This is a genomic window from Cellulomonas denverensis (genome assembly GCF_012396125.1).
In the GTDB taxonomy this organism is placed as follows: Bacteria; Actinomycetota; Actinomycetes; order Actinomycetales; family Cellulomonadaceae; genus Cellulomonas; species Cellulomonas denverensis.
Map to the genome: position 1 here is coordinate 1 of NZ_JAAXOX010000003.1, position 57,553 is coordinate 57,553.

Annotated in this window: 48 protein-coding genes, 1 tRNA gene and 1 pseudogene (1 of these 50 cut by a window edge); 30 read left to right on the forward strand and 20 right to left on the reverse strand. The window is 72.9% G+C overall.

Translation table 11 applies throughout. From position 1 onward, the window contains the following. Nucleotides 1-203: 203 nt before the first annotated feature. Genes HGA03_RS06815 through HGA03_RS06825 form a run of 3 tightly spaced genes read right to left on the reverse strand, consistent with a single transcriptional unit; the run spans nt 204 to nt 3,202 of the window. Nucleotides 204-1,370, reverse strand: coding sequence for a P-loop NTPase (locus HGA03_RS06815; RefSeq protein WP_168629519.1), 1,167 nt, complete (start codon nt 1,368-1,370; stop codon nt 204-206). 43 nt (nt 1,371-1,413) lie between these two features. Continuing rightward, nucleotides 1,414-1,914, reverse strand: coding sequence for a DUF1003 domain-containing protein (locus HGA03_RS06820; RefSeq protein WP_168629520.1), 501 nt, complete (start codon nt 1,912-1,914; stop codon nt 1,414-1,416). Then, nucleotides 1,907-3,202, reverse strand: a complete 1,296-nt coding sequence (locus HGA03_RS06825; RefSeq protein ID WP_168629521.1) for a magnesium transporter MgtE N-terminal domain-containing protein — start codon at nt 3,200-3,202, stop codon at nt 1,907-1,909. Before HGA03_RS06825 ends, HGA03_RS06820 begins: the two co-directional genes overlap by 8 nt. 136 nt (nt 3,203-3,338) lie before the next feature. Here HGA03_RS06825 and HGA03_RS06830 point away from each other — a divergent pair, with 136 nt between their 5' ends. Continuing rightward, nucleotides 3,339-4,130 carry a YflT domain-containing protein gene (locus tag HGA03_RS06830; protein ID WP_168629522.1) on the forward strand — a complete coding sequence of 264 codons (792 nt, stop codon included), beginning with the start codon at nt 3,339-3,341 and terminating at the stop codon, nt 4,128-4,130. Between the two features lie 54 nt (nt 4,131-4,184). Here the strand turns inward: HGA03_RS06830 and HGA03_RS06835 are convergent, their stop codons facing one another. Continuing rightward, a complete protein-coding gene (locus HGA03_RS06835; protein ID WP_168629523.1) occupies nt 4,185-5,729 on the reverse strand; it encodes an aminopeptidase P family protein in 1,545 nt (514 codons plus the stop codon). A 36-nt stretch (nt 5,730-5,765) separates the two neighbouring features. Here HGA03_RS06835 and HGA03_RS06840 point away from each other — a divergent pair, with 36 nt between their 5' ends. From HGA03_RS06840 to HGA03_RS06855, 4 genes are read left to right on the forward strand one after another with little or no spacing between them, the layout of a single operon-like run. Next, nucleotides 5,766-6,608 carry a PHP domain-containing protein gene (locus HGA03_RS06840; protein ID WP_168629524.1) on the forward strand — a complete coding sequence of 281 codons (843 nt, stop codon included), beginning with the start codon at nt 5,766-5,768 and terminating at the stop codon, nt 6,606-6,608. Then, nucleotides 6,605-7,228 carry a MarC family protein gene (locus HGA03_RS06845; RefSeq protein WP_168629525.1) on the forward strand — a complete coding sequence of 208 codons (624 nt, stop codon included), beginning with the start codon at nt 6,605-6,607 and terminating at the stop codon, nt 7,226-7,228. Before HGA03_RS06840 ends, HGA03_RS06845 begins: the two co-directional genes overlap by 4 nt. Next, nucleotides 7,225-7,782: a hypothetical protein gene (locus HGA03_RS06850; RefSeq protein ID WP_168629526.1), complete on the forward strand. Its 558-nt coding sequence runs from the start codon at nt 7,225-7,227 to the stop codon at nt 7,780-7,782. Before HGA03_RS06845 ends, HGA03_RS06850 begins: the two co-directional genes overlap by 4 nt. 43 nt (nt 7,783-7,825) lie before the next feature. After that, on the forward strand, nt 7,826-8,725 hold the full coding sequence (locus tag HGA03_RS06855; RefSeq protein ID WP_168629527.1) for an oxygenase MpaB family protein: 900 nt from the start codon (nt 7,826-7,828) through the stop codon (nt 8,723-8,725). A gap of 64 nt (nt 8,726-8,789) precedes the next feature. On the opposite strand, the gene HGA03_RS06860 is transcribed toward HGA03_RS06855, so the two are convergent. Then, the gene (locus HGA03_RS06860) at nt 8,790-10,418 is read right to left on the reverse strand and encodes a DEAD/DEAH box helicase (protein WP_373307706.1); all 1,629 of its coding nucleotides are present in this window, start codon (nt 10,416-10,418) and stop codon (nt 8,790-8,792) included. Nucleotides 10,419-10,651: 233 nt separating this feature from the next. After that, entirely contained in the window at nt 10,652-11,887 is a 1,236-nt protein-coding gene (locus HGA03_RS06865; RefSeq protein WP_168629529.1) for an MFS transporter, read from the reverse strand. A gap of 107 nt (nt 11,888-11,994) precedes the next feature. On the opposite strand from HGA03_RS06865, the gene HGA03_RS06870 reads away from it, so the two are divergent. Then, nucleotides 11,995-12,708 carry a ferritin-like fold-containing protein gene (locus tag HGA03_RS06870; RefSeq protein WP_168629530.1) on the forward strand — a complete coding sequence of 238 codons (714 nt, stop codon included), beginning with the start codon at nt 11,995-11,997 and terminating at the stop codon, nt 12,706-12,708. A gap of 174 nt (nt 12,709-12,882) precedes the next feature. Here HGA03_RS06870 and HGA03_RS06875 read toward each other — a convergent pair whose 3' ends face one another. Further along, nucleotides 12,883-13,107 carry a DUF3107 domain-containing protein gene (locus HGA03_RS06875; RefSeq protein ID WP_168629531.1) on the reverse strand — a complete coding sequence of 75 codons (225 nt, stop codon included), beginning with the start codon at nt 13,105-13,107 and terminating at the stop codon, nt 12,883-12,885. 49 nt (nt 13,108-13,156) lie between these two features. Then, complete coding sequence (locus HGA03_RS06880; protein WP_168629532.1) at nt 13,157-13,828, reverse strand: TetR/AcrR family transcriptional regulator; 672 nt, start codon at nt 13,826-13,828, stop codon at nt 13,157-13,159. Nucleotides 13,829-13,908: 80 nt separating this feature from the next. Here HGA03_RS06880 and HGA03_RS06885 point away from each other — a divergent pair, with 80 nt between their 5' ends. Together HGA03_RS06885 and HGA03_RS06890 are read left to right on the forward strand one after the other, a co-directional pair. Next, nucleotides 13,909-17,181 (forward strand): ATP-dependent helicase, encoded by a 3,273-nt coding sequence (locus HGA03_RS06885; protein WP_168629943.1) that lies wholly within the window; start codon nt 13,909-13,911, stop codon nt 17,179-17,181. Next, entirely contained in the window at nt 17,178-20,459 is a 3,282-nt protein-coding gene (locus HGA03_RS06890; RefSeq protein ID WP_168629533.1) for an ATP-dependent helicase, read from the forward strand. The genes HGA03_RS06885 and HGA03_RS06890 overlap by 4 nt, the downstream gene beginning before the upstream one ends. Nucleotides 20,460-20,492: 33 nt before the next feature. Here HGA03_RS06890 and HGA03_RS06895 read toward each other — a convergent pair whose 3' ends face one another. Beyond that, nucleotides 20,493-21,440, reverse strand: coding sequence for a phosphotransferase (locus tag HGA03_RS06895; RefSeq protein WP_203767570.1), 948 nt, complete (start codon nt 21,438-21,440; stop codon nt 20,493-20,495). 170 nt (nt 21,441-21,610) lie between these two features. Here HGA03_RS06895 and nudC point away from each other — a divergent pair, with 170 nt between their 5' ends. Further along, nucleotides 21,611-22,675 (forward strand): NAD(+) diphosphatase, encoded by a 1,065-nt coding sequence (gene nudC / locus HGA03_RS06900; protein WP_239073660.1) that lies wholly within the window; start codon nt 21,611-21,613, stop codon nt 22,673-22,675. A 16-nt stretch (nt 22,676-22,691) separates the two neighbouring features. Here the strand turns inward: nudC and HGA03_RS06905 are convergent, their stop codons facing one another. Then, nucleotides 22,692-22,952, reverse strand: coding sequence for a mycoredoxin (locus tag HGA03_RS06905; protein WP_168629536.1), 261 nt, complete (start codon nt 22,950-22,952; stop codon nt 22,692-22,694). 116 nt (nt 22,953-23,068) lie between these two features. Between HGA03_RS06905 and HGA03_RS06910 the strand changes: the two genes are divergently transcribed. The 3 genes from HGA03_RS06910 (at nt 23,069) to HGA03_RS18800 (ending at nt 25,867) form a co-directional block, all read left to right on the forward strand. Then, nucleotides 23,069-25,084, forward strand: a complete 2,016-nt coding sequence (locus HGA03_RS06910) for an ATP-dependent helicase (protein WP_168629537.1) — start codon at nt 23,069-23,071, stop codon at nt 25,082-25,084. A 107-nt stretch (nt 25,085-25,191) separates the two neighbouring features. Beyond that, nucleotides 25,192-25,392, forward strand: coding sequence for a hypothetical protein (locus tag HGA03_RS06915; protein ID WP_168629538.1), 201 nt, complete (start codon nt 25,192-25,194; stop codon nt 25,390-25,392). A gap of 136 nt (nt 25,393-25,528) precedes the next feature. Further along, nucleotides 25,529-25,867, forward strand: coding sequence for a WhiB family transcriptional regulator (locus tag HGA03_RS18800; RefSeq protein ID WP_275407607.1), 339 nt, complete (start codon nt 25,529-25,531; stop codon nt 25,865-25,867). Between the two features lie 6 nt (nt 25,868-25,873). Here HGA03_RS18800 and HGA03_RS06925 read toward each other — a convergent pair whose 3' ends face one another. Together HGA03_RS06925 and HGA03_RS06930 are read right to left on the reverse strand one after the other, a co-directional pair. Beyond that, nucleotides 25,874-26,863, reverse strand: coding sequence for a ThiF family adenylyltransferase (locus HGA03_RS06925; protein WP_168629540.1), 990 nt, complete (start codon nt 26,861-26,863; stop codon nt 25,874-25,876). 71 nt (nt 26,864-26,934) lie between these two features. Further along, nucleotides 26,935-27,093 (reverse strand): DUF5679 domain-containing protein, encoded by a 159-nt coding sequence (locus HGA03_RS06930; protein WP_168629541.1) that lies wholly within the window; start codon nt 27,091-27,093, stop codon nt 26,935-26,937. A gap of 231 nt (nt 27,094-27,324) precedes the next feature. Here HGA03_RS06930 and HGA03_RS06935 point away from each other — a divergent pair, with 231 nt between their 5' ends. Then, nucleotides 27,325-27,864 (forward strand): YgjP-like metallopeptidase domain-containing protein, encoded by a 540-nt coding sequence (locus tag HGA03_RS06935; protein ID WP_210732321.1) that lies wholly within the window; start codon nt 27,325-27,327, stop codon nt 27,862-27,864. 4 nt (nt 27,865-27,868) lie between these two features. Here HGA03_RS06935 and HGA03_RS06940 read toward each other — a convergent pair whose 3' ends face one another. Further along, nucleotides 27,869-29,257 (reverse strand): zinc-dependent metalloprotease, encoded by a 1,389-nt coding sequence (locus HGA03_RS06940; RefSeq protein WP_168629542.1) that lies wholly within the window; start codon nt 29,255-29,257, stop codon nt 27,869-27,871. A gap of 133 nt (nt 29,258-29,390) precedes the next feature. On the opposite strand from HGA03_RS06940, the gene HGA03_RS06945 reads away from it, so the two are divergent. Beyond that, nucleotides 29,391-30,524 (forward strand): YlbL family protein, encoded by a 1,134-nt coding sequence (locus tag HGA03_RS06945; protein ID WP_239073661.1) that lies wholly within the window; start codon nt 29,391-29,393, stop codon nt 30,522-30,524. A gap of 22 nt (nt 30,525-30,546) precedes the next feature. Here HGA03_RS06945 and HGA03_RS18425 read toward each other — a convergent pair whose 3' ends face one another. Beyond that, the gene (locus tag HGA03_RS18425) at nt 30,547-31,113 is read right to left on the reverse strand and encodes a PPA1309 family protein (protein ID WP_239073662.1); all 567 of its coding nucleotides are present in this window, start codon (nt 31,111-31,113) and stop codon (nt 30,547-30,549) included. 117 nt (nt 31,114-31,230) lie between these two features. On the opposite strand from HGA03_RS18425, the gene HGA03_RS06955 reads away from it, so the two are divergent. After that, nucleotides 31,231-34,263: a UPF0182 family membrane protein gene (locus HGA03_RS06955; protein WP_168629543.1), complete on the forward strand. Its 3,033-nt coding sequence runs from the start codon at nt 31,231-31,233 to the stop codon at nt 34,261-34,263. 371 nt (nt 34,264-34,634) lie between these two features. Beyond that, a tRNA-Met gene (locus tag HGA03_RS06960) sits at nt 34,635-34,708 on the forward strand. 578 nt (nt 34,709-35,286) lie between these two features. On the opposite strand, the gene HGA03_RS06965 is transcribed toward HGA03_RS06960, so the two are convergent. Further along, on the reverse strand, nt 35,287-35,646 hold the full coding sequence (locus tag HGA03_RS06965) for a DUF898 family protein (RefSeq protein WP_168629544.1): 360 nt from the start codon (nt 35,644-35,646) through the stop codon (nt 35,287-35,289). On the opposite strand from HGA03_RS06965, the gene HGA03_RS06970 reads away from it, so the two are divergent. The 6 genes from HGA03_RS06970 (at nt 35,645) to HGA03_RS06995 (ending at nt 47,183) form a co-directional block, all read left to right on the forward strand. Further along, entirely contained in the window at nt 35,645-36,220 is a 576-nt protein-coding gene (locus HGA03_RS06970) for a helix-turn-helix domain-containing protein (RefSeq protein WP_168629545.1), read from the forward strand. The two genes, HGA03_RS06965 and HGA03_RS06970, sit on opposite strands and share 2 nt — an antisense overlap. Then, the gene (locus HGA03_RS06975) at nt 36,186-36,875 is read left to right on the forward strand and encodes a hypothetical protein (RefSeq protein ID WP_168629546.1); all 690 of its coding nucleotides are present in this window, start codon (nt 36,186-36,188) and stop codon (nt 36,873-36,875) included. Before HGA03_RS06970 ends, HGA03_RS06975 begins: the two co-directional genes overlap by 35 nt. Nucleotides 36,876-37,477: 602 nt before the next feature. Further along, nucleotides 37,478-39,544, forward strand: a complete 2,067-nt coding sequence (locus HGA03_RS06980; protein WP_168629547.1) for a hypothetical protein — start codon at nt 37,478-37,480, stop codon at nt 39,542-39,544. Next, complete coding sequence (locus HGA03_RS06985) at nt 39,541-40,470, forward strand: hypothetical protein (RefSeq protein ID WP_168629548.1); 930 nt, start codon at nt 39,541-39,543, stop codon at nt 40,468-40,470. The genes HGA03_RS06980 and HGA03_RS06985 overlap by 4 nt, the downstream gene beginning before the upstream one ends. Before the next feature lie 28 nt (nt 40,471-40,498). Continuing rightward, nucleotides 40,499-45,970: a DEAD/DEAH box helicase gene (locus tag HGA03_RS06990; RefSeq protein ID WP_168629549.1), complete on the forward strand. Its 5,472-nt coding sequence runs from the start codon at nt 40,499-40,501 to the stop codon at nt 45,968-45,970. Nucleotides 45,971-46,481: 511 nt separating this feature from the next. Next, nucleotides 46,482-47,183, forward strand: a complete 702-nt coding sequence (locus HGA03_RS06995; RefSeq protein ID WP_203767789.1) for an HNH endonuclease — start codon at nt 46,482-46,484, stop codon at nt 47,181-47,183. On the opposite strand, the gene HGA03_RS07000 is transcribed toward HGA03_RS06995, so the two are convergent. Next, entirely contained in the window at nt 47,112-47,444 is a 333-nt protein-coding gene (locus tag HGA03_RS07000; RefSeq protein WP_168629550.1) for a hypothetical protein, read from the reverse strand. The two genes, HGA03_RS06995 and HGA03_RS07000, sit on opposite strands and share 72 nt — an antisense overlap. 74 nt (nt 47,445-47,518) lie before the next feature. Next, nucleotides 47,519-47,842 (reverse strand): annotated as a pseudogene (locus HGA03_RS07005) (hypothetical protein); the annotation flags it as partial. A 443-nt stretch (nt 47,843-48,285) separates the two neighbouring features. Here HGA03_RS07005 and HGA03_RS07010 point away from each other — a divergent pair. Then, nucleotides 48,286-49,242 carry a GlxA family transcriptional regulator gene (locus tag HGA03_RS07010; protein ID WP_168629551.1) on the forward strand — a complete coding sequence of 319 codons (957 nt, stop codon included), beginning with the start codon at nt 48,286-48,288 and terminating at the stop codon, nt 49,240-49,242. A gap of 128 nt (nt 49,243-49,370) precedes the next feature. After that, nucleotides 49,371-50,375, forward strand: a complete 1,005-nt coding sequence (gene gap, locus HGA03_RS07015) for a type I glyceraldehyde-3-phosphate dehydrogenase (protein ID WP_168629552.1) — start codon at nt 49,371-49,373, stop codon at nt 50,373-50,375. A gap of 384 nt (nt 50,376-50,759) precedes the next feature. Here the strand turns inward: gap and HGA03_RS07020 are convergent, their stop codons facing one another. Then, nucleotides 50,760-51,203, reverse strand: coding sequence for a helix-turn-helix domain-containing protein (locus tag HGA03_RS07020; RefSeq protein WP_168629553.1), 444 nt, complete (start codon nt 51,201-51,203; stop codon nt 50,760-50,762). Between the two features lie 594 nt (nt 51,204-51,797). On the opposite strand from HGA03_RS07020, the gene HGA03_RS07025 reads away from it, so the two are divergent. The 4 genes from HGA03_RS07025 to HGA03_RS07040 all read left to right on the forward strand — a co-directional run bounded on the left by HGA03_RS07025 (nt 51,798) and on the right by HGA03_RS07040 (nt 54,060). After that, entirely contained in the window at nt 51,798-51,962 is a 165-nt protein-coding gene (locus HGA03_RS07025) for a hypothetical protein (RefSeq protein ID WP_168629554.1), read from the forward strand. A gap of 271 nt (nt 51,963-52,233) precedes the next feature. After that, on the forward strand, nt 52,234-52,716 hold the full coding sequence (locus HGA03_RS07030; protein ID WP_168629555.1) for a hypothetical protein: 483 nt from the start codon (nt 52,234-52,236) through the stop codon (nt 52,714-52,716). 2 nt (nt 52,717-52,718) lie between these two features. Next, a complete protein-coding gene (locus HGA03_RS07035) occupies nt 52,719-53,165 on the forward strand; it encodes a DUF2220 domain-containing protein (protein WP_203767783.1) in 447 nt (148 codons plus the stop codon). A gap of 418 nt (nt 53,166-53,583) precedes the next feature. Next, a complete protein-coding gene (locus tag HGA03_RS07040; protein WP_168629556.1) occupies nt 53,584-54,060 on the forward strand; it encodes a CoA-binding protein in 477 nt (158 codons plus the stop codon). A 275-nt stretch (nt 54,061-54,335) separates the two neighbouring features. Here the strand turns inward: HGA03_RS07040 and HGA03_RS07045 are convergent, their stop codons facing one another. Beyond that, nucleotides 54,336-54,689: a DUF898 family protein gene (locus HGA03_RS07045; RefSeq protein ID WP_168629557.1), complete on the reverse strand. Its 354-nt coding sequence runs from the start codon at nt 54,687-54,689 to the stop codon at nt 54,336-54,338. 187 nt (nt 54,690-54,876) lie between these two features. Here HGA03_RS07045 and HGA03_RS07050 point away from each other — a divergent pair, with 187 nt between their 5' ends. Continuing rightward, entirely contained in the window at nt 54,877-56,088 is a 1,212-nt protein-coding gene (locus HGA03_RS07050) for a DUF3500 domain-containing protein (RefSeq protein ID WP_168629558.1), read from the forward strand. A gap of 37 nt (nt 56,089-56,125) precedes the next feature. On the opposite strand, the gene HGA03_RS07055 is transcribed toward HGA03_RS07050, so the two are convergent. Further along, nucleotides 56,126-57,334 (reverse strand): MFS transporter, encoded by a 1,209-nt coding sequence (locus HGA03_RS07055; RefSeq protein WP_168629559.1) that lies wholly within the window; start codon nt 57,332-57,334, stop codon nt 56,126-56,128. 193 nt (nt 57,335-57,527) lie between these two features. Here HGA03_RS07055 and HGA03_RS07060 point away from each other — a divergent pair, with 193 nt between their 5' ends. Next, a protein-coding gene (locus HGA03_RS07060; RefSeq protein WP_168629560.1) for a helix-turn-helix transcriptional regulator crosses the window boundary here: on the forward strand, nt 57,528-57,553 show its beginning. 2,527 nt of this gene lie beyond the right edge of the window; only the first 26 of its 2,553 coding nucleotides appear in the window; it begins with the start codon at nt 57,528-57,530; the stop codon falls past the right edge of the window.

Sequence of the window (57,553 nt, forward strand, 5' to 3'; positions counted from 1 at the left end):
ATCTCCCCGAGACCGTGCCCCCCGCCCCGCGCCGAGACCGTGCCGCCCCGCGCCGAGCCCGCGGCGCTCGTGCGCCGAGAGTGCACGAATGCACGCCTCCCACGCCGGGAAGGCTGCATTCGTGCACTCTCGGCGGGGTGCGCGGGGTGCGCGGGGTGCGCGGGGCAGGGTGCGCGGGGCGGGTCGCTCGGGGGATCAGCCGATCAGTGCCGGATGGGAGTCAGGCCGAGGGACTTGCCGGCCAGGCCGCGGGTGCGGGCCGCCAGGGTCCGGGCGACCTCGCGCAGGGCGACCGCGGCGGGGGAGTCCGGGTCGGAGAGCACCACCGGGGTGCCGCCGTCGCCGGCCTCGCGCAGCTGGATGTCCAGCGGGACCTGGCCGAGCAGCGGCACCTGGCCACCGGACAGCGTGGACAGGTTCTGGGCCACCTGCGCGCCGCCGCCGGAGCCGAACAGCTCCAGCCGGGTGCCGTCCGGCTGCTCCAGCCACGCCATGTTCTCCACCACGCCGACCAGCTGCTGGCGGGTCTGCCCGGCGATCGACCCGGCCCGCTCGGCGACCTCGGCGGCCGCGGCCTGCGGGGTGGTGACCACGATCAGCTCCGACCCCGGCAGCAGCTGCGCCACCGAGATCGCGATGTCCCCGGTGCCGGGCGGCAGGTCGAGCAGCAGCACGTCCAGGTCGCCCCAGAACACGTCGGACAGGAACTGCTGCAGCGCGCGGTGCAGCATCGGCCCGCGCCACACCACCGGCTGGCCCGGCGGCACGAACATCCCGATCGAGATCACCTTGACCTCGTGCGCGATCGGCGGCAGCAGCATCTCGTCCACCCGGGTCGGCGGCTGGGTCACGCCGAGCATCCGGGGCAGCGAGAAGCCGTAGATGTCCGCGTCCACCACCCCGACCCGCAGGCCGTCGGCGGCCATCGCGGCGGCCAGGTTCGCGGTCACCGAGGACTTGCCCACGCCGCCCTTGCCGGAGGCGATCGCGTACACCTTGGTCAGCGAGGTCGGCTGGGAGAACGGGATCACCGGCTCCGGCCCGCCGCGCAGTCGCTCGGTGAGCTGGGCACGCTGCTCCGGGCTCATCACGCCCATCGCCATCCGGACCTCACGCACCCCGTCCAGCGCCTGGACCGCCCCGGTCACGTCGCGGGTGATCGTGTCCCGCAGCGGGCAGCCGGCGGTGGTGAGGTCGATGCCGACGGTGACCAGGGCGCCCGACGGGTCGCTGGTGTCGACGTCCACCGAGCGCACCATGCCCAGCTCGGTGATCGGCCGCCGGATCTCCGGGTCGATCACGTGCTCCAGGGCGGCACGGACGGCGGCGGCGACCGCCTCGGGGTCGCGGTGGTCCAGCGCGGCAGTCATGCCGACCATCGTAGGTCCGGCCGGAGCGAACCCCGCCAGGACCTCAGCGCCGGTCCTGCCCGGGCTCGCGCTCCTCGCGCTCCTCGGACAGCTCCTCCAGCAGATTGCGGATCTCCGAGCGCACGAAGTCGCGGGTGGCGACCTCGGACAGCGCGATCCGCAGCGCGGCCATCTCCCGGGCCAGGAACTCGGTGTCGGCCAGGTTCCGCTCCGCCCGCTGCCGGTCCTGCTCGGCCGCCACCCGGTCCCGGTCGGTCTGCCGGTTCTGGGCCAGCAGGATCAGCGGGGCGGAGTAGGACGCCTGCAGCGACAGCATCAGCGTCAGGGCGGTGAACCCGTTCGCGGCGCTGTCGAAGCGCAGCATCTCCGGGCCCCAGGAGTTCCAGCTCAGCCACAGGATGCAGAACAGGGTCAGCCACAGCAGGAACAACGGGGTGCCCATGAACCGGGCGATGCCCTCGGAGATCTTGCCGAAGGCGTCCTCCTGCAACCGCGGGCGCCACGACCGGCGGGAGGCCTTCGGGGTGTCGAGCCGTTCAGGCACGGGTGCCTCCCTCCACAGTCGCCGGTGCCTCGGGCTGCACCTCCTCGTCGGTCTCCCGCCAGTCCTCCGGCAGCAGGTGGTCCAGCACGTCGTCGACGCTGACCACGCCGAGCAGGCGGCGTTCCTCGTCGATCACCGGGATCGCCAGCAGGTCGTAGGTCGCCAGCCGCCGGGTGACCGACAGCAGCGGGGTCTGCGGCGGCACCGGATCGATGTCGGTGTCCACGATCGAGCCGATCGGTTCATGCGGGGGCTCGCGCAGCATCCGCTGCAGGTGCACCACGCCGATGAACCGCCCGGTCGGGGTCTCCAGCGGCTGGCGCACCACGAACACCATCGACGCCAGGGCCGGGGTCAGGTCGCGGCGGCGCACATGGGCCAGGGCGGCGGCGATCGGCGTCTCCGGGCCGAGGATCACCGGCTCGGTCGTCATCAGGCCACCGGCGGTGTTGTCCTCGTAGGCCAGCAGGCGCCGGACGTCCCGGGCCTCCTCGGGCTCCATCAGGCCCAGCAGCTCGGCCTGCTGCTCGTCGGACAGCTCACCGAGCAGGTCGGCGGCGTCGTCCGGCTGCATCGCCTCCAGCACGTCCGCGGCCCGGGTGCGCTCCAGGCCGGACAGGATCGCCACCTGGTCGTCCTCGGGCAGCTCCTCCAGGACGTCGGCCAGCCGCTCGTTGTCCAGCGCGGTGGCGACCTCCATCCGGCGGGTGGTGCCCATGTCGTGCATCACGTCCGCCAGGTCGGCCGGCTTGAGCTCGTCGTACTGGGCCAGCAGCAGCGCGGCGCCCTGGGCCCCGGCGGTGCGGGCCAGCCCGGCGACCTGGTCGATGTCGATCAGCTCCGGCTCGCCCCGGCGGCGCAGCAGGCCACCGCGGCCCGGCCGGTGCCGGCGGACGAACAGCTTGGTGACCAGGAAGTCGCCATTGCGCTGCCGCTCGATCGCCACGTCCTCGATCGTGGCGGTCCCGGAACCGTCGGACAGCGGCACGCTGCGGTCGAACAGCTCGCCGACCACCAGGGTCTCGAACGGGCGCTGCTCGAACCGGCGCATGTTCACCAGGCCGGTGGAGATCACCTGCCCGGGATCGATCGCGATCACCCGGGTCAGCGGCACGAACACCCGGCGTTTGCCCGGCACCTCGACCACCAGGCCGACCGCCCGCGGCGCACCCTTCGGGCGCAGCAGGACGACGACATCGCGCACCCGGCCGACCTGATCGCCGATCGGGTCGAAGACGGGGGTCCCCGCCAGGCGCGCGACGAAGACTCGGGTTCCGGCGCCGCTCACGCGGTCAGGGTAACCGTCGGCGGAGGCGGTCGCTGCGCGGGGCTGATCTGGGCGAACCCTGGACGCCCGCCATGAGTTCGCTGCTGAACGCCCGTGTTGTCTGGCGGCGGCACCGGCGCTGAGCAAGGATGAGGACATGTCGTTCACCGGTGGTCCTCGCGTCCCCGCGACCCCGACCCTGCCCCAGGGTGAGACGGTCGCGTCCTACGGCACCTATCTGGAGGCACAGCGCGCGGTCGATCACCTGTCCGACCGCCAGTTCCCGGTCCAGCACGTCACCATCGTCGGCACCGACCTGCGGATGGTCGAGCGGGTCACCGGCCGGCTCAGCTACCCCCGGGTCGCGCTGTCCGGCTTCCTGTCCGGTGTGTGGTTCGGCATCTTCATCGGCCTGCTGTTCATGCTGACCTCCGCCTCCCTCGGCATCCTGCTGGTGGCGATGGTGGTCGGCGGTGGCTTCGGCCTGCTGTTCGGCGTGGTCAGCTACGCGATCACCGGCGGCAAGCGCGACTTCACCTCGCAGAGCCAGATCGTCGCCGGGCAGTACGCCGTGCTGTGCGCGGTGGAGAAGGCGCACGAGGCCCGCAACCTGCTGCGCGAGATCGGGCCGGTCAAGACCGGTGCCGGCCAGCCCGGCGCCCCGTTCGGCGCCCCGCCGTCGGACCCGAACGCCGCCTACGGCCGCCCCGGCGCCCCGGTGCCGCCCGCGGGCCCCGCGGCCCCGGCCACCCCGCCGCCGGGGGAGCCCCGGTACGGGCAGTACGCCGCCCCGGCCGGTCAGCCCGCGGCACCCGCGCAGCCGGCGCAGCCCGCGGCACCCGCGCAGCCCGCCGCACCGGCGGCCCCGGGTGAGCGCCCCGAGCCGCGGTACGGGCAGTACGCCCCCGCGCCGCAGCAGCCGGAGGACCCGGAGCAGCAGCAGCCCTGAGACCGCACGAAGGCCCGTCCCGGAGTCCGGGGCGGGCCTTCGTCGTGCGTGAGCTCAGCCGAGCAGCTCGCCCATCCAGCGCTCGACCTCGTCCGGCGTGCGGGGCAGCGCCGCGGACAGGTTCTCGTTGCCGTCGGCGGTGATCAGCACGTCGTCCTCGATCCGGACCCCGATGCCGCGCAGCTCGGCCGGCACCCGCAGGTCGTCGACCTGGAAGTACAGCCCGGGCTCGATGGTGAACACCATGCCGGGCTCGATCACCGCGTCCAGGTACATCTCGCGCCGGGCCTGGGCGCAGTCGTGCACGTCCAGCCCGAGGTGGTGGCTGGTCCCGTGCACCATCCACCGGCGGTGCTGCTGGCCCTCCGGGGTCAGTGACTCGGCGGCGGTGACCGGCAGCATGCCCCACTCCTCCAGCCGGGCAGCGATCACCTCCATCGCGGCGGCGTGCACATCCCGGAACCGGTTGCCGGGCACGGCGGCGGCGAAGGCGGCGTCGGCGGCGTCCAGTACCGCCTGGTACACCGTGCGCTGCTCGGCGGTGAAGGTGCCGGTGACCGGCAGGGTGCGGGTGATGTCGGCGGTGTAGAGCGAGTCGACCTCGACCCCGGCGTCCACCAGGACCAGTTCGCCCGCCCGTACCTGGCCGTCGTTGTCGGTCCAGTGCAGCGTGGTGGCGTGCGACCCGGCGGCGGCGATCGTCTCGTAGCCGACGTAGTTGCCCTCCTCGCGCGCCTTCGCCAGGAACGTCCCCTCGATCACCCGCTCGCCGCGGCGGTGCGCGACCGCCTCCGGCAACCGGCGGACCATCTGGGCGAAGCCCTCGGCGGTGGCGGCGACCGCGGCCCGCAGCTCGCCGACCTCGTGCGCGTCCTTGATCAACCGCAGCTCGGACAGTGCCTCGACCAGCCGGGCGTCCAGCTCGGCCTGCGGGGTGGCGCGGATCTCCTCGACCACGGCCTCCACCGCCTCGTCGACCTCGGGCACCACCAGGATCTGCACCCCGTCCGGGCCGGCGTCCTTGGCCAGGCCGTCGCGCAGCTCGTTCGCGTGCGCGGTGGTGATCCCGGTCCGGGTCTCCATGTCCTCCAGGGTGGGGCGGGCGCCGACCCAGAACTCGCCGTAGCGGGCGTCGGCGAAGAACTCCTCGGTGTCCCGGGAGGCCAGCGGGCGCATGTACAGCACCGCGTGGTGGCCGCTGCGGCCGCCGCCGGGCAGCGGGTCGCCCTCGCCGTCCGCGGCCGGGTGCAGCACCAGCACCGCGTCAGGCTCCTGCTCCGAGCCCAGCCCGGTCAGGTGCGCGAAGGCCGAGTGCGGGCGGAACCGGTAGTCGGTGTCGTTGGAGCGCACCTTGAACGCCCCGGCCGGGATCACCAGCCGCTGCCCCGGGAACTGCGCGGACAGCCGGGCCCGGCGCTCGGCGGTGAAGTCGGCGGCCGCCCCGCGCTCGGCCGTGCTGGCCGGGCGCTCGGCCCAACCGGAGGTGACCCAGTCGAGGAAGGCGGCGGACTGCGGGCGCTGGCTACGGTTCGAGCCGCGGTCGGCCAGCGACTGCTCGGCGTTCGGGGCCTGGGGTTCGGAGGTGGGCTCGGTGCTCATGCGACCAGTCTCGCACCGCGTCACTAGGCTGCGCGGGTGCGCATCGACCTCCACACCCACTCCACCGTGTCGGACGGCACCGAGTCGCCGGCGGAGCTGATGGCCTCGGCGGCGGCCGCCGGGCTGGACGTGGTGGCGCTGACCGACCACGACACCACCGGCGGCTGGGACGAGGCCGCGGCCGCGGTACCGGTCACCGGGGTGGCCCTGGTCCGTGGCACCGAGGTCTCCGCCCTGGTCGGCGGGGTCAGCGTGCACCTGCTCAGCTACCTGCACGACCCGGAACACCCCGCACTGGCCGGGATGCTGGCCCGCACCCGGGACGCCCGGCAGCACCGCGGCCGGGCGATCGTCGAGCGGCTGACCGAGGACTACCCGATCTCCTGGGCCGACGTGGCCGCGCAGCAGCAGCCCGGCACCGTGGTCGGCCGCCCGCACATCGCCGACGCGCTGGCCGCGCTCGGGATCGTGCCGGACCGCAGCGCCGCCTTCGACAGCCTGCTGTCCGCCCGCGGCCGGTACTACGTGCCCTACTACGCGCCGGAGGCGACCGAGGCGGTGCAGGCGATCCGCGCGGCCGGTGGCGTCCCGGTGTTCGCGCACCCCGGGGCCGACGGACGCGGCCGGGTGGTCGCCGACCGGGTGATCGAGCGGTTGGTCGAGGCCGGACTGTTCGGGCTGGAGGTCGGCCACCGGGACCACGACGCCGCCCAGCGGGAACGGCTGACCGCGCTCGCCGAACGACTCGGGGTCCCGATCACCGGGTCAAGCGACTACCACGGTTCGGGCAAACCCAACCGGCTGGGGGAGAATCTGACCGCCCCGGAGGTCCTGGGGCGGATCGAGTCGGAGGGACGGACACCGGTGGTGCGAGCATGAGCGCTGTTCTCGACTGGCGCTTGTTCAGCGAGGTCTTCATCACCCTGTTCGTCATCATGGACCCGCCCGGGACGGTGCCGATCTTCCTGGCGCTGACCGGGACGATGACCAAGCAGCAGCGCTCCCGGGCCGCCCGGCAGGCGATCCTGGTCGCCTTCGGTGTGATCCTGGTGTTCGCGGTCTTCGGCCAGGGGCTGCTGTCCTACATGCACATCTCGCTGCCGGCGCTGCAGGCCTCCGGTGGTCTGCTGCTGCTCCTGGTCGCGATGGAGCTGCTGACCGGCAAGTCCGAGGACCCGCAGCCCTCCGGCAACAGCAAGGTCAACGTCGCGCTGGTGCCGCTGGGTACCCCGCTGCTGGCCGGACCCGGTGCGATCGTCGCCACCATGGTGTTCGTCCAGGCCAGCGACGGTACCGCCGCGGACTGGATCTCGATCGCGCTGGGCATCGTCGCGGTGCACATCTGCTTGTACCTGGCGATGCGGTTCGCCGGCGCGATCAACCGGGTGCTCGGCGACTCCGGCACCATCCTGGTCACCCGGATCGCCGGTCTGCTGCTGGCCGCCATCGCCGTGCAGTTGGTCGCCGACGCGGTGCGGGCGTTCATCGCGGCCGGATGAGGACCAGGGTCCCCGCCCCCGCACCGCACCCGGACTACGGCTCCTGGTGCGCCGAGCTGCTGGCCGCCGGCGACTGGCACGGGCTCTACCAGGCCGCGATGCGCTGGCGCACCGCCGGGGGTGGCAGCTTCACCCCGGACGCCTGGCTGATGGACGTCGCGTCCGCGCTGCTGCACCGGCAGCCGACGACCGCGGTGCACTGCTGCGACCTGGCCCTGACCACCTGGGTGGAACGCCCCGCCGACCGCCTGGTGCTGCGCCACCTGCGCGGAGTGCTGATCGCCGATCATGTCGGTGACCCGGCCCGTGCGCTGGACGACCTGACCGCCGCCGCCACCGACGGCCCGGACTGGCTGCGCGACCGGGCCCGCGCCGACCTGGACCGGGTGCGGGCAGCGGCCGGGCGCTCGCGGGTGCGCTCGCCCCGGGTCGGGCCGTCGCCGGAGTTCGACCCGCAGCACCGGTCGCCGGTCGCACCGGCGGAGGAGCCGTGGCCGGAGGACGGGGCGCGGCCGGCGATGTGGGACCTGCTGGCGCCGCTGCTGGCGGGGTGAGCCCCGGCGTGCCGAATGGTGCGCCCCGGGCGAGCATCGACCCGTGACCTCCCTCCGTGAACGCCTCTCCGGTGCCCTGCTCGACCGGGTCGCCGGCCCGCACGGCCACCGCACCCGCGACCGGATCCACGGCACGCCCGGCGAGCGGTGGTTCGAGCCGGACGCCCCGATCCGCCGGGTGCACGGCGACGCGTCGATGTTCATCGGCGGGCTGACCGCGCTGCTGCTGCAGTCCTGGCACCCGCGGGCGATGGCCGCGGTGGCGGCGCACTCCGGGTACCGCGGGGATCCGTGGGGGCGGTTGCAGCGGACCAGTGCGTTCCTCGCGGTGACCGCGTTCGGGACCGCCGACCATGCCGGGCAGGCGGTGCGGGCGGTGCGGCGGATCCATGACGGGATCAGCGGGGTGTCCGCGGAGGGCGAAGCGTACGCGGCCTCCGACCCGCATCTGTTGCGGTGGGTGCATGTCGCGGAGGTGCACGCGTTCCTGACCGCGCACCAGCGGTTCGGGGAGCGGCCGCTGGATGCGGCCGGGTGTGATCGGTACGTGGCGCAGGCGGGGCGCACCGCCGAGGCACTCGGGGTGGTGGACCCGCCGGAGACCGTGGCGCAACTGCGGGCGCAGTTGGACGCCTTCGTGCCGGAGCTGCGCGGGAGCGCTGCGGCGCGGGAGGCGACCGAGTTCCTGTTGCGCGAGCCGCCGCTGCCGGTGGCCGCGCGGTTGCCGTACCGCGGGCTGGTGCTGGCGGCGATCGGGTTGCTGCCCCGGGCGTGCCGGGAACCGCTGGGGCTGCCGGACCGGCCGCTGGTGGACCGGTGGGTGGCGCCGGCGGTGGGGGACGTGCTGACCCGGACCGTGCGCTGGGCGCTGGCGGCGCAGCCTCCGCCGCCGACGCCGGGGGAGGGCGTCGCGCACGGGGAGCTGCCGACGGTGCCGGGCTGACGGAGACGCCACGAGGGCGCCCCGTCGCGTGACGGGACGCCCTCGTGCGGAGTGCGGGTGGGCCTCAGCCCTCGGTCGCCGGGGTGGCGGCGCCCGAACCACCGCGGCGGCGGCGACGGCGGCGACGGGGTGCGCCGCCCTCGGTGCCCTCGGCGGAGGCGGCGGGCGTGGCGTTGTCGGCCGGGGCCTCCTCGGAGCGGCGGGTGCGCTGGCGGGCGGGCCGGTCCTCGGAGCGCCCGGAACGGCCGCGGTCACCGCCGGAACGGCCACGGTCGCCGCCGGAGCGACCGCCACGGCCACCCTCGGAACGCCCGCTGCTGTGCCGCTTGCCGGTCTCGCCCAGGTCCTCGATCGCCTCGGCGTCCAGCCCGGCGCGGGTGCGCTGCGAGCGCGGCAGCCGGCCGGTGGTGCCCTCCGGGATGTCCAGGTCGGTGTAGAGGTTCTCCGAGGAGGAGTAGGTCTCCGCCGGCTCCGGCACGCCCAGGCCGAGCGCCTTGTCGATCAGCGACCAGCGCGGCACGTCGTCCCAGTCGACGAAGGTGACCGCGGTGCCCTTGTGCCCGGCGCGGCCGGTGCGGCCGGTGCGGTGCAGGTAGGTCTTCTCGTCCTCGGGGCACTGGTAGTTGATCACGTGGGTGACGTCGTCGACGTCGATGCCGCGGGCGGCGACATCGGTGGCGACCAGCACGTCGACCTTGCCGTTGCGGAACGCGCGCAGCGCCTGCTCCCGGGCGCCCTGGCCCAGGTCGCCGTGCAGCGCGCCGGCGGCGAACCCGCGGTCGACCAGCTCGTCGGCGACCTTGGCGGCGGTGCGCTTGGTGCGGGCGAAGACGATGGTCAGGCCACGACCCCGGGCCTGCAGGATCCGGGCCAGCATCTCGACCTTGTCCAGTGCGTGCGCCCGGTAGATCACCTGCTTGATGTTCTTGACCGTGGCGCCCTCGTCGTCGGGCTGGTTGGCCCGGATGTGGGTCGGCTGGGTCATGTACCGGCGGGCCATCGCGACCACGGCGCCCGGCATGGTGGCCGAGAACAGCATGGTGTGCCGGGAGGCGGGGGTGCGGGCCAGCAGCTTCTCCACGTCGGGCAGGAAGCCGAGGTCGAGCATCTCGTCCGCCTCGTCCAGCACGACGCAGCGCACGGCGCTCAGGTCCAGGTGGCCCTGGTTCATCAGGTCGATCATCCGGCCGGGGGTGCCGACCACGACCTCGACCCCGCGCTGCAGCATCTCGATCTGCGGCTCGTAGGCGCGGCCGCCGTACAGCAGGGCGATCCGGACGCTGCGCCGCTTGGACGCGGTCTCCAGGTCGCCGGCCACCTGGACGGCGAGCTCACGGGTGGGGACGATCACCAGCGCCTGCGGCTTGCCCTGGTGCGGCTGGACGTCCCAGCCGTCCTCGCCGGGGGCGACGACCCGGTGCAGCAGCGGGACGCCGAAGCCCAGGGTCTTGCCGGTGCCGGTCTTGGCCTGGCCGATGATGTCGTGCCCGGCCAGGGCGACCGGCAGGGTCATCGCCTGGATCGGGAACGGGGCGGTGATCCCGGCGTCGGCGAGGGCGTCGACGATCTCGGGGCGGACGTCGAAGTCCGCGAAGGTGACGTCCGCCGCCTGGACGGAGGCGGCGGTCGGGGTGTCGATGGTCTCGGTCGCGATGTCCTCGGGCAGAGGCGCGCTGGTGTCGGTGGTGGTCACGGACGACTCTTCACTCGTGCGGGTGGCGAGCCGCACGTCGCGCGGGGACGGGCCCCGGGCTGCGACGGGCAACGCCACGGTCTGGTCCGGTAGCCGATCGTGCAGGTGTGCCGCCGGCGGCCCCGGCGAGTGACACCCGGAGCGGCACGGCGCGCCGTCGTCGAGACGACCGGGCAACCGCTGAACGGAGGTCATCCTACGTCACACCCCCCGACAGCGGCGCCCGGACGCGCTCAGGACCGGTGCACCCCGCGCTGCCGGGTCAGTGCCAGCAGCAGGGCCAGCACCGTCGCGCCGACCGTGACGCCGAAGGCCGCGGTGTGCCCGGAGCTGTCCGCCAGCGACCCGGCCAGGGCGGCACCACTGGCGTAGCCGATGCTGGTCGCCCCGGCCAGCAGGGTCATCGCGGCGGCGCTGCGGGCGGGCGGGACCGCGCGCTCGGCCTGGGAGTAGACCGCGATCATGAACGGGGCGATCGCGAAGCCGAGCAGCGTCACCGACCCGGTCAGCGGGCCGAGCGAGTCGACCAGCAGCAGCGGCCAGGACAGCGCGACCATCGCGACGGCGGCGACCAGCATCCGGCGCTGGTGCGGCACCCGGGCCGGGATCAGCGCGGTGGCGAACCCGGCGAGCGCGGAGCTGACCCCGAGCATCGCGTGCACCAGGCCGGTCAGCCCGGGCTTGCCCACCGCGTCGGCCAGTGCGTTGGTGCCGGTCTGGGTGGCGCCGAACAGCACGCCCACCGACCACTGCGCGGCGATCAACACCACCAGGCCCAGGGTGAGGAACCGGCCGTCGAGAGCGGGTACGGCGTGGTCCGCGGGTGAGGCGGGCACGGTGTTGACCGCGTGCGCCGCCGGGCCGGTGAGCCGGGCGGTCGGGTGCAGGGCGAAGGCGGTGCCGAACACCGCGAGCAAGGCGGCCGCGGTGAGCAGGGCACCGGCGGGGGAGACCAGCACCGCGGCGATGCCGACCAGGGCCGGACCGAGGGCGAACGAGGCCTCGTCGGCGGCGCCCTCGTAGGAGAACGCGGCGTCCACCAGGCGGCGCTGGTCGCCGGACGTCGCGGCCAGCGGTCGCCAGCGCACCCGGGCCAGCGGGCCGACCTGCGGCAGCACGGCGCCCAGGGCGGCGGACATCGCGATCATCGCCGGGTTGGGAGCACCGGCCTGGGCCAGCAGCACCAGGCCGATCAGCCCGGCGGTGCCGGCCAGCGACTGGACCAGCACCACGATCCGCTGGCCGTGCCGGTCGCAGAGCACGCCGGCGATCGGTGCGCCGATCGCGTTGGCGATCGCCAGCGCGCCGGCGGCGACACCACCGACCTCGTTGGAGCCGGTGGCCCGGAACACCAGCATCAGGGTGCCGACCTGGGCCATCGCCATCGGCAGCCGGCCGAGGAAGGCCACCAGGACGTAGAGCGGGCCGGTCAGTCTGAACAGGCGTGAGTATGCGGTGAACGCATGCACGGAAGACCTCTCAAGGGGGTACGTCGAACGGACGCGCCTCCCCACCACCAGGTCGCGGACTACCCCTGTGCTGGGGCAGATCATAGCGGGCGGGCTACCATCGACGGATGACTTCTGCCGCCACCGAGGGCCGCCCGTCCGGCTCCGAGGCCGTCACCGACCGCGACGACACCGTCGAACTGCTCGGCCTGGTCGCCCACCTGCAGCACGTCGCCTTCGGCCGGCTGGCGGACGATGCGCGTGAGGCGCCGACCACCGCCGAACAGCTGGAGCTGAGCCGGCTGGCCGCCGCCGCCGTGCAGCGCCGCGACCGGGTGCTGGCCCGGGTGGCCGAGCTCGGCGGTGACCCGGAGCGCAGCCTCGGCGCGTACACCCGGTTGCTGGAGGACTTCGACAACCGGACCCAGCCGAGCACCTGGTGGGAGCGGCTGCTGCGGTCCTACGTGGCCGAGGGGGTCTCCGACGACTTCTGCCGGATCGCGGCCGGGGCGGTGGACGACGTGACCCGCGAGCTGCTGCTCGAGGTGCTGGACGACGCCGCGCACGCCGAACTCGCGGTCGCCGCGCTGGAGTCCGCCGGTGCGCAGGACGAGGTGCTGGTCTCCCGGCTGGCGCTGTGGGGCCGCCGGCTGGTCGGCGAGGCGCTGGGCGTGGTGCAGCAGGCGATGGCCGCGCACCCGAGCCTGGCCCGGCTGGTCGGCAACCGGGAGGGCGCCCCGGAGGCGAGCACCGAACCGGCACCGGCCGGGGACCCGAAGCTGTTCGGCGAGCTGACCGCGGAGCACACCCGCCGGATGAGCCGCCTGGGCCTGACCGCCTGATCCGCGCCCGGTGATGTCGCCAGCACATGCGGATCCTCGCGCGACAGACGCCGACATCCGTATGTCGCGCGGGTTTCCGCATGCCGCGCGGGGGAGCAGGGGCGAGGGGCGTGTCGGACGCGACGAGGGCCCGCTTCCCGGGTGGGGGAGCGGGCCCTCGTGCGTCAGGGGGTCTCAGATCGCGCCGAAGCCGACCGGTCCCTTGGTCTCCGAGCCGATCTCCACGTAGCCGATCGCGGCCGACGGGACGATGATCCGGCGACCGCGCGCGTCGGTCAGCTCCAGGGTGGTCTTGCCCCCGAGGGCGGCGGTCACCGCCGAGGCGACCTCGTCCGCGCTCTGCGCCGACTCGATGACCAGCTCGCGGGGCAGGTTCTGCACACCGATCGTGATGTCCACGCTTCGTCGTCTCCTCGCATCTGAGGGCACCTGGCGGTGCCTGCTGCGGTCATCCTAGGTCGGACGCCACCGGGACGGCGCTGCGTTCGCCCTCGGCCGACGCCGGCAGGAAGTCCTGGATGCCACCCCAGGCCAGCCGGGTGACCAGCGCCGCGGTCCGGCGGGCGTCGGGCGCCTGCGGGTCGCGCAGCCGGCGGGTGGCGGCCTGCTGGGCCATCGCGGCCAGGCAGGGCGCGAGTACGGCGGCGGTGCGCGGCTGCGGGGACAGGCCGGGCACCCGGGACAGCACCTGCTCCAGTCGTTCGGTGACCAGGTCGGTGGCCCGCTCGACCCGGGCGCGCACGTCGGCGTCGTGCATCACGTCCGACTCGAACAGCAGGGCGGCGGCCTCGCCGGTGCGGTCGACGAACTCCAGGTAGGCGAGCACCACGCCGGTGATCGCGGCCCGCGGGTCGCTGACCTCGGCGATGGCGGTGTCCACAGTGGACAGCAGGTCCGCGCCGCGGGCGTCGACCACGGTCAGGTAGAGGTCGAGCTTGGACGGGAAGTGCCGGTACAGCACCGGCTTGCTGACCTCGGCGCGGTCCGCGATGTCGTCCATCGACACGTGGTGGAAGCCCTCGGCGGTGAACAGTTCCTGGGCGACGGCCAGCACCTGGGCCCGCCGCAGGTCACGCGGCATGCGGGCCGGTCGTCCTCGACCGGGGTTGGGGGTCACCATCGGGCGATGATAACCAGCGGGCGGGTGGCCGCGGGCGGCATCCGGATGTCGGACGGGTGTGGTGGGATTCTCGGGTGCAGATGCTCTCCGCCCCCCGACTGGTGCGCCCGGCGCTGGCCGACGTGGCGCCGGCGGTCGCGCTCGGGGCGGATCAGCGGGCCGCGGTCGACCTGCTGCTGACCGGTGACCGGTCCGCGGTGCTGGTGACCGGGGCCGCAGGCTCCGGCAAGTCCGAGCTGGTGGTGGAGACCGTGGCGGCCGCGCTGACCGCCGACCCGGCCGCCGCGCCGTGGACCGCCGGGCTGCGCGCCGACGACGTGCTGGTGCTCGCCTCGGGCCGCCGGGCCGCCGCCGAGCTGCGCGACCGGATTGGTTCCCGGGTGCGGCGCACCACCGGCCAGGCGATGGTGCGCACCGCCGCCTCGGCCGCGTTCGCGGTGCTCCGCCAGCACGCGGTGCTGCTCGGCGACCCGCCGCCCGCGCTGATCTCCGGCCCGGAGCAGGACCTCGCGCTGGCCGAGCTGCTCGCCGGGCACCTGGCGGGCGAGGGCGTGGAGCTGATCTGGCCGCCCGGTGTCCCGGCGGAGACGATCGGGCTGCGCTCGTTCCGCGGCGAGCTGCGCGACCTGTTGATGCGGGCCGCCGAGCGTGGGCTGGAACCGGTGGACCTGGCCCGGCTGGGCCGCACCCACCGGCGACCGGCCTGGGTCGCCGCCGCCGTGCTCTACCAGGAGTACCTGGACGTGACCGGGCTGCGCGGTGGCACGCCGGACATCGGTGCCCGGGTGGACCCGGCGGTGGTGGTGGAGGAGGCCGCCGACGTGCTGCGGCACTGGGAGGAGGACCTGCCCGGTCGCCCGCGGCCGCGCTGGCGGCTGGTGGTGGTGGACGACTACCAGGAGGCGACCGAGGCCACCGCCCGGCTGCTGCGGGTGCTCGCCGACGACGGCGCCCGGCTGCTGCTGGCCGCGGACCCGGACGCCGCCGTGCAGACCTTCCGCGGTGCCACCCCCGGGCTGGTCGGCCGAGCGGACGCGGCCGGCGACGGGCCGGGCGAGTTCGGGGCGACCCGGCTGGTGCTGGACCGGGTGCGGCGGCACGACGGTGCGCTGCGCGAGGTGGCGGGCCGGGTGGCCGAGCGGATCGCGGTGGTCGGTGGCGCGGCCCACCGGCGGGCGGTGCCGGACCCGGCGGTGGTGCATGAGCGGCGCGGGGCGGGGGCTGCGGAGACCGAGCCCGGCGGCCGGACGGTGCGCGCCGCGGTGCTGCCCAGCGCCGCCCAGGAGGCCGCCTACCTCGCACACGCGCTGCGCAGCGCCCACCTGGAACGCGGGGTGCCGTGGGAGCAGATGGCGGTGATCGCCCGCGCCGGTAGCCAGGTCACCGCGCTGCGCCGGGCACTCGGTTCGGCGTCGGTGCCGGTGGCGGTGGTCGGCTCGGACGTCCCGCTCAAGGACGAGCCGGCCGTACGCCCGCTGCTGGACGCGCTGCGGGTGGTGCTCGGTGACGAGCTCGGTGGCCGGGACCTGGACGCAGACCAGGCCGCCCGGCTGTGCTGCTCCCCGCTGGGTGGCCTGGACGCGGTCGGCCTGCGCCGGGTGCGCCGGGCGCTGCGGGCGCAGGAGATCGCCGGTGCCACCGCCGACCAGCGCGGCCGGACCTCGGACGAGCTGCTGGTGGAGGCGCTGAACGACCCGCTCCGCTCGGCCATGCTGCCCGCGGTGTCCCGGCGGCCGGTCGAGCGGCTGGCCACCGTGCTGGCCCGGGGCCGGGAGGCGGCCCGGGCGCTGGGGGCCGACCCGCAGACCGTGCTGTGGGCGCTGTGGGAGACCGCCGGCCTGGCCGAGCCGTGGCGGCGGTCGGCGCTGGCCGGTGGGCCCGGTGGTGCCCGCGCCGACCGCGACCTGGACGCCGTGCTCGCGCTGTTCCGGGCCGCGGAGACCTACGTCGACCGGATGCCGCAGTCGCCGCCGGCCGCCTTCCTGTCCTGGATCGAGGCGCAGGAACTCCCGGCGGACACCATCGCCGCCCGGGCGCGCCGGGACGCGGTGAGCGTGCTGACCCCCGCGGGTGCCGCCGGCCGGGAGTGGGAGCTGGTCGCGGTCGCCGGGGTGCAGGAGGGGGTGTGGCCGGACCTGCGGCTGCGCGACTCGCTGCTCGGCGCGCAGACCCTGGTGGACGTGCTGGCCGGCCGGGTGGACGACCACGGCGCCGACCACGGCGCGGCGGCCCGGGCGGCGGTGCTGGCCGACGAGCTGCGGTCGTTCTACGTCGCGGTCTCCCGCGCTCGCGGGCTGCTGCTGGTCACCGCGGTGGCCGACGCCGAGGAGCAGCCCTCGCCGTTCCTGGACCTGGTCGAGCCGCAGGAGGAGGACGAGGACCCGCGCCGGGTGGGTGCGCCCGCCCCGCTGGACCTGCGCGGGTTGGTGGGGTCGCTGCGTGCCCGGTTGGAGCACACCGCCCGGCTGGGCGCCCCCGACCCGGCCGCCGCCCGGGTGCTGGCCCGGCTGGCCGACGCCGGGGTGCCCGGCGCGGACCCGGCCGAGTGGCACGGGCTCGCCCCGGTGTCCACCGACCAGCCGCTGTGGCCGGAGGGCGAGCGGGTGCCGGTGTCGCCGTCCCGGATCGAGACCGCCGGCACCTGTGCGCTGCGCTGGGCGCTGGAGGCGGCCGGGGGCACCGCGCCGAACTCCTCCCGCCAGACCCTGGGCACACTGGTGCACGCGATCGCCCAGCGGTTCCCGCGTGGCAGCCGGGCCGAGCTCGCCGCCGAACTGGACCGCCGGTGGCCGGAGCTGGGCCTGGGCGACGGCTGGCCCGCGATCCTGGAACGACGGCGCGCGGACGGGATGATCGACCGGCTGGCCGGTTACCTGGCCCAGGCCGGCGACCCGCTGGCGGTGGAGGCGAGCTTCGAGCTGCCGCTGGACCGGGCGCTGGTGCGCGGCAGCATCGACCGGGTGGAGTCGGCGGGCGAGGACGGCGCGGTCCGGGTGGTCGACCTCAAGACCGGCCGGACCCTGCCGAGCGCCGCCGACACCGCGACCAACCCGCAGCTCGGCGCCTACCAGCTCGCGGTGGACGCGGGCCGGGTGGAGGGCCTGCCGGAGGGGGCGCACGCGGTCGGGGCCCAGCTGGTCTTCGTCTCCGACGTGCAGAAGAAGGCCGCGGTGCGCCCGCAGGATGGCCTGGGCCCGGAGCCGGAGACGTCCTGGGCCCGCGAGCACATCGAGGAGGTGGCCGAGCGGATGGCCGCGTCGACCTTCCACGCCACGGTGAACGGGATGTGCGACCGGTGCCCGGTGCGCCGCTCCTGCCCGGTCCGCGACGAGGGCGGGCAGGTGGTCCAGTGACCGCGCTGTCCGCCCGGGACATCGCCGCCCTGCTGCGCCGCGATCCGCCCACGCCCGAGCAGGTCGCCGTGATCGAGTCCCCGCTGCGCCCCGCGCTGGTGGTGGCCGGTGCCGGGTCGGGCAAGACCGAGACCATGTCCGCCCGGGTGGTCTGGCTGATCGCCAACGGCCTGGTCGCCCCGGAGCAGGTGTTGGGTCTGACCTTCACCCGCAAGGCCGCCGGGGAGCTGGCCGAACGGGTGCGGCGCCGGCTGCGTCACCTGGCCCGGGCCGCCGCGGCCGACGGACTGATGCTGCCCGGGTTGTCCGCCGCCGAGGACACCGCCCTGGCCACCATCGCCCGGCCGACCATCTCCACCTACAACGCCTACGCCGCCGCACTGGTCGGCGACCACGGGCTGCGGCTCGGGATCGAACCGGCCGCCCGGCTGCTGGGCGAGGCGGCGCAGTGGCAGCTGGCCAGTCAGGTGGTCGAGTCCTGGACCGCCGACCTGGACAGCCGGGCCGCGGTGTCCACCGTGGTGGACGCGGTGCTGTCGCTGTCCGGGGCGCTGGACGAGCACCTGCTGGAACCCGAGGACGCCCGGCGCGGGATCGAGCAGATCGTCGAGGCGATCGAGGCCACCCCGCCCGGCACGCCGCCCAAGCCGCACTACGCCGACATCCGCACCCTGATCGGTGCGCTCGGCGAGCGGTCCCGGGTGCTGGAGCTGGTCGCCGAGTACCGCCGGCGCAAGCGGGCCACCGACGCCCTGGACTTCGGCGACCAGGTGGCGATCGCGGCCCGGCTGGCCCGGGACGTGCCGGAGGTGGGCGAGACCGAGCGGGCCCGGTTCCGGGTGGTGCTGCTGGACGAGTACCAGGACACCTCCTACGCCCAGCTGGTCCTGCTGTCCTCGCTGTTCCGCGACGGGCACCCGGTGACCGCGGTCGGCGACCCGCACCAGTCGATCTACGGCTGGCGCGGTGCCAGCGCCGGCGGCCTGGAACGGTTCCCGGAGACGTTCCCGGTGCTGACCGCCGACGGCGAGCGGCGGCGGGCCGACCTGCACCAGCTGTCCACCTCCTGGCGCAACGACGTCGCGGTGCTCGCGGCCGCGAACCTGGTCGCCGCACCCCTGCGCCGCGCCGCCACCAGCCGGATCGAGCTGCCCGAGCTGGGCGCCCGCCCCGGCGCCGGTGCCGGTGAGGTGCTGGCCCGGATGCTGCCCACGGTGGAGGACGAGGCGCGGGCGGTGACCGAGTTCGTCGCCGCCCGGTGGCGGGCCGCGGGGCCGGACGGTGGTGGGCGGGTGACCGCCGCGGTGCTCTGCCGCAAGCGCGCCCAGTTCCCGGTGCTGCACGCGGCGCTGCGCGAGGCCGGGCTGCCGGTGGAGGTGGTCGGGCTCGGCGGGTTGCTGGCCACCCCGGAGGTGGTCGACGTGGTGGCCCTGTTGCAGGCGGCGCACGATCCGTCGCGCGGGGACGCGCTGATGCGGCTGCTCACCGGTGCCCGGCTCCGGATCGGTGCGGCGGACCTGCACGCGCTGGCCGACTGGTCGGTGCAGGTCGCCGACGGCCTGGAACGCCGGGCCGCCGCCGGTGAGGTGCCCGCCGCGGCCGACGTGGTGGACGAGCGCAGCATCGTGGACGCGGTGGACCAGCTGCCGCCGCCGGACTGGCACAGTTCCCGCGGCCGGTCGCTGAGCGAGACCGGCCGGGCCCGGCTGGCCGAGCTCGCCGGGGTACTGCGGGCGCTGCGCGGGCAGACCTACCTGTCGCTGCCCGAGCTGGTGGTGCAGGCCGAGCGGCTGTGGGGGCTGGACCTGGAGGTCGCCGCCCGGCCCGGGATCAGCCCCGGCCGGGCCCGGGCGCACCTGGACGCGTTCCGGGACGTGGCGGTGCAGTACGCCGAGTCCACCGACGACCCGACCCTGGGCGGGTTCCTGGCCTGGCTGGAATCGGCCGATGCGCACGAGCAGGGCCTGGACATGCCGGTCACCGAGCCGGACCCGGACGCGGTGCAGCTGATGACCGTGCACGCCGCCAAGGGCCTGGAGTGGGACGTGGTCGCGGTGGCCGGGCTGGTCGACGGCGGGCTGCCGAACACCCGCACCCAGGGGTCGGAGGGCCCGGTCGACTCCGGCTGGCTGACCGGCCTGGGCGAACTGCCCTACCCGCTGCGCGGCGACCGGCACGACCTGCCCGACTTCGCCTACGCCGGTGCCGCGGACCCGCAGGACCTGAACGAGCGGCGCAAGCAGTTCCGCCGGGATGCCGGTGACCACCAGGTGGCCGAGGAACGCCGGCTGGCCTACGTCGCCTTCACCCGGGCCCGGGCCGCCCTGCTGCTGACCGGCGCGTGGTGGGGGGACGCCGGCCGGCCGCGCCCGCCGTCGCTGTTCCTGACCGAGGTGGTCGAGGCCGGGCTGGCCCGGGTCGAGGACTGGGCCGACGCCCCCGCGCCGGACCAGGGCAATCCGCGCGAGGCCCAGGACACCGCGGTGCTCTGGCCAGCCGACCCGTTCGGCACCGGCGGCCGCCGCGAGCTGGTCCGGACCGCCGCCGATGCGGTGCTCGCCGCCCGGGCCGCCGGACCCGACGACACCCCGACGCCCTGGGACCACACCGTCCGGCTGCTGCTGGCCGAACGGGAGGACGAGGCCCGTCCCGGCGCCGACGTCGAGCTGCCCGCGCACCTGTCCGCCTCCGCGGTGGTCCGGCTGGCCGGCGACCCCGCCGACTTCGCCCGGGCCCTGCGCCGACCGGTGCCGCAGCGTCCCTCGCCGCAGGCCCGGCGCGGTACCCGGTTCCACGCCTGGGTCGAGGGGTTCTACGGCGAATCGGCGCTGGTGGACATCGACGACCTGCCCGGTGCGGACGACGACTCGGTGCCGGTGGACGCCGACGAGCTCACCCTGCGTGAGCACTTCCTGGCCACCGAGTGGTCGACCCTGCGCCCGATCGCGGTGGAGGCCGACGTGGAGACCGTGATCGGCGGCTACGTGCTGCGCTCCCGGATCGACGCGGTGTTCCCCGACCCGCAGCGACCGGGGGAGGACGCGGTGGTGGTGGTCGACTGGAAGACCGGCGCCCCGCCCGCCGACGCCGAGTCCGCCGCGGTCCGGGAGCTGCAGCTCGCGGTCTACCGGCTGGCCTGGTCGCGCTGGACCGGGACGCCGCTGGACCGGGTCGGCGCGGCGTTCTGCTACGTCGGCACCGGGCGGACCGTGCGGCCGGAGCGGTTGCTCGGCGCGGAGGACATCGAGCGGATGCTGCTGGGCGTGACCCAGGGCTGAGCCGCGGCCCCGTGGTCGAGGCGCGATCCGGGGCTAGTCCTGGACGGCGGCCGGGGTACTGCCGGTCTCCGGCTGCTCCCGGGTCTGCTCGTCCAGCTCGTCCAGCATCGACACCGCATCGGCGATCACCTCGTCGTCGCGGGTGCGCACGCCGTAGAGCAGCCAGCGCACCAGCGCGAGCTCCCCGGCCAGCAGCGCGCGGTCGGCCAGGAACGGGTCGGTCAGCTCGGTGCGCCGCAGCTGGTAGGCCTCCATGATCGCGTCCACCGCGTCCTGCGGGGCGGCGACCAGCAACCAGGACAGGTCGTCGGCGGGGTCGGCCACCTTCGCCTCGCCCCAGCTGAGCACCCCGGTGACCTCGCCGTCGGCGGCCAGCACGTGGTCGGCGGACAGGTCGCCGTGCACCATCACCGGGCTGAACTTCCACATCGCGACGTCCTCGAGCCGCTCCTCCCAGCGGCGCAGCAGCCCGGCGGGCACCCGGCCGGTGCGGGCGGCCTCGTCCACCTCGGACAGCCGGCGCGCGCGGTAGGTGGCGGCGTCGTAGATCGGCAGCCCGGCCTCCTCGGCCAGGGTGGGCGGCAGCTCGTGCAGGGCGGCGATCGCCCGGCCCAGCGCCGCCGCGGTGCCCGGACCCGGCCGCAACCGGTCCAGCGCCACCGGGTGACCCTTGAGCTGGCGGTACATCACCGCCCGGCCGCCCTCCTCCAGCGGGGCCGACCCGACCACCCGCGGCACGTCGAACGGCAGGGTGCCGTCGTCCACCGCCCGGGCCAGGCCCCCGAGCAGGACCAGCTCGGCCTCCAGGGCGGCACCGGCGGCGGAGGACCGGGGGGCACGGACCACCCAGCGGGCGTTCTTGGCGTCGGTCACCACCGCGATGTCGTCCTCGCCACCGAAGTCCGACGCGCGCACCGCCCGGGCGTCGAAGCCGGGGACGGCGACGGTCGCGAGCGCAGCGAGGGCGAGGGGTGAACGCACCCCCACAGGGTAGGCGGGTGGGCGGTGGCTCCGCCCGGGGCGGTGCCATTCCGGCGTGTCGGGTGCTTCGAGCGGCGGTGCCGGGCAGGGCGCGGGCGGGAGTGGGTGCCGCCACCTGTCACCGGGGACCGGCCTCTGCGACCGTCGGCCCGGGCGCGTACGGTGACGTGGTGCTCGACTCCGATCTTCCGCTGTCGCGCACGGTGACCGACCGTGCCGCCGACCTCCGCCGCGACCCCGGTCTGCTGGACCGCCTGCTCGACCTGCCCGGTTCCCGGGTGCTGTTGGTGAGCTCCGGGCAGGTGGTGGCCCGCTCGGACGGACGCCGGCCGGCACTGGTCTGGTTCGCCCCGGCCGAGGCCGCCCTGCGCGCACCGACCGGATCGCTGGCCGAACGGTGGGCCTTCCTCGGCTACGACGATGCCGACCAGGTGCCCGGGGTGGCGGTGACCGAGCCGGTCGAGCGCACCGGACCCGCGTATCTGGCCCACCACGTGCCGGACCCGGCGGTGGCCGCGCTGCCGGAGGGCACCAGCTGGATGCCGCTGCGGGACATCGGCGCCGAGCTGTCCGCCCGGGACGCCGGCCTGGCCACCGCCGCGGTGGCGCTGTACGAGTGGCACGTCCGGCACCCGCGCTGCCCGCGCTGCGGGGCGGTGACCTACACCGTCCAGTCCGGCTGGGTCCGGCGCTGCGTGGCGGACGGCACCGAGCACTACCCGCGCACCGACCCCGCGGTGATCATGGCGGTGATCGACGACGACGGCCGGTTGCTGCTGGCGAACTCCGCGGCCTGGCCGGCCCGGCGGTTCTCCACCCTGGCCGGGTTCGTCGAGCCCGGGGAGTCGGTGGAGCACGCGATCCGGCGCGAGGTGCGCGAGGAGTCCGCGGTGGTGGTCGGCGAGGTCGAGTACAAGGGCAGCCAGCCGTGGCCGTTCCCGGCGTCGCTGATGCTCGGCTTCCAGGCCCGCGCCCTGACCACGACGATCGCGGTGGACGGCGACGAGCTGGCCGCCGCGCAGTGGTTCACCCGGGCCGAGCTGCACCGCGCGGTCGCCGTGGGTGAGGTGGTACTGCCGCCGTCGACCTCGATCGCCCGGGCGCTGATCGAGGACTGGTTCGGCGGTCCGGTGCCGCCCGGGCCGGAGCCGGACGCCTGGCGGACCTCGGTGCCCGCCCCGGACCCGGCGGCCGGCAGCGGCCCCGCCGGTCACGCGGACGACGGCGGGGCCTGACCGGGCTCAGCCGGGTTCAGCCGGCAAGTGCCTGCTTGACCTGCACCAGCGAGGGGTTGGTCAGCGCCGACCCGTCCGGGAACAGCACGGTCGGCACGGTCTGGTTGCCGCCGTTGACCTGCTCGACGTAGGCCGCGGCCTGCGGCTGCTGCTCGATGTCCACCTCGGTGTAGCCGATCCCGGCGCTGTCGAGCTGGGTCTTCAGCCGGCGGCAGTAGCCGCACCAGGTGGTGGTGTACATCGTCACCGAGCCCGCGGCGGGCAGCTCCTGGGTCATCGTCGTCCTTTCCTCGGGGTGCTCGGGTGGCAACGCCCCGGCCGGTGCCGGGCATTCCCGCCGGTGGTCCCCAGCCGGTGCCGGGCTGTCCCCGGCAGGTGCGAGGATGCCAGGCGATGTCCCCCGACGATCTGCTCGACGCCCTCGACCCCGACCAGCGCGCGGTGGCCGGTGCGCTCACCGGCCCGGTCTGCGTGCTGGCCGGCGCCGGCACCGGCAAGACCCGCGCCATCACGCACCGGATCGCCTACGGCGTGCGCACCGGGGTGTACGCGCCGACCAGCGTGCTGGCCGTGACCTTCACCGCCCGGGCGGCGGGGGAGATGCGCACCCGGCTGCGCGACCTGGGGGTGGCGGGGGTGCAGGCCCGCACCTTCCACTCCGCGGCGCTGCGCCAGCTGCGGTACTTCTGGCCGCGGGTGGTGGGCGGTCCGGTGCCGGAGCTGCTGGCCCAGAAGGCCCCGGTGGTCGCCGACGCCTGCCACCGGCTGGGCCTGGCGGTCGACCGGGTCGCAGTGCGGGACCTGGCCTCGGAGATCGAGTGGGCCAAGGTCAGCCGGATCACCGCCGAGGACTACCAGACCGCCGCGGCCGCCGCCGGGCGCCCGGCCCCCGCCGGGCACGACCACCAGGTGATCGCCCGGCTGATCACCGCCTACGAGGACGCCAAGGACGCCCGCGGGGCGATGGACATGGAGGACATCCTCTGGCTGCTGGCCGGGATGCTGGTGGACAACGGCGCGGTCGCCGAGGAGGTCCGGTCCCAGTACCGCCGGTTCGTGGTGGACGAGTACCAGGACATCTCCCCGCTGCAGAAGTTCCTGCTGGACCAGTGGCTCGGCGGCCGGGACGAACTGTGCGTGGTCGGCGACCCGGCCCAGACCATCTACTCCTTCGCCGGGGCGACCCCGCACTACCTGACCCGGTTCACCGCCGAGCACCCCGGCGCCCAGGTGGTCCGGCTGGTCCGGGACTACCGCTCCACCCCGCAGGTGGTCGGCCTGGCGAACGAGGTGCTGCGCCGCGCACCGAAGGGCACCGGCTGGGCACCGCTGGAACTGGTCGCCCAGCGGCCGGCGGCCGGGCCGGTGCGGTTCGCGGTCTACGACGACGACGAGTCCGAGGCGGCCGGTGTCGCCACCCGGATCGGCCGGTTGATCGCCGCCGGGACCCGGCCCAGCCAGATCGCCGTGCTGTACCGGATCAACTCCCAGTCCGAGGCGTTCGAGCAGGCGCTGGCCGCCGCCGGGATCGGCTACGTGCTGCGCGGCGGGGAGCGGTTCTTCGCCCGGCGCGAGGTGCGGGACGCGATCGTCACCCTGCGCGGTGCGGCGGTGGCCGCCGACCCGGGCGACTCGATGCCGCAGGCCGCCCGGGACGCGCTGCGGGCGGTCGGCTGGTCGGAGGAACCGCCCGCCGCGCGCGGCGCCTCCCGCGAACGCTGGGACTCGCTGTCGGCACTGGTCGCCCTGGCCGACGAGCTGGCCGCCACCGCCGAGCGCGCCGGGGGCCGGGCCACCGTCGCCGATCTGGTCGCCGACCTGGACGAGCGCGCTGCCGCCCAGCACGCCCCCACCGTGGAGGGCGTGACCCTGGCGTCGCTGCACGCGGCCAAGGGCCTGGAGTGGGACGCGGTCTTCCTCACCGGGCTGAGCGAGGGCCTAGTGCCCTGGGCGTCGGCGGACACCACCGCAGACCTGGCCGAGGAGCGCCGGCTGCTGTACGTCGGCATCACCCGCGCGCGCGAGCACCTGGAACTGTCCTACGCGCGCTCCCGCACCCCGGGCGGCCGGGGCAACCGGCGGCGCTCGCGGTTCCTGGACGGGCTGTGGCCCAGCGACGGCCGGGGCCGGTTCGGCCGCCGGGAGACCGGATCGGTGCCGCGCACCACCGGCAATCCGGACCCGGCGCTGCTGGCTGCACTGACCCAGTGGCGCGAGGACCTGGCCCGCCGGACGTCCAAGCCGTCCTTCACCGTGCTGGGCGACGCCACGCTGGCCTCGATCGCCGAGCTGCGACCCGCCTCGGTGCCCGATCTGGCGCGGATCCACGGCATCGGACCGGCCAAGATCGACCGCTACGGCACCGAGCTGCTGGCGCTCGTCGCGGCCCACTCAGAAGTTTCTCGTTAATTCGGTTGTGCCGTCCTCGGCCTGCCGCCTACTGTGATTCCTGCCCGATGAGACAGGCCGTGCTGTGCCAAGCGCAGACCGGTCGGAGACGAGAGGAGGTGGACGTGGTGAAGAAGCTCAACATGATCGGTTCCGGTGCGGTCGCACTGCCGATCCAGGCGTCCACCTTCGGTTCGGTCCAGGGGAGTGGTGTGTCCGCGGTGCGGATCACCAGTGGCGGCACCGCCACCCTCGGCTTCACCGGTCGCCTGCGTGGCAGCGGTGATGCCCCCGCCCCCGACTCCGTCGGCCCAGGTCTGCTCGGCTAGAGCACCTGACCTGCAGGCCACGGAGTCCCCCGGATTCCGTGGCCTTTCTCTTTGTCCCGACCTGATGGCAGGGGCGAGGTGGGAGCAACGGGACCCGTCCGCCCCATCAGCTTTCGCTTCACATCAGGAGGACATCGTGCGGCTCACCACGCTGCTCGACACGGTCGGACTCGGCGGGTCCGGCCCCTGGCCCCCCGTCACGTCCGGCACCGACGACTTCGACACCCTGGTCGCGGGTCTGATCCCGTGCCGCTCCAACGACCCCGAGCTCTGGTTCGCCGAGCGCACCGCCGAGGTCGAGCGGGCCAAGGCGCTGTGCCGGGAGTGCCCGCTGCTGGAGGGCTGCCTGGCCGGCGCCCTCGAACGGCAGGAGCCCTGGGGGGTCTGGGGCGGTCAGGTGTTCGTCGCGGGACAGGTGGTCGCGGTCAAGCGCGGCCGCGGCCGGCCCCGCAAGGACGCAACCCCGGCGGCCTGAGATGACTCAGGTCCCGGTCACCGTTCCCGTCGGCAGGGCGGCGCACCCGCACTCCGGGTGCGCCGCCCAGGCCCGCAGCCTCGGCTCCACCGACGGCAACGGCAGCTCGTACTGGCGGCCGTCGGTCACCGGCTGATCGCCGTCCACCAGACTCAGCACCTCCGCGGCGGCCAGGCCACCGGCCACCGCCGCCAGCACCACCGGCTCCGCACCGGCATCGTCGCCGGCACGCAGCAGCCCCAGCACCCGCGGCCACCGCGGGTCCAGGTCGGCCCGGGCCAGCTCCACACACCGTGGACAGCACGCCCCGCCCGGCCGGGCCGTCGGCCCCACCAGCGCATCCGCCTCCCGCAGCACCACCGGCACCTGTGCGGTGCCCGCGGACAACAACGCCTGCGTGCGCTCCGGGTCGACCGCGTCGCCGTCGACGGTGACCACCACCTCCGGTTCCGGACCGGACCGCTCCGCCGTCCCGGTGCGCACCCCTGGCGCAGTCGACCGCAGCAGCGCGGCCACCGCGGTCGTCCGGCGACGGCCCACCTCGCCCGGACCCAGCCCGGTGCCCAGATCCGTCCCGCGCACCCGGTGCCGGTCGGCCAGCAGGACGGTGCCGATCCCGGCCGAGGCCAGCAACACGGCCACCTGCACGCCGGTACGGCCCAGCCCGTGCACGGCCACGGTCGCCGCGGCCCGGCGCTCCCGGATCGCGCGCGGATCACCGTCCCGGGCCAGGGCGGTGACCCGGCAGTCCGGCACCAGGCGTTCGGGCACCGGCAGATCGCGGGGCACCGGCGGGCGCAGCAGTCCCAGGGTGCCGAGTTCGGCCAGCACCGGTGCGGGCAGGACGAGGCGCAACGAGCGTTCCGTGCCGCGCAGCACCGCCCGGCACTGCACCGGGCTCAGGCCGTGCAGGCGCACCGCCCAGCGCGGGTCGGTGCCGATCTGGACCTCGTCCTCGCCGGTGCGCACCAGCCGCAGTCCCCGTCGTAGCCGCATCGCGCCACCTCCTCCGGCAGCACGGTGGCACGGGGCCGGGGACCCGCCCCGGTTGTCCACAGTGGGAGTGGTCAGGCCTTGCCGAGGATCCGGTTCAGCTTGGTCCCGCACTCGGGGCAGACGCCCTTGGCCATCCGGCGGCCGGAGTCGGCGACCACGACATCGCCGGTGGTCTCGCGCTTCTCCTTGCACTTCACGCAGTAGAACTCGCCGGTGTAGGTGTCGGACATCGGGTCTCCTCGATCCGGTCGGGGGCGGGCGGAGGAGCCAGTATCCCGGTCGCGGGGGTTCGTGGGCGAGCCCCGTGCGGGTGGAACCGGCCGGCGGCGTGTCGGCCCCGGTGCGCCGCGCTGATCTGCGGACCCGCTACGGTGCTGTCCGTGCGTCAGCACCCCGAGCAGAACGGCGGGCCGGAGACGACCGGTGCCGCCTCCGGGGCGAGCGCGCCGGACACCGCCGACCTGCTGCCCGGGCCGGTGGAGGTGCGCCGGTCCCGTCGTCGCTCGCGCACCGTCACCGCTTTCCGGGAGAACGGCCGCACCGTGGTCGCGATCCCGGCCCGGTTCACCCGGGCGCAGGAGCGCGAGTGGGTCCGCCGGATGGTCGAGCGGCTGGCCCGGCAGGAGCAGCGCCGCCGGCCGTCGGACGAGGGCCTGGTGCAGCGCGCCGCGGAACTGTCCGAGCGCTACCTGGGTGGCCGGGCGGTGCCGTCCTCGGTGCGCTGGTCGTCCAACCAGGGACAGCGCTGGGGCTCGTGCAGCCTGGGCGACGGCAGCATCCGGATCTCCGACCGGCTGCGCGGGATGCCGTCCTGGGTGACCGACTACGTGCTGCTGCACGAACTGAACCACCTGTTGCACGCCGGGCACGGACCGGAGTTCTGGGCCGAACTCGACTCCTACCCGCGCACCGAGCGGGCGCGCGGGTTCCTGGACGGCTGGTCCTTCGCCGACCGCGAGGGTGGCCGCCCGCAGTCCACCGACGAGGAGGACGCCGAGTAGCGGCTCAGTCCTGCTGCTCGTCGTCCTCGCCGAGGATCTCCGCCAGCGCCCGGTCCAGGTCGGCGTGCTCGTCCTGCGCGGCCCGGCGCCGGCCCTGGTACCCGGCCGGGTCGTCCAGGTCCTCGGCGGTGGGCAGCAGATCCGGGTGGTCCCAGACCGCGTCCCGGCCCTGCGGGCCCGACTCGCGCGAGATCAGCGCCCACAGCGCGGCGGCGTCCCGGGACCGGCGCGGCCGCAGCTCCAGCCCGACCAGGGTGGCGAAGGTCTGCTCGGCCGGGCCACCGGCGGCCCGGCGGCGCCGGATCATCTCCCGCAGCTGCACCGTGTGCGGCAGGTGCGGCAGGGTCGCCGCGGCGGTCACCTCGTCCACCCAGCCCTCGACCAGCGCCAGCGCGGTCTCCAGCCGGCCCAGCACCGCCTGCTGCTCGGGCGTGTTCTGCGGGGCGAACACCCCGGAGGACAGTGCACCCTGCAGCGCCTGCGGGTCGGTGGGGTCGATCTGGCGGACCGACTCCTCCAGGCTCTCCAGGTCGATCGAGATGCCCCGGGCGTAGGCGTCGACCGCGCCCAGCAGGTGCGCGCGCAGCCAGCCGACGTGGGTGAACAGCCGGGCGTGCGCCGCCTCGCGCACCGCCAGGAACAGCCGGACCTCCTCCAGCGGGATCTCCAGCCCCTCGGCGAAGTCCGCGACGTTGCCCGGCACCAGCGCGGTGGCGGGGGAGTGCACCAGCGGCAGCCCGACATCGGTCAGGCCGAACACCTCCCGGGCCAGCGACCCGGCGGCCTGCCCGACCTGCATCCCGAACACCAGCGAGCCGAGCTGGCGCATCATGGTCTGCGGGTCGAAGCCGCCGGGCAGCCCGGGCGGCAGCTCCATCGACTCCGGCAGCTGGCTGGACAGGGTCTCGGCCAGGGCGGTCGACATCGAGGTCGCCACCGGCTCGGTCAGCGCCCGCCAGGTCGGCAGGGTCTGCTCCACCCACTCCGAGCGGGACAGTGCCCGGGCGGTGCCCCCGGATGGCGGCAGATCGGTCGCGGCGTCCAGCCACAGCTCCGCCACCGACAGTGCGTCGGTCACCTCGCGGGTCTGCTGCGCGCTGAGCACCGGGTCGCCGCCGGTCACGGCGATCTGCCGGGCGGCGTCGTGCGCCACGTCCCAGTTCACCGGGCCGTCGCCACTGGACGCGAGCATCCGCTGCACCTGGCCGATCATCTGCTGCAGCGCGGCCGGGTCATTGGGCAGACCGGAGGCGGCGGCCATCTGCGCCGGGTCCAGGCCCTGGGCCCGCATCTGGCGGAGCGCCTCGTCGGCCTCGGGCCCGAACATCTGCCGCAGCATCTGCTCCCAGGCGGAACCCTCCGGCTGACCGGAGGTGGGGGTGACATCGTCCATCGGAGCTCCCGGTGTTCGTGGTCGCACCACGGTAACGACCTCGGCCGCCACCCGCCCCGGGCGGACCGGTGCGGTTCGCTCAGGGCGCAGCGCCGGCCAGGTCCCTCCCAGCTCGGTGCGGCATGATCGTCCGGTGTCCGATCCGCACCCGACCTGGTCCCCGGCCGACCCGACGCGCCCGCTGGACGTCTTCGGCCCGGATGAGCCGCCCCGCGCCCCGGTCACCCGGCGCGCCGCGCTGCTCACCTTCGGCATGCTCGGCTCGGCCCTGTTGCTGCTGGCCACCCTGCTGCTGCCGGTGCCCTATGCGGTGAACGGCCCCGGGCCGACCCTGGACACCCTGGGCGAGTACGACGGCGAACCGCTGATCAGCATCACCGGCGCCGAGACCTACGACTCCACCGGCGAGCTGCGCCTGACCACGGTGTCCACCACCGGCGGCCCCGGTTTCCCGTCCTCCGCGGTCGGCGTGCTGTCCGGCTGGCTGAGCGGCTCGACCCAGGTGCTGCCCGCCGAGTTCGTGTTCCCGCAGGGCGCGACCCAGGAGCAGATCGACGAGCAGAACCAGGCGCAGATGACCTCCTCGCAGGAGAACGCCACCGTCGCCGCGCTGGAGGAGCTGGGCTACGACGTGCCCACCACCATGACCATCGCCGGCACGGTCGAGGGCAGCGGCGCCCAGGACCTGCTGACCGAGGGCGACGTGCTGCGCAGCGTGGACGGCCAGGCGCTCGACTCCTACGCCCAGCTGATCGACCTGCTGGCCGCCACCGACCCCGGCACCACCCTGACCCTGGGCATCGAGCGGGACGGGCAGCCGCAGGACGTCCCGGTGGTGACCGGGGCCAAGGACGGCGGCGGCAGCCAGCTCGGGGTGTACATCGACCCGGAGTTCGACCTGCCGGTGCAGGTGTCGATCCAGATCGAGCGGATCGGCGGGTCCAGCGCGGGCACCATGTTCGCGCTCGGGATCATCGACCGGCTCACCCCGCAGGACGAGGCGAACGGCGAGCGGATCGCGGGCACCGGCACGATGGACCTGAACGGCGACGTCGGTCCGATCGGCGGCATCCGGCAGAAGATGGCCGGGGCGGTGCGGGACGGGGCGACCTGGTTCCTGGCCCCGGCGGACAACTGCGACGAGGTGGTCGGCCACGTCCCGGACGGGCTCCGGGTGGTCCGGATCGACACCCTGCACGGCGCGCGCGAGGCGGTCGAGGCGATCGGGTCCGGCCAGGCCGACGACCTGCCGACCTGCACCGGCTGACCGGCCGGGCCGGCACCAGGGCTCAGGCCAGGGTCGCCCGCAGCGCCTCGATCAGCCCGGGCACCGCATCCGGTCCCTGGCCCACCGCCTGGTCGGCGTCCAGCGCCCGCTGCCGAATCGCGCACCAGGACGACCCGTCGCGCAGCACGCCGACCGCCAGGCGCACGTCCTGCCGGTCCGGGTGCGCCATCAGCGCGGCCACCGCCTGCTGCGGGTCCTCGGGCAGCGACTCCTCCGCCTCCGGGGGCAACACCACCCGCTCGACGGTGATCGCGGCGCCGTCGACCGTCTCCGGCCAGGCGATCGCGCCCAGCAGGCCCTCCAGGTCGTCGGAGGCCGGCAGCCCCTCCTGCTCGACCGAGGTCAGGTGCTCGGGATCGGCGGAGGCGGCGGCCAACACCTCCGGCGGGAGCTGACCGGCCAGCGCCGGTTCGGCCGCCAGGGCGCTCGCGGTGCGGACCAGCGCGAACACCCGCACCGGTCCGTCCCAGCCGCCGGAGGCGACGTGCCGCTCGATCTCCACCACGGCCTGCGCCAGGGCGGACGGGACGGGGGTGGCGCCGGCGGCCGGATCGGTGTTCGCTGTCACGGGCGCCATCCTCGCATCGCTGGACCGCTGCTGTGGGAACCTGTGGGTCACCTGGCACGTTGTCCCGCACAGGGCGCGACGCGCGCCTGACTTGTTCGCCGACGACGAGGAACCATCGTGGCCTTCGCCAACCCGTCAGCTTCCCGGCCGCAGGGCCCACGCCCGCCACGGCCGTCCGGAGGTGGCGCACGCCGCCGCCGCAACCCCCTGGTCATCACCGCGCTGGTGCTGGTCGCGATCGTGCTGGTCGTGATCCTGCTGGCGCAGTTCTGGACCGAGGTGATGTGGTTCGACCAGCTCGGGTTCTCCACCGTGCTGTGGACCGAGTGGGGCACCCGGGCCGCCCTGTTCGCCGCCGGGTTCCTGGTGATGGGCGGTGCGGTCTTCGCCGCGCTGACCGTCGCCTACAAGAGCCGGCCGATCTACGCCCCGTCCAACCGGGAGCAGGTCAGCCTGGACGCCTACCGCGAGGCGATCGAGCCGCTGCGCAAGGTCGTCGTGATCGCCGCGCCCGCGGTGCTCGGCCTGTTCGCGGGGGTCGCGGCCTCCCAGCAGTGGAGCACCGTCCAGCTCTGGCTGAACAGCACGCCGGTCGGCACCGATGACCCGCAGTACGGCATCGACCTCGGCTTCTACCTGTTCCAGCTGCCGGGCATCCGGTTCGTGGTGTCCTTCGTGATGGCGGTGGTGGTGCTCTCCGGCATCGCCGCGCTGGTCACCCAGTACCTGTACGGCGGGCTGCGGATCGGCCCGGCGAACGGCACCCCGCGGATGACCAAGGCCGCCCGGGTCCAACTGTCGGTGATCGCCGCCGTGCTGATGCTGCTGATCGCGGCGAACTACTGGCTGGACCAGTACTCGGTGCTGACCAGCCAGGGCGACCGGTTCGAGGGCGCGTCCTACACCGACGTCAACGCGGTCATCCCGTCCAAGCAGATCCTGGCGGCGGTCGCCGTGCTGGTCGCGCTGATGTTCGTGTTCACCGCGGTGCGCGGCACCTGGCGGGTCCCGGCGCTGGGCGTCGGCCTGATGGTGGTCGGCGCGGTCGCGATCGGCGGGATCTACCCGGCGGTGGTGCAGCGGTTCCAGGTGAACCCGAACCAGCAGGAGTCCGAGGCGCCGTACATCCAGCGCAACATCGACGCCACGCTGGCCGCGTACAACCTGGAGGACGTCGAGGTCAGCTCCTACAACGCGAAGACCGACGCCACCCCCGGCGCGCTGCGCGAGGACGCCGAGACCACCGCCTCGATCCGGCTGCTGGACCCGCAGGAGGTCTCGCCGTCCTTCCGCCAGCTGGAGCAGATCCGCGGGTTCTACTCCTTCGCCGACACCCTCTCGGTCGACCGGTACGAGATCGACGGCGAGAGCCGGGACACCGTGATCGCGGTGCGCGAGATCGACCTGGACGGCCTGGACGCCAACCGGCGGAACTGGAACTCCGACGCCACGATCTACACCCACGGCTACGGGGTGGTCGCCGCCTACGGCAACACCACCACCTCCACCGGTGCCCCCGACTTCTGGGAGGCCGGCATCCCGTCCACCGGTGAGCTCGGCGAGTACGAGCCGCGGATCTACTTCGGCCAGAACTCGCCGGAGTACTCGATCGTCGGTGCCCCGGAGGGGGAGGACAGCTGGGAGTTCGACTACCCGAGCGACGACGCCGAGAACGGCGCGGTCACCACGACCTTCCCGACCAACGAGGTCTCGGCCGGCCCGGAGATCAGCAACCTGTGGACCAAGCTGCTGTACTCGATCAAGTTCGGCTCCGAGCAGATCCTGTTCTCCGACCGGGTCAACTCCGAGTCGCAGATCCTCTACGACCGTGACCCGGTCGAGCGGGTGCAGAAGGTCGCCCCGTACCTGACCCTGGACGGCCGGGTGTACCCCGCCGTGGTCGACGGCCGGGTGGTGTGGATGGTCGACGGGTACACCACCTCCGACCAGTACCCCTACGCCGCGCGCCAGTCGCTGGAGGACGCCACCACCGACTCGCTGACCGAGACCTCCCGGACCGTGCAGGCCCTGGAGCCGCGGACGGTGAACTACATCCGCAACTCGGTCAAGGCCACGGTCGACGCCTACGACGGCACCGTCACGCTGTACGCCTGGGACACCGAGGACCCGGTGCTGCAGACCTGGGCCAAGGTCTTCGACAACACCCTGACCCCGGCCTCCGAGATCAGCTCCGACCTGATGAGCCACATCCGGTACCCGGAGGACCTGTTCAAGGTGCAGCGCACCCTGCTCGGCCAGTACCACGTGACCGACCCGAACACCTTCTTCACCGGCTCGGACTTCTGGCGCACGCCGAACGACCCGACCGCCGGTGAGTCGGCCGGGGTCGCGCAGCCGCCGTACTACCTGACCCTGCAGATGCCGGGCCAGGATCAGGCCAGCTTCTCGCTGATGTCGACCTACATCCCCAGCGGTGGCAATGCCCGGGACGTGCTCACCGGGTACATCGCGGTCGATGCCGAGGCCGGATCGGAGGCCGGTAATCCCGCCGAGGGCTACGGCAAGATCAGGCTGCTCGAGCTACCACGCGACTCGACCATCCCCGGCCCGAACCAGATGAACAACAACTTCAGTTCGACCCCCGCGGTCTCCAACGAGCTGAACATCCTGGAACGCGGCGGATCCTCGGTGATCCGCGGGAACCTGCTCACCCTGCCGGTCGGCGGTGGTCTGCTCTACGTCCAACCGGTGTACGTGCAGGCGTCCAGCGGTACCCAGGTCCCGCTGCTGCAGCGCGTCCTGGTCGCCTTCGGTGACGAGATCGGCTTCGCCAGCACCCTGGACGAGGCACTCGACCAAGTCTTCGGCGGCGACTCCGGGACCCAAGCGGGTGATGCCGGCAACGAGATCGTCGAACCCGACACCGGGGGCGATACCGACGGTGATACCGGCGGCACACCGGATCCGGACGCCACGGACACCCCGGAGCCGGACGCCACCGAGTCGCCCAGCGGCGACGCGACCACCCGTCGCACCGACGCGCTGAACCGGGCCCAGCAGGCGCTGCAGGACGGGCAGGAGGCGTTGGCCAACAACGACTTCGCCGCCTACGGCGAGGCCCAGGACCGGTTGCAGCAGGCTCTGGAGGACGCCATCGCCGCGGACACCGAGAGCGGCTCCGGCGGCTGACCCGCCCGGCGCCCGGACGGGTCGGGGTCACCACCCGTTCCGGCGCCGACGACACCCAGCAGGACCCGGTCGCAGCACGCGGCCGGGTCCTGCTGCATGTACGGCCCTGGCCATGACCGCCTCCCGGACCCATCCGCGTGCCGAGGGCGCAGTTCCGGTTGCTCCAGCGCGCTGACGGCCACCGCGAACTGCGCCCTCGGCGACGGGCGCCACGGCCAGGGGGGCGCGAGGTGCGGGTGGTGGACGTGCGGCCGGTGGCGGCGAGCACAGCGCGCTGGTCGCGGTGCTGGTCCGGCAGGACGGATGTGAGCCAGCGCACCCCGGAACGATTTGGCCCCGGGGACAGCCTGGCGTAACGTAGTGCTCACCGACGCGGGGTGGAGCAGCTCGGTAGCTCGCTGGGCTCATAACCCAGAGGTCGCAGGTTCAAATCCTGCCCCCGCTACACAGTGCCGATGTAGATCGGTGACGAAGGCCCGGACCACGCGGTCCGGGCCTTCGTCGTTCCCACGAATCCCCGTCGCTGACTCCGGCCCCGGGGCCACTGGCCGGGCCTGCGCGGGGTGGGCAACGGGTGTGCCACGCGTCGTTCCCCGTGCGCCCTCGCCGGGCTTTGGACTGTGACGTCCGTGGATCGCTCGGCCGAGCGGGTGGCCCGGTCCGGCGCCGACTGATCCGGGTCCGGCCGCGTGCCTTCTCCCGACCGGGTGACTCCAGCACCTAGGTCCCGGGACGGGCGCCAGCCGTAGGTCTAGCGTCCGCCTCGACCTGTCGACGAGGCCGGGGAGCCAGCCGTGACAGACATCAGGACAGTAGCGAGCGGCCCTGAGGTCGGCGTGCTCGACGACGCGGCCGTGAAGCACGTCCGATCTTGCGCTGCGGTCCGACGGCGACGACAACGGGTGCGCAGGACCTCGGCTGACGGCCGGCGGCCGGGCCTGGCGGCGCGCACGGTCCGAGCGGGCATGCAGCTGCCCGGCCGCCAGTGGAGAAGGCCGGGCAACTGGGCGGTTGAGCCGGAGGTCAGCGAGCGACGCCGGGAACGCCGGCACCAACCGGGGCGGCCGCGAACGTGGTGTTCTCCCACTTCCAGGCCTCGATGCGCGGGCCGACCCACAGCAGGTAGATCCCCAGGGTGATCACCGACAGCAGGAACCACTTGATCCACAGGCCGAAGAGGCCCGTGGCAGTGCCGGTGAAGACCAACGGCTGGCCGTCGGGGTCTGCGGATCTCGCAACCACCCAAGGGATGTAGTCCTGGACGCGCCACCAGATGTAGTGCGCAGAACTACATCTGGCTTGAAGGCCCCTGACGATGAGCACGTCGAAGAGCCGCGAGGGCTGCGGGAGGATCCTCCGCAAGCTGCGCAGCGAGGCAGGCATGACGCGGACCGAACTTGCTGAGAAGGTCGGCTACGGCCGCGGCGGCCGCATCGCGCTGGCGAAGGTTGAGCGTGGCCTGGCAGAGCCGACGCCGGAGCGGCTCGCGGGCCTATGCGCCGCGCCGCACATCAGACCCGAGGACCTCGACGCTCGGGTTGCACTGGCCGTGGCGAAGGATGCCTCCGATCGAGGGGACGTCCCGCCCAACGACTACGTGCTAGCAGTCCTCACCGCGTGCGAGGGGGACGCGAACGCCCGGTGCCTCCGCGAGCTAGCAGCCGACGCCGCCGAGCTGGAGGAACGCGCAGTGGAGCACGTCGACGCGCTCTCAGCTGCTGCCGGAGGCGCTTATGGCCTGCTGGTCGAGCCGTTGGTCGCGCTGATCCCCCGAATCTCCGGACTTCGCGAACCGGCGATGGTCTCGCGCCTGTGCGCGCCGCGGGTCGCTGGGCAGATCGACGTCCAGATCCAGAGGACCAGCAGCACGCTCGTCATGAGCGCCACCACCTTCGGCCTGGGGCCGGGTGCGGGCGCGCTCGGTGATCTCGCGAGTCCGCGGTCTACGCGACCGTGAGGAGGCACGCCCATGCGTCGACCGGCAAGGGGCGATCTCCGAACTGCACGGGGTCGCCCAGGTCAACGCGGTCCATGCCCGCCTCGGCCTGGGGGCCAAGGCGAACGGCGGGTTCGGCGCGGCTGGCGGGCAGAACCTGCTTCGCGCCGTCGACGTGGCGCCGCGAGTGCTGGAAATGAGCGGCGCTGTGCTCATGCATACTGTCCGCGCTGTCGCGCAAGCCCGGGAGCAATCCGTCGCGCTGGAGAGGGCGGAGCGCGCGCATGCGCAGACGCGTGCCGAGCTCGAGAAGTCCTGGCAGTGGTCCGCACAGCAGGCGGAAGGCTTGCGCCTGCTCGCTGACGCCGGCGGGGCCCTCATGACCGAGATCGCCCGAACCATCCCGGACTCCGGGGGTGTGCGCTGGGATGACCTTGAGGAGACGACGCGCGGGTGCCTGGTGCAGGCCCTCGAACTGGCCGGGGTCGCCCAGGCCGTCGAGGCGCTGCCGATCTGGCCGACCGAGGAGCTGCGGGACGCCACCGCCACCGATGGCGAGCTGCCCGCCGCCGAGCCGGAGGGCCACGTGGCCGTCCACTGCGCTGAAGAGAGGGTCGTCGAGAGCTGGGTCGAGCCCGTACTTCAGCGCGCTCGGAACCTAGCCGCGCGGGCGTAGCCCGGGGGGCGCGTCGCACATACGTAGCGTGCCAGAGCGTGTTGCGCACCCTGCTCATTCCTCGGCCACCGCCTGCGCGGTATGCGTGGCCCATCCGCCCTCGCGGACCAGTACTCCGCGCGCTGGCGACGGATCGTTCCCGCCGTAGGCAGTTCGCTCCTCCGCTGCTCGTCCTGCCGCAGCGGCAGGGCCAAAGGTGCCGGAGGTCATGTGCGGGACGCGCCGGTCAACCTCAGCCTCCCCAGCATCGAGAAGCGCGCATAGCTAGCCAAACTCTGTCGAGGCGCATGCGAGCTCGGCCGTCGCAGGCGCCCACCTGCGCACGCGTTCGCTCTGCGAAGAGGCGGCCCGGAACCGGCAGCCGCGATGCGAGGCGACGTGCGGGAGAAGGCTCGATCTCGTCTCGGGGCGGCAGGTGCGCCGCGAGTGGAACGGAGACCACTCGTTGCTGACCTGGCACGACTGCGAGTTTCGGCCGGGCCCAGGCATGGACGCTGACAAGTACGGCTGCAGCTCTCGAGTCCGGCCGAGTCCGACCGGGCCGGGCCGTGTCACCCATTCGGCCAGCGTTGTCGGACCGGCGCGCTACGGTCGGACGCACCATGCACTCAACCCCCGAAGTCGAAGGTCGCTTCCGCTGGTGGGACGAAGCTCTTCGCCGCGCGTACTTCGCCCAGCCCGGCAAGCCGTGCGTGCTCGCCGTCGATGGAGACGAGCTCGCACGAATGGCGCCGGACCTGGAAGACGCCGCGGCAGATCTCACACGCGCGGTCCGCCGCGTTGCGGGGATACCGTCCAGCAGCGACTACTTCCCAGGCACCACCGAACGATACGAGAAGTGGAAGAAGCACGGTTGCGAGGGGCTACCTCCCGTGCTGCCGCTTCTCGCTCTCTCTGTGCTGGCGGCGACCCGGATGCACGGCAGCGGCCCCTACTCCAGGAGCAACTACTACATCCGGCTAAGCGAGCTCCTAGCGGCAGCTGGCGCACCGGGCAGCGTCGAAGAGATCCGCTATCAGGTGCAGAGGCGTTTCGGCAGCGTGGCCGGGATGTGGCGGGACCTGCATGAGTATCTCCGCAGGCATCCCGAGCACGGCGAGTCGACGATCCGCGAGCACCCGAGCCTCACGATCATCGGGTACCCGCTGTCACAAGCGCTTGTCCGCAAGTCCGACCGAGCCGTGCTCACGCACTTCTTCTCCAAGCTGGCCCTGGGCGCTCAGCGCGACATCCCCGGTGATTCGCTCCTGGCGACCCTGCGTCTCTGGGCAAGCCGCCCCCGCGGATTTAGCGATCCCTTCGTCCGTGCGATCCGCGATGACGAGGTCAAGGCCCTAGTCCTCCCGATCGTGCTCGGCCTCATGCACTCATGGGACGGCCGCGTGCTCGGCCCGGAAGGGCGCAGCCAGGTCACTGCACGGCTCGCGATCGATCCGGATAGGTGGTCCGCATGGTGGGTCGTCGAGGCCGTGGCCGCGACAGGTGGCACCGTCAAGGGAACCGTTGGCGGGCGCCAAGTCGAGGTGCAAGTCTCAAGGAGAGAAGGAGAGACGTACGCCACACTGGGAGGCCTCCCGGGCAGCAGCGGGCCTCTCTGCAGATCTGGGTTCGAGCTGCGGAGTGATGGGGCGACGGTGGTCGCGCGACGCGCGGGACTGGTGTTTTTCGCCGAGGATCCTGCGCTCGGTGCCTGGCTCTCGCGAGACTCCATGTCGCCGTACGAAGAGCACATCGTCGCCGCGTCTGCAGACGTCTCCTCGGCCTTTCGCGAGGCACTGGAGACGGCCGCAGAGCCTGGGTGGCGCGAGTTGCGGCAGCGCCCGGAGTCGCCGCTGATGACCGGCTACGTCATCTATCGCAGGGTCCGGTTCTCGCGTGACACCCGACTGGACGCCGTCGTCCAGAAGTTCCCCTCGCTCGCCACAACCGGCCTGAGGCCTGATGACACCGTCCGCGCACGACTCGTCAACGGCCTTCGTGTCGCCCGTGAGATGAGCAGCAACTGCTACCTCATTGGCGGCGCACCAGATCTGCTGCTGCCGTCGGGCCCTGAATCACGCCGCGTCACGGTGACTCTGGATGGTGCCACCCAGCAGTTCCGGGCCACGGGATTCCCAATCCCTCTCTGCCGTGTCCGCGGGCTTGAACCTGGCCCCCATACCGTGCAGGTCGAGGGCCAGACCCTGACCTTTCATCTGGTGAAAGATGACCCCGCGCCGGAGGAGGCAATCGCCGCAGAAGGGCTGGGCTGGGATGCGAATGGCAGCCTCTCGACAGCGACTGCCGATACGCTCGCACGTGGCGCTGTCGTCGCGGGCGTTGACATCCTCCGCCCCGTCTTTCCTCAGCGCAGGCAGGACGAGACGGCGATGATCCACCGCGACGGGCGCTGGCAGCACGTCAGCGAGCCCGGGTGCCCCGCCTTCCTGGACGGCCATGTCCCACCGTCCCCCCGTTTCGAGCTTCTCGCCCCGCCATCGGCGGTCTGGCTCGTCGAGCGCCGGGGTGCGCGCTGGCGGGTGCACAAGCTGGCTGAAGAGGCACCGGCCTTCTCAGCGTCCTCGCTGTCCACCACCGACCGCGAATCCTGGCGCCGCCTCGTCGGTAACGGACCCGAGCACGACACACTGTGGTGGATGTACCTGCAGGCAGCGGGGGTCGACGCGTGATCGGCGACCGGCTGCTCTCCTGGATGTCGGCGACCGGCTCTGGGTCCGTCAGGGACCTCCGGCGGCGCGTCCAGTGGATGGCCCGTACCAGCGACGCAGACCACAGCGCGCAGGCCGCCGCGCGCTGGGTTCGGGACATGTCGACTCTCGGCCATTGCGAGGTCGACTGGCAGGCAGACCGATGGTCCATCGCCCCACCCGCGCTGGCTGTGCTCCCCTGCTCCGACGGGCGAGCTGCGTTAGTCGGTTCCCGCCGCGCGGCGCTGCTCGACCGATTGGAGGGGAGCAGCTTGTGGATCGAGCATCTTGTGCAGGAGCCCTCTGGCGACGACTTACCGCTGCCGACAACCGTCCTGGTGAGCTACGACTCGTACGACTCGCTCGCGGCCGAGGCCGTGCGCATCGGAGCAGCATTCGGTGGGTGCGCCGCGGTGAGGCTGGCCGCGCGGGTGCCGAGAGTCGTCCATGGGGCCGCCGCCGCGCCACCCCCCTGGTCCAGCACCACCCTGGAGCGATTCGAGGGCCTGAGTCGCCCCTACTTCAGGCCGGAAGCCATCCCCGCCGGAGGCCGTGCCCGAGACGGCTTGTACCGGATGGAGGTGCTGGGTCGGCACGCCTACCTGCTCATGCGCGACGGTGCCTGGCATCACTGTGGCCGTGCGGAAGGCGTCTACCTTGAGCTCGCCCGCTGGGGGGAGACCACCCTCCGCTATCGGCCCGACGCCGCCGGCTACCCGGAGTCCGGGAGCCTCTTCGTCGACTGGGGGGCACCGCTCCCGCTGCTCCAGGCGCGCGCGCTAGTGCTCTGCAGCGGCAAGGTGCCCCGGTTCGGGCAGGCCGGTCAAACAACGATCTACGGCAACGTTCCGGTCAAGGTGGCCCACCTGGTGGCCGACACACTGATGCAGAAGCTGGTCATGCTGTGACTGGCGTGAAGCAAGGGGATGGGGATTGATGGACAGCACCAGCGGAGGAGAGCGTCGGCTCAACCCCCTCGGCACGTTCAACAGGCTTCGCGAGGCGTACTTCAAGTATTACAACACGCCCTTCGGGCTCGCGAACCGCCAGCTGGAGGAAGAGCGCCGCATGCTCCTCGACCGTGACGGCGGTGTGTTCCGCAGCCCGCACATCGAGCTCCGCCCGGAGTACGTCACGGCTGCCCGTACTCTCGGCGAGTCCGTCAGCGCCTCGGGTGCCTCGCCGGAGCTCGACGAGTTTGCGCAGTGCGGGCTCTTCCCACCTGGGACCACCCTGTACCGCCACCAGGAGGAAGCGCTCGCGGCCGGGGTCGCCAACGGCCGGCACATGGTGATCACGGCGGGCACCGGGTCGGGCAAGACAGAGTCGTTCCTGCTCCCTGTGCTGTCGACTCTGCTCGAGGAGTCCAGGGCGTGGCGGGGCGCGCCCGCGCCGCATCAGCCATCACCTTGGTGGCGGAGTGACGCCGAGCCCTTCGCCGCGCAGCGGGATGGCGAGCACGGCCGGCCTCAGGCCGTGCGGACGCTGATCTTGTACCCGATGAACGCGCTGGTCGATGACCAGCTCATCCGCCTACGGCGTGCGCTCGACAGTGATGCTGCCCGTAGCTGGCTCGACACCCACCGCCGGGGGCACCGGTTCTACTTCGGGCGCTATACCGGGTCGACGCCTGTCACGGGCGCGCCGGGCAATGGCCTCGCCGTCAAGGATCTGCGCCACTACCTCAGGGAGACCGAAACAAGGTCGAACCGTGCGAGGGAGCTTGCTCTGGCCCCCGGTGCGGACCCGGATACCCAGTACTTCGTGCCGCGGCTCGACGGCGCTGAGATGCGGTCCCGCTGGGACATGTCTGCAGCGCCGCCGGACGTCCTCATCACCAACTACTCAATGCTCAACGTCATGCTTCTCCGGGAGAGGGACGATCTCTTCTTCGACTCCACAAAGGCGTGGCTGGATGAGAACCCGGCGAACCGGTTCACACTCGTCGTTGACGAACTGCACATGTATCGCGGCACCGCAGGCACCGAGGTGGCCTACCTCCTGCGGCAGCTTCGTCACCGGCTAGGGCTCGGCGACCGGCCCGAACAGTTCCGCGTTCTCGCGGCATCCGCCTCTCTGGACCCCGCTCGCGACCAGCGCTACCTGGCGAGCTTCTTTGATGTCGAGCCAAGCAAGTTTGAGTTCGTGCGAGGACACCTTGTGCCGTCGCTCCCCGCGGCGGCGAGCGCGGTGCCGCCGGCGCAGATCCTCGACGCCCCCGACGCACCTGCGGCCGCCGCCCTGGCGCGGAGCACGGGGCTCATGTCCGCCATCAGGACCGCCCTGCACGAGGGCGGCGGCACCGGCGCCTCCAAGACTGTGGGCGACCTTGCCCAGCAGCTGTTCCCTGAAGCCTCATCAGACGAGGGGGAGCAGGCTGTGGCGCGCATCCTTGAAGGACTCGCAGCTGACCCGGAACCCGGTGACCCGCGGCTCCGGGTACACATGTTCTTCCGCAACGTCCCAGGTGTCTGGGCGTGCTCCAATCCCGAGTGCGGCAGAGTCCCCTCTGACCACCGCGAAGGGCGAGGAGTCGGCTGGCTCTACGCCGAGCCGGTCAGCCGCTGCGGCTGCGGCAGCCGCGTGCTCGAGCTGCTTTACTGCCAGAACTGCGGTGATGTGTTCCTCGGGGGCTTCGCGCCGGAGGGTGCCACGCAGAGGAGCGCGGTAGACACAACACTCCTCGCCGACGTCCCAGAGCTAGCAAAGCTCCCCGACCAGGTCTCACTCGAGAGGACCGCCGCGAACTACGTCGTCTACTGGCCAGACCGGCGGCCCACCCTCGATCGTCTGGACAAGGCGGTATGGGGCACCAAGAAGACCGCCGAGTTCGCGTTCAGGAAGTCGGAGCTCAAGCCCGGCACCGGTGGTTTGCGCAACACCGAGGCCGAGGCCACAGGCTGGAGCTTCCACGTGACCGTCGCCCCTGGCTCCAAGGACGGGCCGGCCGCTCACGAGCTCAGCCCGTTCCCCACGCAGTGCCCCTCGTGCGGGGACGACTGGGAGATCAAGTTCAGCCACGAGCGCAACGGGATGCTTCCTGTGACAGATCCCCTGCGGAAGCGTTCCCCGATCCGTGCGATGCGTACCGGTTTCGAGAAGATCAACCAGGTGCTCATCACCGAGCTCGCTGGAGACCTCGCCGAGGATGATCGCAAGGTGATCGTCTTCACCGACAGCCGCCAGGACGCAGCAAAGCTGTCCTCAGGCCTGGGGCTGCGTCACTACCAGGACCTGCTGCGGCTGCTCCTCGTCCAGCGGCTCACAGCGGCAGGGGACCCCTCCGAGGACGTGCGGCTGGCCAGAGGCAACGTGATGGATGGCGCCAGGACGGACGCATCCTGGGAGGCAATCGCGCGGCTAAGGGAGAGAGACCCCGCCACATGGTCGGAGCTCCGGGACTACTGGGGCGGCCAGCCAGGTGCGACGGACGAGCTCCTGGCCCGCCTCGAGCTGCGCCTGAGCTCTCAGCCAAGCATCGCTGAGATCTCGAGTGCGCTGACGAGCGACCTGCTCGCTCTGGGCATGAACCCCGGCGGTCCGCACGCTGGTCTGCAGCAGACAAGGGAAAAGGCCCCACGCCCGTGGACGTCCTGCTACGACTGGGACGCCACGCCACCCGCCGAGCGCGGCGGGCTGACGCCGGCGCAGAGGACGCTGCTCCAGGACATCCAGCAGTCCCTGATCAAGGAGCTGCTCGACGGGCTGTTCTCCGGTGCGGGTCGCGACTTCGAGTCGCTCGGGCTCGGCTGGCTCACGCTCCAAGGCGACACGGCCAGACCTGACATTGATCCGTCGAGCCCTCTCGCGCACGTGCGGGCAGCGCTGCGCGTGCTCGCCGACCAGCGGCGGTTCTTCGGGCTCCGGGACGGCAGGCAGGACCCGACCGCTCGTCTCCGGTCGCTGTGGGCCGCGGTCGAGCGCGAGGGAGGGCCCGACCAGGCCTCGATGCGGGATCTCGTCCTCGCCCAGGCGGGCGGTGCGATCACCGACTACCTCATCGACCCGGCCAAGGTGATCCTGCGGCGCGGTGGGCAAGAAGGGTGGGCCTGCCCCAAATGCAAGCGGACGCACCTCGCGCGGGGCTGCGGGCTGTGCACCAGATGTGGGACGCCGCTACCTGCCGATGCTGCGCCGATCGACAGGCAGGACGACTACTACGCGTGGAAGGCCATCAGCGGGGACGGGCGGTTCCGGCTCCACTGCGCGGAGCTGTCCGGCCAGACGGACCGGGTCGACGCCCAGTCGCGCCAGAGCCGGTTCCAGGGTGTGTTCCTCGACAAGCGGGAACAGGAGCTCCCGGACGGCATCGACCTGCTCTCGGTCACGACGACGATGGAGGCTGGAGTCGACATCGGCTCGCTGTCGGTCGTCGTGCTGGGCAACATGCCGCCCACGCGCTTCAACTACCAGCAGCGTGTCGGGCGCGCCGGCCGGAGGAACGCACCTGTCGCCGTCGCGCTCACCGTCTGCCGCGGCCGCAGCCACGACGAGTATTACTTCAGCAGGCCCGAGAAGATCACGAACGAGCCCACGCCGAAGCCGTACCTCGCCCTGAAGCAGCGCGAGATCTTCGACAGAGCACTCCGCAGCTACGTCCTGCACACCGCCATGCGGTCCCTCAGTGCCCACCTCGACTCTGATCCTGACGTCGACTTCACGGCGACAGCGAACGTCCACGGCGCGTTCGGCAAGACCTCTCAGTGGCAAGTGCTGCGGCCGCATCTCACACGTTGGCTGGACGGCCACAGGGAGGAGGTTCGGGCCGGTGCAGTCGCTCTGGCGCGAAGCACTCCGTTCGAGGGTGAAGCCGTGCACATCGCCGAGGAGCTGTGCGGCGCCCTTGTGCCGCAGGTCGACGAGGCGGTTACCACGGGAGTCCACGAGGACCTCAGCCAGCGGCTCGCTGAGGTGGGGCTACTTCCCATGTTCGGTTTCCCTAGCAGCGTGAGGTACCTGCACCTCCGGCGCCCCGTCAGGGCCTATCCCTGGCCACCTGCTGCCACCATCGACCGAGACCTCCCGATGGCGGTCACGCAGTTCGCCCCGATGAGCGAGATCGTCAAGGACGGCCGCGTCTATACCGTGGTCGGTGTCTCCGCGTTCGAGCCAAGACGGCCGCGGCCTCGCGCCGCCGCCGACCCCCTCGGTGCGTCGCGCGCCGTCGCTGTCTGCCGGGCCTGCTCCTACCTGCACGACGCTGAGGCGGAGGCCAGCGAAGAGCAAGAGGCATGCCCTCGCTGCGGGGCGGGGCCCGACAGCTTCAGGTCGATGCCGCTGCGCGAGCCGCTGGGCTTCCGTGCAAGCTCGAAGGTCCGCGACTTCGATGGCAACTTCTCCTGGACTGCCCGCGCCATGGCGGCTCGAGCGCACACCGATCTGACAGCACTGAGCAAGCAGCCGACGGGGGCCGGTGTCGTGCACGCCGGGCCGGGCCGCCGCTACGTCATCAACGACAACGGCGGAAAGCTCTTCGGCTTCGTCGGAACGCCTCACGACGAGCCAGACTGGGGTGGCTTCATCTCGACTGACGCTGTCAAGCGTGACCTCGTTTACGGCAAGGACCCGGTAGGCGAACCCTTCGAGGTTGCACTCGGCGCGGTCCAGCCAACGGACTTCCTGTTCTGGGGACCCGACCAGCCCGTGCGGGCGACGGAGGGCATCCGTCTCAACCTAGCGGCTGGGGCTCGTCAACCGTCGGGCGCGCGGGAGTCTGGCGAGGGCCGCCGAGGTGCGTGGTACAGCTTGGCCTTCCTGCTCCGGACAGCGGCAGCGTCGTGGCTTGACATCCAGCCCTTGGAGCTCACCGCAGGCATCTACTCCGGGCGTGTCGACGACCAGCCAGCGATCTTCGCGTTCATCGCAGACACCCTCGAGAACGGTGCGGGTTTCTGCACCCACCTCGGCACAGCGGGCCTCGCCGAGTACCAGGAGGCTATTGCCAAGCTCCTGAGGGACCTGGAGGAGGAGGGCCACGCCCAGGAGTGCACAGCGTCGTGCTACCGGTGCCTGCGGGACTACGGGAACATGGCGTACCACGCCCTGCTGGACTGGCGGCTGGCGCGGGACCTCTACCGCTTGCTTGAGGGCGGGCCGCTGGCGGTCGATACCGATGCTGAGAGAAAGGCGATCGCGTCCTGGTCCGAGTCGTTCGGGGCGCAGATCGTCGAGGGTGCCCCGGCTGCGATGGCGCATCTCAACCACCCGAAGTACGGCAGCATCGCCATCGTTGCCAAGCATCCCCTCGAGGCGTCAGAGACGACGCTGATCTCGCAGAGGATGCGGGATGCCCAAGTGTTCGCAGAAGCGAACCTCGGCGACCTTGACGGTGTTGTCTTTGTCGACACGTTCACGCTCGACCGCGACCCTCGCCGGGTCCTGGAGATGTGCGAGGAGGTCGAGAGGTAGAACGACGCGCTATGGAGGCACCCTGCGGATGGCTCGCTCCGTCGTCGGCTTGGAGGCTGGCTCGGTGCGGCGCGTCCGCCGTGCCGTCCGCGGCGCCTGTTGCGCCCCCTGCTGGGCCCGTCACGAGCGCGGGCTCAGCAGCGCACGCGGCGGTGGCCGCATGGGTGGAGCTCGGGCTGTGGCGGCGCCCGGAGCCTCATCTGGAGCGTCTGTTGAGCCGGACTCGGTAGAGGGCGAGGTCCTGCGAGTCGAAGTGGCAGAGAACGGCGCCATGGCAGTGCGGCTAATGACACCCGACGGCCCGGCCTGGCTCACCCACCTCGAGCCGGAGATGCTGCGCGGGATCGTGGCGGTCGGGTGCCACCTCCGCGCCGTCCGCGTGATCCGCCGCTTGTCATCCCCGGTGACGTGGCACGCGACGCATCACACGCGGGCGATGCCGCTACTTGCCGCGGCGAGTGGCGGCAGGTAAGGTGTGTCCATCAGCGAACTCTGACTCATGGAGGCACAGATGGACAACGTTCCCGATTGGCGGGACGGCACACTCGGCACCCGCGTACGGGTGGCTCTGTGGCTGGCGAGCGAAGTCGGCGAGGGCGGCACGTTCCGCAAGCAGCAACTGCGTGATGCCATGCCGGGCGTCGAGCAGATCGACCGCCGCATGCGCGACCTGCGGCCCGCCGGGTGGGAGATCCTCACCTATCGTGACCGGCTCGGCCTGGAGCCTGACGAACTGCTTCTCAACAGGATCGGGCTGCCGGTGTGGCAGCCCGAGCACCGGGCGGCCGGCCTCAGGGTGATCCCCGCTCGGGTCCGTCAGCAGGTTCTCGAGCGGGACTCGCACAGGTGCGTGCGGTGTGGGGTCCTTGCTGGGGAGCCCTACGCCGACGACCCAGCAACCACGGCCCGCCTCACGCTCGGCCACGTCAGCCCGCACAAGCACGGCTCGTCGGCGACGGCCTCGGACCTCGTGACCGAATGCGCGCGGTGCAACGAGACCGTCAAGCACTTCACGAGCGCACGGCTGTCGAAGGAGCAGGTATGGGACCGTGTGGTTGACCTGAACAACCGCGACAAGGTCAGAGTGCTGTCGTGGCTCGCAAAGGGGCGTCGCGACGCAACGCCGGCCGAGATCGCGGCGTCACTGGTGTTCCAGTTGCCCGCGGTCGAACGTGACGAGATCCGTGACCGGCTCGCGGACGCCGTCGGCTGACGGCGCCGGCGCGAGCGGATCCTGGGCGTCGACGCCGAGGGTCCGCTCGCGAAGCAGCTCCAGCGCAGCCGCGACACCGACCCAGAGATGGCGCTGCGCAGGCTCATGCACGCGCGGGGCCGCCGACGCCAGACGCCGCACGCGGAGGAAGGATCTGCGCGTCGGCGACGAGTGCCGGCATGCGGCGGAGGCCTCGTGCCCCTCGATGACGACGCCGACGGCCGCGCCCGGGTCGTTGGCTGGTGCCATCCAGTTCGTCATTGCGCGGACCTGGTCTACCGGCATCTCCACTAGGTTCACCGGCATGGCTCAGGCAAGGTGCTTCAGTTCGAGCGTCACCCCATCCACCGCCACAACCGGTCGTGCACGGCCCCCGCCCGCGTCCGGCGTGCGAGGGCTGCTAGGACGTCTCGGTCGGCCCGCGGCCAGAGCGCCTGGACCGCGTCCCCGGCGGCGGGCCGGGCGAGGTCCAGCAGTGTCTGCTCCGGTGTGGTGACCAGGACGGCACCCAGGTCGAGGAGCACCCGCTCGGCGTCCAGGGCAGCGAGCGGGCGCCGCACGAACCGCACCTGGGCGTCCCTGTCGGCCAGCCGTCCGGGTCGGCGGGCGCCGGTCACCGCGACCCAAGCCGTCGCGAGCGCCCGGGGGAGCGCGCCGTGCGCGCGGGCGGCTCAGCCCCGTGAGCACCGGCTCTGCCGTCTCGGTCGGCGTGCGGGCGACCGCGATCGCCGCCGCTTCGAGCGAGGGCCGCCAGGTTGCCGGATCGGCGTCGAGCGGCACGGCGCAGTAGCAGCCGTACGCGAGACGGTGCAACCGGCCGCGGCGCTCCAAGTCCTGCGCTGCAGCCCGGGGGTTGGTGCAGAACGGCGCGAGATCCGCGGGGCGCACGGTGTGCGACGGGGCGCACGCGATCGCCCGCAGCACGTCCATCGCGCCCAAATTCCGCCCGTCGAGAGTAGTGTCTGGGGCTACTCCTCGCACACTTCACGCGCGCGATGCGGCCGTTCGGGACCGACCATCTCGTCAACGCCGCGCGCCGCTTCGCCGGTTTGGTAGCGGTCTCGGACTGCGGGGGCACGGGGGCTGGCTCTACGCTGGCGCCGTGGCCGCCACCCGCCTCCGCCATGTCGCTGTGCTCGTGCTCGAGGGTGCCAAGCCGTTGGACGTCGGCATCCCGGCGCAGGTGTTCACCAACCGGCCGAGCATGCCGTACGAGGTCCGGGTCTGCGGTCCCGCGCCCGGGCTGGTGCGCGGCGGCGACGGCCTGTCGTACCACGTCGCGGATGGGCTCGAGGCGCTGGCGTGGGCCGACGTGGTGTTCATCCCGGGCTACCGGCACCCGGACCGGGAGGACCCGCCGCCCACGGTCGTGGCGGCGATGCTGGGCGCGCACGCGCGGGGTGCCGACCTCGCCGCGATCTCGACCGGCGCGTTCGCCCTGGCCGCGACGGGGTTGCTCGACGGGCGGCGGGCGACGACGCACTGGCACTACACCCGCGCCTTCGCGGCCCGGTACCCGCGCGTCACGGTCGACGAGAACGTGCTGTTCGTCGACGAGGGCCAGGTGCTCACGTCCGCGGGCGCCGCGTCCGGGATCGACCTGTGCCTGCACCTCATCCGCCGCGAGCTCGGCGTGGCGCCGTCGAACCACGCCGCACGCCGGCTCGTCGCCGCGCCGTACCGCTCGGGCGGCCAGGCGCAGTACGTGCCGAGCAGCGTCCCGGAGCCGCTCGGCGAGCGGTTCGCGGCGACCCGGGAGTGGGCGCTGCGCCGGCTCGGCGACCCGCTGACCCTCGACGCCCTCGCCCGCCACGCCGCGGTGTCGCCGCGCACGTTCTCCCGGCGATTCGTCGAGGACTCCGGGTACACCCCGATGGAGTGGGTGCTGCGGGCGCGGGTCGACGTGGCCCGAGAGCTGCTGGAGCGCTCCCAGCGGTCGGTCGAGCAGGTGGCGGTCGACGTCGGCCTGGGGACGGGAGCGAACCTGCGCCGGCACTTCCAGCGGGTGCTGGGCACGACGCCAAGCGAGTACCGGCGGACGTTCGCGCGGGGCGAGTAGCCCCGCGGATCACCACCGGGCCGGGCTGGCGGGATCCGTGCGGACCGTGGCGCGCGCGCCGCTGTCAGCGCCGGGGCCAGCCGCCCAGGCTGGTGCCGTCACGAACGGACACCACCGGGAGGCTCCCCATGACTCGCGTCGCTATCAACGGCTTCGGACGCATCGGCCGCTCCGTCCTGCGCGCGCTCCTCGAGCGCGGCAGCGACCTCGAGGTCGTCGCCGTCAACGACCTCACCGAGCCCGCGGCCCTCGCCCGCCTGCTCGCCTTCGACTCCACCGCGGGCCGGCTCGGGCGCCCCGTGTCGGTCGACGGCGACCACCTGATCGTCGACGGCCGGCGGATCGCCGTCCTCGCCGAGCGCGAGCCTGCCTGGCTGCCCTGGGCTGAGCTGGGCGTCGACGTCGTCCTGGAGTCGACCGGCCGGTTCGCCGGCGCCGCCGCCGCCCGCGGGCACCTCGAGGCCGGGGCACGCGCCGTCCTGGTCGGGGCGCCGTCCGACGGCGCGGACGTCACGATCGCCTACGGCGTCAACACCGAGGCCTACGACCCCGCCGCGCACACGATCGTCTCGAACGCCTCGTGCACCACGAACGCACTCGCCCCGCTGGCCCTGGTGCTGGACGAGCTCGCCGGCATCGAGCACGCGTTCATGACGACCGTGCACGCCTACACCCAGGAGCAGAACCTGCAGGACGGCCCGCACCGCGACCCCCGCCGCGCCCGGGCGGCCGCGGTCAACATCGTGCCGACCACCACGGGTGCCGCGAAGGCGATCGGCCTGGTGCTCCCGGGGCTCGACGGGCGGCTGTCGGGCGACTCGATTCGGGTGCCGGTGCCGGTGGGTTCGCTGGTCGAGCTCAACGCAACCGTCGCCTGGCACGTCACCCGCGAGGACGTACTGGCCGCGTACCGCGCCGCAGCACAGGGCCCGCTGGCCGGGATCCTGGAGTACTCGCAGGACTTCCTCGTCTCCTCCGACATCGCCGGCAACCCGGCGTCCTCGATCTTCGACTCCCACGTCACCCGCGTCGACGGGCGCCACGTGAAGGTCGTCGCCTGGTACGACAACGAGTGGGGATTCTCCAACCGCGTTGTCGACACGCTCGAGCTGATCGGGCGGTCGCAGGCCTGAGGCTGGACCCCCGCGCGACGAAGGGCCGGACGGCCGCACCGCGCACAGCACGAGGGCCCCCACCCGGCGACCGGTGGGCCGGTAGTCACGGGTGAGGTCGACGGTCAGCTCGCGCAGGTTGATCCGTCGGCTTGAGCGAGCAGGCCTGCGTGCGAGCTAGTGCCTCGTCCAGGGGAGGTGCGTCCGCCTCCGTGCCTGTTCGGCGGTGAGGGCGCGCTGGGCACATCGCGCGGCCAGCTCCGTCTCGACCTCTTGGCGGAGTGCCGCGAACTTCGCGGCTTGCTCGGTGGTGAGGGTGCGCTTCGGCAGTCGCACAGGCCGGAAGACGAGCGACATCGGGGTCTTCTCCTTGTCGGCGGTCGACAGTGTGGCGGCGTTGTCGCGTCAGAGCGAGTCGAGGTCGGCCAGGGCTTCGTCGCTGAGCGGTGCGCGCGCATGGAGGTGGCGTGTGTCCGCCGCGGGAGCGTCGTTGTGGAGCTCGGTGAGCGTCTGGCGTGCGGCCTGGCGGCGTTCGCTGAAGTCGAGCAGGTCCACGACCTTGATGCGGCGGTGCGTGCCGACCCTGTGGAAGGCGAGCGCGCCGGCATCCATGAACGACAGGAGGTGCGGACGGCTGATGCCGATGATCGAGGCAGCCTGGTTCGGGGTGAGCTCCTGATCGAGCTGGAGCAGGACGGCCTCTGCGCCGCGGCCGAGCGTCGAGTGGAGGTGGCACAGCAGAGCCAGGACAGGTGAGTCGGGGGAGAGCTGCTGGGCTGCCGTCTCCAAGATCACCGCGACGTCACGCTGAGCTGCTGCGCTGGGCTCCAGTGTGGTCAATGTGGTCACCGTGAGGAACCTCCTGTCTGTAGCAACTGTAGGTGCTGGTGCGGCTGCATGGGATCCCAGCCTCTTTCTCGAGACGACCACCGTTTCGCACCAGGTCTCCGAAGAAGAGGGTCCGGCTCCCCGCCGCCTGGCGCAACGTGTCTGCCAGGGGCAACGCCCACCCACCGGCTGCCGCGACCCGCAGCCTGCGCGGCCCGGCCAAGGCCCGCCGGCGCCCGCAACCCCCAGCAGCGCATCAAGGAACAGAACTTCGGACGCTGACCCACCGCACGACACAGCGCCACCGGCCCACCGGACCGGTGACGCTGTGCTCGTGCGGTGGCCTGCCCTCGCGGCCGGCGGTGTCGGCGGGCCGCTGCCGAGGGCATCGCGACCTGCGGCAGTGGGGCGTGGTCTTTGACATGCTCACCTGTGGGCGCGGCGACGGGGCCGACCGTCACCCAGTCCAACACCACAACGGACGCCTGGGCGTAAGGGTGAGAGCAATAGCCGGATCCGACGAGCCACAATCGACGGCGCGATCATCGGCGGAGTCACCAGTGGGCTCGGACCGCTCTCGCGCATCATCCCGAGGAGATCGACATGAAGTCTGGCGTGACTCCCGGCCGTGTGCTCCTGGTCGTGCTCGTGATCGCAGCGGTGGTCCTTGGCGGCTCCACCCTGGCGAGCGGGACCTTCTCGACAACGATCGGTGTGGTCTGCGTGCTGGCGGTCATCGCGGGCGTCGTCGCCTGGCTGGCGGAGAAGCGCCGGCGCTGAGCAGTAGCTGGCCGCGCACCGATGCCGCGCGCGGCCAGCTACTGCTCGCGGAGGGCGGGTCCTGGCAAGCCAGGCGTTCGTCCAGGTCATGTTCGAAGCCCTGCAGAGCAGTTTGTGTACCTGCCCGCAGTCCGAGGCGAGGCTTGCGCGGCAGGAGCGATGAGCGCCGGCGCCGCGTTCGAGTCGCGAAGTCGCGGGGACCTGATCGCGCTGCTCCGGGCTGCGGGCGCACGAGCGGTTGGCTGTCGGAGTTTCCGGGTTGGAGGACCCGATGAACGCGCAACTGCTGTTCCCGAACGTGCTCAGGCGGCTCCTGGAGTCATTCCTCGGGTTCAAGAAGCCCGGAAGTACCGGGGACTTTGTGCGCTCGATGAGGACGGCGCTCGCCGAGCTCGACTCGACAACCGGTCGGGACAACTCAGGAATCCGCGTGCACGTGACGAGATTCGCGCACCAGTACTCGCACTCCGAGCCCCCGGACGTCATGCGGTTCGTTCCTCCGGACGAGCTCGGGACGACGACCGCGCAGGCATTCGCGTTCATGGATCTGCTCGACCACGATCACTACGCAGGCTTGTGCGCGTTCACTGGGGGCGTCCGGCGCTTGCCCCGGTCCCGACTTCGGCTCATACCAGTGGCTGAACGTCCGGATCAGCCCGGCATTCTCTCAGCAGCGGAGGACCTGCGACGCATCTCCGTTGCCAGACGATCTTCACTGTCCGTCGTCGCCGCACCCTTGTCGGTCGCGGAGTGACCGTGACGGTGCATGAGCTCGACAGGCTGGGCCGGTCGACGTCACCGCGCGCGCCTCGCGTAGCGTTGGAGGGGGTCGCCGAGCTCGCGGCCTGGGACGTGGAGGTGAACCGAGTCCTCGTCGTCGAGAACCTGCAGTCGGTCCTGCCGTTGCCCGATGCGCACGGCACCATCGCCGCGCACGGGGCCGGGTTCGCCGTCGACCTCGTCGGCCGCCTCCCCTGGGTGCAGGGTGCCTCGGTGGACTACTGGGGCGACCTGGACAGCCACGGCTTCGCGATCCTCGACCGGATGCGCGCGCACGTTCCGCATGCACGCAGCCTCCTCATGGACACCACCACCCTGCTCGCGCACCGAGAGCTCTGGACAGCCGACCCGAATCCCTCGACCGCTGCACTGGGCAGGCTCACGGGGGCCGAGCTCATGACCAGGGCGGAGCTGACCGCTTGAGGGGACGTGCGGCTCGAGCAGGAGCGTCTGAGCTGGACAGCGTGCCTGGCAGCGCTCGGCCTCAAGTGATCTACAGGCGCTGACGTTTGATCCCGCCTGGGCACAACGGTGATCGGTGTCCCGACCGCCTGCTTCGATGTCTCCGTGACCACGACGAAGGGTGGGCAGATGCCCATACACAATCCGCTGACCAGCAGCAACACGCGTGGGCAACCACCGTGCTCGCACAGCAGGAGGATCCCCCCGCTACACAGAAGACGAAGGCCCTCAGGGATGTCCCTGGGGGCCTTCGTCGTTCCCACCGTCCGGCCGCGCGTCTTCCCCCGACCGGGTGACGCTGGCACCTAAGTCCCGGGACGGGCGCCGGCCGTAGGTCTAGCGTCCGCCTCGACCTGTCGACGAGGCCGAGGAGCCAGCCGTGACGGATATCAGGACAGCGGCGAGCGAGTTCCTCGCCGCCCGGCGCATCGCCGTCACCGGCGTCTCGCGCACCCCCGGCAGCCACGGTGGCAACGTCGTCTACCGGCGCCTGCGTGAGACGGGCTACGAGGTGTTCGCGGTGAACCCGAACGCCGAGACGGTCGAGGGCGACCCCGCGTACGCCGACCTCGCGGCGATCCCCGGCGGCGTGCAGGCCGTCGTGATCGCGACCCGGCCCGAGCACGCTGCGGCGACGGTCCGGGAGGCCGCCGACCTCGGCATCACGAGGGTCTGGATGCACCGCTCCGTCGACGGCGGCAGCGTCGACGCGGCCGCCGTCGCTGAGGGGCGCGAGCGCGGGCTGACCGTGATCGACGGCGGCTGCCCGCTGATGTTCGGCGCCCCGTCGGACCGGACGCACCGGGTGATGTGCCGGCTCATGACCCTGACCGGGCGGTTGCCCCGGCGCGTCTGAGCCCCACGGGTATAGGTGGATCAGGGGGTCCGCGGGTCCGGGCATCGGGGCGATCGTCCCGGCCGGCTCGGTGGCGTGCCTCCCCGCGGGTCGAGGTCTGCTGCTGCGGCGTAGGTCGAGCGCCATGGTGCGCCACGCGGCCTCGCCGCAGTTGCAGTTCTCGGGGCCTCTCGACCCTGGACCCAGCACCGCTGGCGCGTGCACGGTCCGAGCGGGCGTGCAGGTGCCCGGCCGCCAGTGGAGACGGCCGGGCAACGGGGCGGTTGAGCCGGAGGTCAGCGAGCGACGCCGGGAACGCCGGCACCAACCGGGGCGGCCGCGAACGTGGTGTTCTCCCACTTCCAGGCCTCGATGCGCGGGCCGACCCACAGCAGGTAGATCCCCAGGGTGATCACCGACAGCAGGAACCACTTGATCCACAGGCCGAACAGGCCCGTCGCAGTGCCGGTGAAGACCAGCTGCTGGCCGTCGATGAAGGCGTGCTTGGCCCGCCAGCGCTGCATGAGCACGACCTGGAAGGGGTAGAAGATCCCCAGGGTCACCGTGGTGACCAGCAGACCGAGCAGGGCGGTGCCGATGTACGTGCCGGCACCACCATCGAACGTGAAGCGCTTGTAGGGCGAGACCACCAGGTGTCCTTTCTCGCGGACGCACAGCTGGTGCTGTGCTCGCTAGAAGGGTGCCGTATCGAGCCGTCAGGGCATGTGAGGCGCCGACCCGCGCCCAGCGATGTCACACGCACGGCCGAGAGGGACTCAGCACCCGCACAGAGCCGCCACAGCCGCCGCCTCGTGCCGGTTCCTACCGTCCTGGCGCATGAGGACACCATCACCGACCACGGCCCGGCACCGCCGCGTGCTCCGCCTGACCTCTCTGGCCCTGCTCGGCGGCCTCGCCCTGACCGGCTGCTCCGCCGCGAGCAGCGCGACGACCGACGGGGACACCACCGCGAGCATCTCGGACGCCGCCGCCGAGGCCACGACCTCCGACTCCGGCAGCACCGCCGAGACCATCTCCGCCACCACCGAGGCCGCCGAGGCGTTCCTGGCCACACTGTCGGAGGACCAGCGCGAGACCGTGCTGTACGCCTACGACGACGAGACCAAGACCACCTCGTGGTCGAACTTCCCGGTGTCGTTCGTCGAGCGCGCCGGGCTGAACCTGACCGACCTGACCTCCGAGCAGCAGGCCGCCGCGATGGCGGTGCTGGAGGCGTTGCTCAGCGACGAGGGCTATCAGACCGTCACCGGGATCATCGGCGGCGACGAGTTCCTGGCGGAGAACAGCAGCGCCACCGAGGAGACGCTCGGGCAGTACTACATCGCGTTCTTCGGCGATCCGTCGGACACCGGCGCGTGGGAGGTCCAGTTCGGCGGCCACCACCTGGGGATCAACGCCACGCTGGACGGCACCGCGGACGACATCACCTTCGCGCCGACCCACCTCGGCTCGCAGCCCGCGGTGTACACGGACGAGGACGGCAACGAGGTGCAGCCGCTGGCCGGGATGTACGAGACCGCGTTCGCGTTCTACGACTCGCTGACCGACGAGCAGCAGGAGCAGCTTTACAAGGGTGAGGAGGTCGGCAACCTGGTCTGCGCGCCGGGCGACACCTGCGACTACCCGACCGGCACCGGCATCTCCGGGGCCGACCTGACCGACGAGCAGCAGGATCTGCTGCTGGACGTGATCGCGAACTGGGTCGGGCTGTCCGACCAGGAGACCACCGCCACCGCGCTGGCCGAGATCGAGGCGACCCTGGACGAGACGTACGTGAGCTGGTCCGGCGCCACGGTGTACGACATGACGCAGGGCGACGGCATCTCCTTCCAGATCTCCGGCCCGGATGTCTACATCGAGTTCTCGAACCAGCAGGGCTCGGCCGGTGCCGACGTGGACGGCTACCTGACCTCCGGGTGGGGCCACATCCACACGATCTACCGCGACCCGTCCGAGGACTACGCCGGCAGCGTCACCCAGCAGGCGGCGTCCGGTGCCGGGGGTGGCATGCCGGGCACCGACGGCTGACGGACTGCTCCTGGCGGTCGCGGGCCGCAGGTCACGGTCAGGCGGTGGCCGCCGCCCCGGCCCGCGACCGCCGGGCGACCAGCCGGTTCAGCCGCTCGGACATCACCAGTCCCAAGGCGACCAGCACGGCCAGGAACAGCGGGAAGATCCAGGTCCCGGCCCAGGAGGACAGCACGCCGAACAGCGGCGGGGCGAGGGTGGAGCCGGTGTAGGCGGCGGCCATCTGGATCCCGATGATCGCCTGCGAGTTGTGCCGGCCGAAGTTCACCGGGGTGGAGTGGATGATCGCCGGGTAGATCGGGGCGCAGCCCAGGCCGGCCACGACCAGCCCGGCGAGTGCGAGCACGTCGGTCGGCGCCGGGACGGCGATCAGGACCACCCCGAGCGCCACGGTCGCGAAGCCGCCGCGGATCAGCAGCCGGTCGCCCACCCGGTCGGCGAAGAAGCCGGCCAGCATCCGTCCGGCGGTGATGCCGAGCAGGAACAGCGAGGCGAAGGCGGCGGCGGTGGCGACGTCCACCCCGCGGTCGTCGACCAGATAGGTGGAGGCCCACAGGATGCCGGTGCTCTCCAGCGCGCAGTAGGCGAAAAACGCGGTGAGCACCAGCGTCACGCCGGGGATCCGGACCGCCTGGGTGAGTGGCATCCCGCCCGGGTGGGGCTCCTGGTCGCCGGCCGGGTGCGCCGGTCGCAGGCCGTCGACCTTGCGCCACAGCGGCAGGCTGAGGATCAGCACGGCCATCAGCGCGACCTGCAGGACGCCGACGATCGTGTAGGCGCGGGTCCAGCCGAGCCCGGACGTGAGGGCGTAGCTCATGATGAACGGGCTGATCGCGGCGCCCACGCCCCAGAAGCTGTGCAGCCAGTTCATGTGCCGGGCGGCGTAGTGCAGGGCGACGTAGTTGTTCAGCGCCGCGTCGACCGCGCCCGCCCCGAGGCCGTACGGGATCGCCCACAGGCAGAGCAGCCAGAACGAGCCGGAGAACGAGAACCCGACCAGCGCGGCGGCGGTCAGTCCGACGCTCACGGCCGTCACGACCCCGGCGCCGAACCGGCGGGTCAGCCGGTCGGAGGCGAGGCTGGACACGATGGTGCCGAGCGCGATGATCGTGGTGAGGAAGCCCGCGAACGCCAGCGGGACGCCCAGGTCCTGGTGCATCACCGGCCACCCGGCCCCGACCAGGGAGTCCGGCAGGCCGAGGCTGATGAAGGCGACGTAGATGATCGTCAGGAGCAGCGCGTACACGACCTGGGGTTCTGCCTTCCGCAGCGTGGGCACCCGTTGCCGGGCCGGACGCCGGGGATCCGGGTTCCACCCCGATGGTATCGAGGCGATGGGCAGCCCAGTGCCGCGATGGCCGCCGCGTTGGGCCTGAGTGTGTGGACCACCGGCCGGTGACTGCGCTGGTCAGCGGATCGCCGACGCGGGAGGATGCCTCATGGCCCAGGTCACCCACCGCGGTGG

Excerpts from the sequence above, each read along its gene's own strand:
- HGA03_RS06835 (WP_168629523.1), bottom strand. The coding sequence starts at position 5,729 with ATGAGCACCGAGCCCACCTCCGAACCCCAGGCCCCGAACGCCGAGCAG.
- HGA03_RS06815 (WP_168629519.1), bottom strand. The coding sequence starts at position 1,370 with ATGACTGCCGCGCTGGACCACCGCGACCCCGAGGCGGTCGCCGCCGCC.
- HGA03_RS06910 (WP_168629537.1), top strand. The coding sequence starts at position 23,069 with ATGTCCCCCGACGATCTGCTCGACGCCCTCGACCCCGACCAGCGCGCG.
- HGA03_RS06925 (WP_168629540.1), bottom strand. The coding sequence starts at position 26,863 with ATGCGGCTACGACGGGGACTGCGGCTGGTGCGCACCGGCGAGGACGAG.
- HGA03_RS07050 (WP_168629558.1), top strand. The coding sequence starts at position 54,877 with ATGAGGACACCATCACCGACCACGGCCCGGCACCGCCGCGTGCTCCGC.
- HGA03_RS06830 (WP_168629522.1), top strand. The coding sequence starts at position 3,339 with ATGTCGTTCACCGGTGGTCCTCGCGTCCCCGCGACCCCGACCCTGCCC.
- HGA03_RS06905 (WP_168629536.1), bottom strand. The coding sequence starts at position 22,952 with ATGACCCAGGAGCTGCCCGCCGCGGGCTCGGTGACGATGTACACCACC.
- HGA03_RS06845 (WP_168629525.1), top strand. The coding sequence starts at position 6,605 with ATGAGCGCTGTTCTCGACTGGCGCTTGTTCAGCGAGGTCTTCATCACC.
- HGA03_RS06930 (WP_168629541.1), bottom strand. The coding sequence starts at position 27,093 with ATGTCCGACACCTACACCGGCGAGTTCTACTGCGTGAAGTGCAAGGAG.
- gap (WP_168629552.1), top strand. The coding sequence starts at position 49,371 with ATGACTCGCGTCGCTATCAACGGCTTCGGACGCATCGGCCGCTCCGTC.
- HGA03_RS06965 (WP_168629544.1), bottom strand. The coding sequence starts at position 35,646 with ATGCCTGCCTCGCTGCGCAGCTTGCGGAGGATCCTCCCGCAGCCCTCG.
- HGA03_RS06980 (WP_168629547.1), top strand. The coding sequence starts at position 37,478 with ATGCACTCAACCCCCGAAGTCGAAGGTCGCTTCCGCTGGTGGGACGAA.
- HGA03_RS06880 (WP_168629532.1), bottom strand. The coding sequence starts at position 13,828 with ATGGTGACCCCCAACCCCGGTCGAGGACGACCGGCCCGCATGCCGCGT.
- HGA03_RS06970 (WP_168629545.1), top strand. The coding sequence starts at position 35,645 with ATGACGCGGACCGAACTTGCTGAGAAGGTCGGCTACGGCCGCGGCGGC.
- HGA03_RS06885 (WP_168629943.1), top strand. The coding sequence starts at position 13,909 with ATGCTCTCCGCCCCCCGACTGGTGCGCCCGGCGCTGGCCGACGTGGCG.
- HGA03_RS06940 (WP_168629542.1), bottom strand. The coding sequence starts at position 29,257 with ATGGACGATGTCACCCCCACCTCCGGTCAGCCGGAGGGTTCCGCCTGG.
- HGA03_RS06870 (WP_168629530.1), top strand. The coding sequence starts at position 11,995 with ATGACTTCTGCCGCCACCGAGGGCCGCCCGTCCGGCTCCGAGGCCGTC.
- HGA03_RS06990 (WP_168629549.1), top strand. The coding sequence starts at position 40,499 with ATGGACAGCACCAGCGGAGGAGAGCGTCGGCTCAACCCCCTCGGCACG.
- HGA03_RS06995 (WP_203767789.1), top strand. The coding sequence starts at position 46,482 with ATGGACAACGTTCCCGATTGGCGGGACGGCACACTCGGCACCCGCGTA.
- HGA03_RS06850 (WP_168629526.1), top strand. The coding sequence starts at position 7,225 with ATGAGGACCAGGGTCCCCGCCCCCGCACCGCACCCGGACTACGGCTCC.
- HGA03_RS07000 (WP_168629550.1), bottom strand. The coding sequence starts at position 47,444 with ATGACGAACTGGATGGCACCAGCCAACGACCCGGGCGCGGCCGTCGGC.
- HGA03_RS07030 (WP_168629555.1), top strand. The coding sequence starts at position 52,234 with ATGAACGCGCAACTGCTGTTCCCGAACGTGCTCAGGCGGCTCCTGGAG.